Origin of the sequence: Roseiflexus sp. RS-1 (assembly GCF_000016665.1) — a bacterium.
GTDB lineage: Bacteria > Chloroflexota > Chloroflexia > Chloroflexales > Roseiflexaceae > Roseiflexus.
In genome coordinates this window covers 3,635,857-3,693,527 of record NC_009523.1, presented here as the reverse complement: position 1 = coordinate 3,693,527, position 57,671 = coordinate 3,635,857, and the positions used below count along the sequence as shown (strand labels likewise).

50 protein-coding genes (2 of these 50 only partly in view) are annotated in these 57,671 nt (G+C 61.4%); 21 read left to right on the top strand and 29 right to left on the bottom strand.

The genetic code is table 11. The features are described from left to right. A protein-coding gene (locus tag ROSERS_RS15180) for a transketolase-like TK C-terminal-containing protein (protein ID WP_041335505.1) crosses the window boundary here: on the top strand, positions 1 to 808 show its 3' end. It extends 1,535 nt beyond the left edge of the window; the window shows 808 of its 2,343 coding nt (coding positions 1,536–2,343); the start codon falls outside the window, past its left edge; it ends in the stop codon at positions 806 to 808. A gap of 95 nt (positions 809 to 903) precedes the next feature. On the opposite strand, the gene ROSERS_RS15175 is transcribed toward ROSERS_RS15180, so the two are convergent. Further along, complete coding sequence (locus ROSERS_RS15175; RefSeq protein WP_011957660.1) at positions 904 to 1,266, bottom strand: hypothetical protein; 363 nt, start codon at positions 1,264 to 1,266, stop codon at positions 904 to 906. A gap of 131 nt (positions 1,267 to 1,397) precedes the next feature. On the opposite strand from ROSERS_RS15175, the gene trpA reads away from it, so the two are divergent. The 8 genes from trpA to ROSERS_RS15140 all read left to right on the top strand — a co-directional run bounded on the left by trpA (position 1,398) and on the right by ROSERS_RS15140 (position 15,226). Then, entirely contained in the window at positions 1,398 to 2,183 is a 786-nt protein-coding gene (gene trpA, locus ROSERS_RS15170; protein ID WP_011957659.1) for a tryptophan synthase subunit alpha, read from the top strand. Positions 2,184 to 2,321: 138 nt separating this feature from the next. Further along, entirely contained in the window at positions 2,322 to 3,221 is a 900-nt protein-coding gene (locus ROSERS_RS15165; RefSeq protein ID WP_011957658.1) for a glycosyltransferase family 2 protein, read from the top strand. Then, positions 3,175 to 4,656 carry an undecaprenyl-phosphate glucose phosphotransferase gene (locus ROSERS_RS15160; protein ID WP_232282629.1) on the top strand — a complete coding sequence of 494 codons (1,482 nt, stop codon included), beginning with the start codon at positions 3,175 to 3,177 and terminating at the stop codon, positions 4,654 to 4,656. Before ROSERS_RS15165 ends, ROSERS_RS15160 begins: the two co-directional genes overlap by 47 nt. Then, on the top strand, positions 4,656 to 6,119 hold the full coding sequence (gatA, locus tag ROSERS_RS15155; RefSeq protein WP_011957656.1) for an Asp-tRNA(Asn)/Glu-tRNA(Gln) amidotransferase subunit GatA: 1,464 nt from the start codon (positions 4,656 to 4,658) through the stop codon (positions 6,117 to 6,119). Before ROSERS_RS15160 ends, gatA begins: the two co-directional genes overlap by 1 nt. A 534-nt stretch (positions 6,120 to 6,653) precedes the next feature. Continuing rightward, on the top strand, positions 6,654 to 9,710 hold the full coding sequence (locus ROSERS_RS15150; protein WP_011957655.1) for a BPTD_3080 family restriction endonuclease: 3,057 nt from the start codon (positions 6,654 to 6,656) through the stop codon (positions 9,708 to 9,710). Between the two features lie 522 nt (positions 9,711 to 10,232). Next, the gene (locus tag ROSERS_RS26115) at positions 10,233 to 10,646 is read left to right on the top strand and encodes a hypothetical protein (protein ID WP_157041103.1); all 414 of its coding nucleotides are present in this window, start codon (positions 10,233 to 10,235) and stop codon (positions 10,644 to 10,646) included. Next, positions 10,643 to 13,132, top strand: a complete 2,490-nt coding sequence (locus ROSERS_RS15145; protein WP_083763375.1) for a site-specific DNA-methyltransferase — start codon at positions 10,643 to 10,645, stop codon at positions 13,130 to 13,132. Before ROSERS_RS26115 ends, ROSERS_RS15145 begins: the two co-directional genes overlap by 4 nt. A gap of 3 nt (positions 13,133 to 13,135) precedes the next feature. Beyond that, positions 13,136 to 15,226: a 3'-5' exonuclease gene (locus tag ROSERS_RS15140; protein ID WP_011957654.1), complete on the top strand. Its 2,091-nt coding sequence runs from the start codon at positions 13,136 to 13,138 to the stop codon at positions 15,224 to 15,226. Between the two features lie 217 nt (positions 15,227 to 15,443). On the opposite strand, the gene ROSERS_RS26890 is transcribed toward ROSERS_RS15140, so the two are convergent. The 14 genes from ROSERS_RS26890 to ROSERS_RS15080 all read right to left on the bottom strand — a co-directional run bounded on the left by ROSERS_RS26890 (position 15,444) and on the right by ROSERS_RS15080 (position 26,905). Further along, positions 15,444 to 15,611 (bottom strand): hypothetical protein, encoded by a 168-nt coding sequence (locus tag ROSERS_RS26890; protein ID WP_232282628.1) that lies wholly within the window; start codon positions 15,609 to 15,611, stop codon positions 15,444 to 15,446. Between the two features lie 110 nt (positions 15,612 to 15,721). Then, entirely contained in the window at positions 15,722 to 16,219 is a 498-nt protein-coding gene (locus tag ROSERS_RS26885; protein ID WP_041333795.1) for a winged helix-turn-helix domain-containing protein, read from the bottom strand. 115 nt (positions 16,220 to 16,334) lie between these two features. Next, complete coding sequence (locus tag ROSERS_RS26880) at positions 16,335 to 16,610, bottom strand: helix-turn-helix domain-containing protein (RefSeq protein ID WP_041333793.1); 276 nt, start codon at positions 16,608 to 16,610, stop codon at positions 16,335 to 16,337. A 296-nt stretch (positions 16,611 to 16,906) separates the two neighbouring features. Then, on the bottom strand, positions 16,907 to 17,869 hold the full coding sequence (locus ROSERS_RS15125; RefSeq protein WP_011957653.1) for an IS110-like element ISRfsp2 family transposase: 963 nt from the start codon (positions 17,867 to 17,869) through the stop codon (positions 16,907 to 16,909). A gap of 290 nt (positions 17,870 to 18,159) precedes the next feature. Next, entirely contained in the window at positions 18,160 to 19,224 is a 1,065-nt protein-coding gene (locus ROSERS_RS25120) for a ComEC/Rec2 family competence protein (RefSeq protein ID WP_011957652.1), read from the bottom strand. Further along, positions 19,214 to 21,994 carry an HsdM family class I SAM-dependent methyltransferase gene (locus tag ROSERS_RS15120; RefSeq protein ID WP_011957651.1) on the bottom strand — a complete coding sequence of 927 codons (2,781 nt, stop codon included), beginning with the start codon at positions 21,992 to 21,994 and terminating at the stop codon, positions 19,214 to 19,216. Before ROSERS_RS15120 ends, ROSERS_RS25120 begins: the two co-directional genes overlap by 11 nt. A 623-nt stretch (positions 21,995 to 22,617) precedes the next feature. Continuing rightward, a complete protein-coding gene (locus ROSERS_RS15115) occupies positions 22,618 to 23,346 on the bottom strand; it encodes a Uma2 family endonuclease (RefSeq protein WP_011957649.1) in 729 nt (242 codons plus the stop codon). Between the two features lie 11 nt (positions 23,347 to 23,357). Beyond that, positions 23,358 to 24,092, bottom strand: a complete 735-nt coding sequence (locus ROSERS_RS15110) for a Uma2 family endonuclease (RefSeq protein ID WP_011957648.1) — start codon at positions 24,090 to 24,092, stop codon at positions 23,358 to 23,360. A gap of 181 nt (positions 24,093 to 24,273) precedes the next feature. Then, entirely contained in the window at positions 24,274 to 24,621 is a 348-nt protein-coding gene (locus ROSERS_RS15105) for a nucleotidyltransferase family protein (protein WP_011957647.1), read from the bottom strand. A gap of 27 nt (positions 24,622 to 24,648) precedes the next feature. Continuing rightward, positions 24,649 to 24,987, bottom strand: coding sequence for a type II toxin-antitoxin system PemK/MazF family toxin (locus tag ROSERS_RS15100; RefSeq protein WP_011957646.1), 339 nt, complete (start codon positions 24,985 to 24,987; stop codon positions 24,649 to 24,651). Then, a complete protein-coding gene (locus tag ROSERS_RS15095) occupies positions 24,968 to 25,225 on the bottom strand; it encodes a hypothetical protein (RefSeq protein ID WP_157041102.1) in 258 nt (85 codons plus the stop codon). Before ROSERS_RS15095 ends, ROSERS_RS15100 begins: the two co-directional genes overlap by 20 nt. A 119-nt stretch (positions 25,226 to 25,344) precedes the next feature. Beyond that, entirely contained in the window at positions 25,345 to 25,776 is a 432-nt protein-coding gene (locus ROSERS_RS15090) for a hypothetical protein (protein WP_011957644.1), read from the bottom strand. Positions 25,777 to 25,806: 30 nt separating this feature from the next. Continuing rightward, positions 25,807 to 26,475, bottom strand: coding sequence for an alpha/beta hydrolase (locus tag ROSERS_RS15085; protein ID WP_011957643.1), 669 nt, complete (start codon positions 26,473 to 26,475; stop codon positions 25,807 to 25,809). Further along, the gene (locus ROSERS_RS15080; protein ID WP_011957642.1) at positions 26,462 to 26,905 is read right to left on the bottom strand and encodes a hypothetical protein; all 444 of its coding nucleotides are present in this window, start codon (positions 26,903 to 26,905) and stop codon (positions 26,462 to 26,464) included. The genes ROSERS_RS15085 and ROSERS_RS15080 overlap by 14 nt, the downstream gene beginning before the upstream one ends. A 127-nt stretch (positions 26,906 to 27,032) precedes the next feature. Here ROSERS_RS15080 and ROSERS_RS15075 point away from each other — a divergent pair, with 127 nt between their 5' ends. Then, positions 27,033 to 27,659, top strand: coding sequence for a hypothetical protein (locus ROSERS_RS15075; RefSeq protein ID WP_011957641.1), 627 nt, complete (start codon positions 27,033 to 27,035; stop codon positions 27,657 to 27,659). 136 nt (positions 27,660 to 27,795) lie between these two features. Here ROSERS_RS15075 and ROSERS_RS15070 read toward each other — a convergent pair whose 3' ends face one another. Genes ROSERS_RS15070 through ROSERS_RS15060 form a run of 3 tightly spaced genes read right to left on the bottom strand, consistent with a single transcriptional unit; the run spans position 27,796 to position 30,631 of the window. Then, positions 27,796 to 29,400: an MFS transporter gene (locus tag ROSERS_RS15070; RefSeq protein WP_011957640.1), complete on the bottom strand. Its 1,605-nt coding sequence runs from the start codon at positions 29,398 to 29,400 to the stop codon at positions 27,796 to 27,798. Positions 29,401 to 29,441: 41 nt separating this feature from the next. Beyond that, positions 29,442 to 30,164 (bottom strand): LppX_LprAFG lipoprotein, encoded by a 723-nt coding sequence (locus tag ROSERS_RS15065; protein WP_011957639.1) that lies wholly within the window; start codon positions 30,162 to 30,164, stop codon positions 29,442 to 29,444. Between the two features lie 41 nt (positions 30,165 to 30,205). Beyond that, positions 30,206 to 30,631 carry a GNAT family N-acetyltransferase gene (locus ROSERS_RS15060; RefSeq protein WP_011957638.1) on the bottom strand — a complete coding sequence of 142 codons (426 nt, stop codon included), beginning with the start codon at positions 30,629 to 30,631 and terminating at the stop codon, positions 30,206 to 30,208. A gap of 50 nt (positions 30,632 to 30,681) precedes the next feature. On the opposite strand from ROSERS_RS15060, the gene ROSERS_RS15055 reads away from it, so the two are divergent. Together ROSERS_RS15055 and ROSERS_RS15050 are read left to right on the top strand one after the other, a co-directional pair. Continuing rightward, positions 30,682 to 31,938 (top strand): flavin monoamine oxidase family protein, encoded by a 1,257-nt coding sequence (locus tag ROSERS_RS15055; RefSeq protein ID WP_011957637.1) that lies wholly within the window; start codon positions 30,682 to 30,684, stop codon positions 31,936 to 31,938. A gap of 279 nt (positions 31,939 to 32,217) precedes the next feature. Continuing rightward, complete coding sequence (locus tag ROSERS_RS15050; RefSeq protein ID WP_011957636.1) at positions 32,218 to 33,174, top strand: prohibitin family protein; 957 nt, start codon at positions 32,218 to 32,220, stop codon at positions 33,172 to 33,174. 101 nt (positions 33,175 to 33,275) lie between these two features. Here the strand turns inward: ROSERS_RS15050 and ROSERS_RS15045 are convergent, their stop codons facing one another. Both ROSERS_RS15045 and ROSERS_RS15040 read right to left on the bottom strand, forming a co-directional pair. Beyond that, the gene (locus ROSERS_RS15045; protein WP_011957635.1) at positions 33,276 to 33,938 is read right to left on the bottom strand and encodes a pyrimidine 5'-nucleotidase; all 663 of its coding nucleotides are present in this window, start codon (positions 33,936 to 33,938) and stop codon (positions 33,276 to 33,278) included. A gap of 330 nt (positions 33,939 to 34,268) precedes the next feature. Then, a complete protein-coding gene (locus tag ROSERS_RS15040; RefSeq protein ID WP_232282627.1) occupies positions 34,269 to 34,892 on the bottom strand; it encodes a hypothetical protein in 624 nt (207 codons plus the stop codon). Here ROSERS_RS15040 and ROSERS_RS26875 point away from each other — a divergent pair. Together ROSERS_RS26875 and ROSERS_RS15035 are read left to right on the top strand one after the other, a co-directional pair. Next, complete coding sequence (locus tag ROSERS_RS26875) at positions 34,887 to 35,042, top strand: hypothetical protein (RefSeq protein ID WP_232282626.1); 156 nt, start codon at positions 34,887 to 34,889, stop codon at positions 35,040 to 35,042. The two genes, ROSERS_RS15040 and ROSERS_RS26875, sit on opposite strands and share 6 nt — an antisense overlap. A 222-nt stretch (positions 35,043 to 35,264) precedes the next feature. After that, positions 35,265 to 37,871, top strand: coding sequence for a DEAD/DEAH box helicase (locus ROSERS_RS15035; RefSeq protein WP_011957633.1), 2,607 nt, complete (start codon positions 35,265 to 35,267; stop codon positions 37,869 to 37,871). A 1,429-nt stretch (positions 37,872 to 39,300) separates the two neighbouring features. On the opposite strand, the gene ROSERS_RS15030 is transcribed toward ROSERS_RS15035, so the two are convergent. Then, positions 39,301 to 40,263 carry an IS110-like element ISRfsp2 family transposase gene (locus tag ROSERS_RS15030; RefSeq protein WP_011957632.1) on the bottom strand — a complete coding sequence of 321 codons (963 nt, stop codon included), beginning with the start codon at positions 40,261 to 40,263 and terminating at the stop codon, positions 39,301 to 39,303. Between the two features lie 659 nt (positions 40,264 to 40,922). On the opposite strand from ROSERS_RS15030, the gene ROSERS_RS15025 reads away from it, so the two are divergent. Further along, positions 40,923 to 44,165, top strand: a complete 3,243-nt coding sequence (locus tag ROSERS_RS15025; RefSeq protein ID WP_011957631.1) for an NACHT domain-containing protein — start codon at positions 40,923 to 40,925, stop codon at positions 44,163 to 44,165. Here ROSERS_RS15025 and ROSERS_RS26110 read toward each other — a convergent pair. Further along, complete coding sequence (locus tag ROSERS_RS26110; RefSeq protein WP_157041101.1) at positions 44,162 to 44,710, bottom strand: hypothetical protein; 549 nt, start codon at positions 44,708 to 44,710, stop codon at positions 44,162 to 44,164. The two genes, ROSERS_RS15025 and ROSERS_RS26110, sit on opposite strands and share 4 nt — an antisense overlap. Positions 44,711 to 44,728: 18 nt before the next feature. Here ROSERS_RS26110 and ROSERS_RS15020 point away from each other — a divergent pair, with 18 nt between their 5' ends. Both ROSERS_RS15020 and ROSERS_RS26105 read left to right on the top strand, forming a co-directional pair. Next, the gene (locus ROSERS_RS15020) at positions 44,729 to 45,103 is read left to right on the top strand and encodes a four helix bundle protein (protein WP_011957630.1); all 375 of its coding nucleotides are present in this window, start codon (positions 44,729 to 44,731) and stop codon (positions 45,101 to 45,103) included. Between the two features lie 84 nt (positions 45,104 to 45,187). Then, positions 45,188 to 45,424: a hypothetical protein gene (locus tag ROSERS_RS26105; protein ID WP_157041100.1), complete on the top strand. Its 237-nt coding sequence runs from the start codon at positions 45,188 to 45,190 to the stop codon at positions 45,422 to 45,424. Positions 45,425 to 46,580: 1,156 nt separating this feature from the next. On the opposite strand, the gene ROSERS_RS15015 is transcribed toward ROSERS_RS26105, so the two are convergent. After that, a complete protein-coding gene (locus ROSERS_RS15015) occupies positions 46,581 to 46,844 on the bottom strand; it encodes a DUF4926 domain-containing protein (protein ID WP_011957629.1) in 264 nt (87 codons plus the stop codon). 13 nt (positions 46,845 to 46,857) lie between these two features. Then, entirely contained in the window at positions 46,858 to 47,247 is a 390-nt protein-coding gene (locus tag ROSERS_RS15010; protein ID WP_011957628.1) for a DUF6883 domain-containing protein, read from the bottom strand. Between the two features lie 918 nt (positions 47,248 to 48,165). On the opposite strand from ROSERS_RS15010, the gene ROSERS_RS15000 reads away from it, so the two are divergent. Further along, positions 48,166 to 49,128, top strand: a complete 963-nt coding sequence (locus tag ROSERS_RS15000; protein WP_011957627.1) for an IS110-like element ISRfsp2 family transposase — start codon at positions 48,166 to 48,168, stop codon at positions 49,126 to 49,128. 411 nt (positions 49,129 to 49,539) lie between these two features. Here ROSERS_RS15000 and ROSERS_RS14995 read toward each other — a convergent pair whose 3' ends face one another. Both ROSERS_RS14995 and ROSERS_RS14990 read right to left on the bottom strand, forming a co-directional pair. Continuing rightward, positions 49,540 to 49,911 (bottom strand): 2Fe-2S iron-sulfur cluster-binding protein, encoded by a 372-nt coding sequence (locus ROSERS_RS14995; protein ID WP_011957626.1) that lies wholly within the window; start codon positions 49,909 to 49,911, stop codon positions 49,540 to 49,542. A gap of 41 nt (positions 49,912 to 49,952) precedes the next feature. Then, a complete protein-coding gene (locus ROSERS_RS14990) occupies positions 49,953 to 51,926 on the bottom strand; it encodes a hypothetical protein (protein WP_232282625.1) in 1,974 nt (657 codons plus the stop codon). 287 nt (positions 51,927 to 52,213) lie between these two features. Here ROSERS_RS14990 and ROSERS_RS14985 point away from each other — a divergent pair, with 287 nt between their 5' ends. The 3 genes from ROSERS_RS14985 to rpiA are packed head-to-tail and all read left to right on the top strand — an operon-like array spanning position 52,214 to position 53,897. Beyond that, positions 52,214 to 52,807 (top strand): SCO family protein, encoded by a 594-nt coding sequence (locus ROSERS_RS14985; RefSeq protein WP_011957624.1) that lies wholly within the window; start codon positions 52,214 to 52,216, stop codon positions 52,805 to 52,807. Positions 52,808 to 52,810: 3 nt separating this feature from the next. Beyond that, positions 52,811 to 53,182 (top strand): cupredoxin domain-containing protein, encoded by a 372-nt coding sequence (locus ROSERS_RS14980; protein WP_011957623.1) that lies wholly within the window; start codon positions 52,811 to 52,813, stop codon positions 53,180 to 53,182. A 13-nt stretch (positions 53,183 to 53,195) separates the two neighbouring features. Continuing rightward, the gene (rpiA, locus tag ROSERS_RS14975) at positions 53,196 to 53,897 is read left to right on the top strand and encodes a ribose-5-phosphate isomerase RpiA (RefSeq protein WP_011957622.1); all 702 of its coding nucleotides are present in this window, start codon (positions 53,196 to 53,198) and stop codon (positions 53,895 to 53,897) included. A 674-nt stretch (positions 53,898 to 54,571) separates the two neighbouring features. Here the strand turns inward: rpiA and ROSERS_RS27190 are convergent. The 3 genes in view from ROSERS_RS27190 to ROSERS_RS14960 are tightly spaced (at most 11 nt apart) and all read right to left on the bottom strand, a layout consistent with a single transcriptional unit that may run on beyond the window. Next, complete coding sequence (locus ROSERS_RS27190) at positions 54,572 to 55,066, bottom strand: acetyl-CoA carboxylase biotin carboxyl carrier protein subunit (protein ID WP_011957621.1); 495 nt, start codon at positions 55,064 to 55,066, stop codon at positions 54,572 to 54,574. Between the two features lie 11 nt (positions 55,067 to 55,077). Continuing rightward, the gene (locus ROSERS_RS14965) at positions 55,078 to 56,559 is read right to left on the bottom strand and encodes an acetyl-CoA carboxylase biotin carboxylase subunit (protein WP_011957620.1); all 1,482 of its coding nucleotides are present in this window, start codon (positions 56,557 to 56,559) and stop codon (positions 55,078 to 55,080) included. 11 nt (positions 56,560 to 56,570) lie between these two features. Beyond that, positions 56,571 to 57,671: the 3' portion of an acyl-CoA carboxylase subunit beta gene (locus ROSERS_RS14960; protein ID WP_011957619.1), read on the bottom strand. 444 nt of this gene lie beyond the right edge of the window; 1,101 of the gene's 1,545 nt are visible here — the last part of the coding sequence; its start codon lies off the right edge, out of view — the gene reads right to left on this strand; its stop codon occupies positions 56,571 to 56,573.

Sequence of the window (57,671 nt, the reverse complement as noted above, 5' to 3'; positions counted from 1 at the left end):
CTACGACCCGTTCGTCTGTCGGGGTCTCGATGCCCTGATCTACAGCGTCTATTCCGGCGCAAAGTTCATCTTTGCCGGAACGCCGTCGGGCATCACCCTATCGCCCGAAGGCGGCGCCCATCAATCGACGATCACACCCTCAATCGGGGCGGAACTGCCGAAACTGCGCGCGTATGAGCCGTGCTATGCGCAGGAAGTGGCATGGCTGCTGCTGGAAGCGATCCGCGAGTGTTGCGACCGCGTCCACGGGCAGGCGACGTACCTGCGCCTTTCGACACGCCCTATCGACCAGGCGCCGTTCAATGCGGCGCTTGAGCGCGTCGGGAGAGCGGAACTGCGACGGCAGGTTGTGATGGGCGGGTACCGCCTCTACGACTGGCGTTTTGGCGATCAGACTGTCATTACGCGGCGTGGCGACGGACGCCCCTATCAGGTGATGATCGCTGCCGTCGGTGCGATTGTGCCGGAAGCGCTGGAGGCAGCGGCGTACCTGCAACGCGAAGGGGTGGCGGTCACCGTGCTGAACCTGGTCAGTCCGAAGCGTCTGTTCGAGCGCTGGCGCGCGGCGCGCGACCGGGATCCGCTGGGATGGTTGGTTCTGCCGGAAGAACGGCGCGCACCGATAGTCACCGTGCAGGATGGCGCGTCCCACAGCCTGGCGTGGTTAGGGAGCGTGTACGGTGTGCCGGTAGCGGCATTGGGAGTCGATGATTTTGGTCAGTCGGGCGCGCGCGCCGATCTCTATCGCCACTTCGGGATCGACCCGACGAGTATCGCAGAAGCGGCATTTCGCATGATCGATGAGTGATGGTGAATCATAACAGCCCTGCACGCCATTGTGCAGGGCTGCCACAGGAGTGTGGCGGAAGCGTCAGGCTCGCCAGACTCCGGAGTGAGCGCGCATCACGTTGTTGCCGGCGGATTGCGGCGCGCCTCGATGAACGAGCGCACGCCGAGCGCCACGTAAATGCCGCAGATCAGCGCCATCGCAATGTTGGCGCCGGTCGCAACGTTCAGTTCGAATGAGCCGAGCGATGGAACGATGCGGCTCATCGGCGCAATGAACCCGAGTGCTCCGAGGGCGACCGCGATGTGCATCATCGTCTTGCGGCGCTGCCCATTCTGTGCCAGCCATCCCAGCAGGATCAGCGGCACGCCGAAAAACGCCGGAATGAGCGCCGTGACGCTCGACATACCGGTTCCGAAATATGTTGACAGCGCCAGCAACGTCAGCGCTGCACCGGCAATGATTGTGTTTCTGGGCATCGCTCCCTCCTTTATAGTGATGTGATGCCATCTGAGCACTTTATATTATACAATGTCCGCCACTGCATGTCAGGGTTGCCTTTCCTATTGAAATATGTGAATTTCTTCCCGAACATATGAAGGATGGTGTGATGAGCCGTATTGCCGAAACCTTTGCCTATTTGCGCGCCGCCGGGCGCACAGCACTTATGCCCTACCTGATGACCGGTTACCCGGAGCGCGACTCGGCGCTGGAACTTGCACCCGCGCTGGAAGCGGCTGGCGCCGATCTGTTCGAGCTTGGCGTTCCATTCTCCGATCCGCTCGCCGACGGCGCCACGATCCAGCGCGCCTCGGAGCGCGCCCTTGCCAACGGCATTCGCCTGGAACACTGCATCGAAACGGTTGCCGGGTTGCGCAAACGTGGCGTGCGCGCGCCAATCGTGCCGATGGGGTATTACAACCCATTTTTGCAGTACGGTCTTGAGCGGCTGGCACGCGATATGGCTGATGCTGGCGCGGATGGACTGATCATTCCCGACCTGCCGCCGGAAGAGGCGCACGAGTGCCACGCTGCCTGCCGTGCGCATGGTCTTGACCTGATCTTCTTTGTCGCTCCCACCACCCCTGACGAACGAATCGACCGCATCGCCGCACTCGCAAGCGGTTTCATCTACTGCGTTGCGCTGACCGGCGTCACCGGCGCGCGGCGCGAACTGTGGAGCGGATTACCCGCGTTCCTCGAACGGGTTCGCCGCCGCACCAGTCTGCCGCTGGTGGTCGGATTCGGCATCAGCAGTGCGGCGCATGTCCGTGAGGCGGGCAGATATGCCGCCGGTGCAATCGTCGCCAGCGCGCTGATCAATGTCATCGAACAGGCGCCGCCCGGCGAGTATGTTGCACGCGCAGTCGATTTCGTGCGGTCGCTGCGTGGCTGATAGTTACGGTCGGCTACGCGAGCATACCAGCAGGCGCCCTGGATAACGCTCTGCGTCAGACAATCGTGTGCGCATCCAGGCATTGCTTACGGGTATGATATAATTGCAGCATTGATATGCTGTCTGTGGGATTCGACCATGGCGTCGCTTGCGCTTGTCATCGCCAATTACAACACCCGCGATCTGTTACGTGCCTGTCTGCGCTCGATCACGGAGGACGATCCGCGCTGCGCCATCAGCATCTGGGTGGTGGATAATGCATCCAACGACGACAGCGCCGCAATGGTGCGCACCGAATTCCCGCATGTGCGCCTGATCGTCAGTCCGCACAACGGCGGGTTTGCGTTCGCCAACAATCTGGCGCTGCGCGCCATTCTTGATGAGACTGATGCCGCCGATTATGTGATGCTGCTCAACCCGGATACGGTTGTGCCGCGTGGTGCGCTTGATCTGCTGGTTGATTATATGGAAGCGCATCCCGATGTCGGTGCGTGTGGTCCGAAGTTGCTGTTGCCCGACGGCTCGCTCGACCTGGCGTGTCGGCGCTCATTCCCCACGCCAGAAGTCGCATTCTACCGGATGATCGGTCTGTCGCGCCTGTTCCCGCGTTATCCGCGCTTCGCGCGCTACAACCTGACCTATCTGGACGAAAATTGTGAGACCGAGGTCGATTCGGTGGTGGGCGCCTGTATGCTGGTGCGCGCCAGCGTCGTGCGCGAAGTCGGCTTGCTCGACGAGGCGTTCTTCATGTATGGCGAAGACCTCGATTGGGCGTACCGCATCAAACAGTACGGCTGGCGCATTATGTATGTTCCATCGGTGACGGTGTACCACCACAAACGCGCATCGAGCAGCCAGCGCCCTGTGCAGGCGATCCGCTGGTTTTACGATGCCATGCGTATTTTTCACCGCAAGCATTTTGCCGCCACCACTCCGGCGTTGCTGAATGCAATGATTGAAACCGGTATTACGCTGAAGGAGTTCCTCAGCCTTGGCAGCAATCTCATCCGCCCCCCGGTCGCGCGTCGCGCCCGGTAAAACGATGCGCCAGCGCTCATGGGTGGTGCGCACGCTGCTGATACTGGCGCTGATCGCCTGTGATTCGCTGGCGCTCAATGGAGCGTTCGTCGGCGTCTATCTGTGGGCAGTTCGTGCCGATGCCGAGTTTGCAGCTTCGCTTGCCACCGTTGGTTCGACGACCTGGCTGATCACGCTGTTGATCATGAATGTTTCCATGGCTGTCGCTTTTGTGGGAAGCAGCCTGTACTCGTTGCGTCGCGGCGTATCGCGGGTGGATGAGTTCTTCAAGGTGATCGTGACGGTTTCACTTGGAACATTTGCCACCCTGATCATCAACGCGATGCAACCGCAGTTCGGACGTGATCCACTTCCCTGGAACGAGCAGGTGCTGGTGAGTGGCTGGATCGGCGCAGTGGCGGGTGTGGTCGCGCTAAGGTGGGCGCACCGTTCGGTGCTGACGGCGCTGCGTCGGCGCGGGATCGATGTGCGCCGTGTCATTATCGTCGGAACGCGCGATCCGGGGCGGGTGGTGCTCAATACCATCCGACGCCAGCCCGAAATGGGGTATCACGTCGTCGGTTTTATTTCGAACTCAACGCCGGTTGGCACGCTGGTCGAGGGGGTGCCGGTGCTTGGCAAACCGGCGGCGCTTGGTCGTGTGATACGCGCAGCGCAGGCGGATGAGGTCATCATTGCGGTGTCAGGTCGAACGCCGGCAGAAGTGCTGGACCTCGTCACCCTCGCCGAGGATGAGTCGGTCGAGATTAAACTCTATCCCGACGCTTTTCAACTGATCACCAATAACGATATTTCAATCGGCGATGTGAGCGGCTTGCCCCTGATCGGCATTCGCAACGTTGCACTCGACAGTCCGATCAACCGGGCGCTTAAGCGCACGCTCGATCTGGTGGTTGCGATCCTGGTATTGACCCTCAGTTCACCGGTCATGCTGCTGATCGCGCTGCTGATCAAATTCGAGTCGCGCGGTCCGGTCTTCTTTGTGCAGGAGCGGGTTGGTCTGGACGGGAAGCCGTTCCCGACCTTCAAGTTCCGCACGATGCGCGTCGATGCGCCGCTGATCGGCAACTGGACGACGAAGGACGATCCGCGGGTGACGACGCTTGGGCGCTTCCTGCGGCGCTACAGTCTCGATGAATTGCCGCAGTTCATCAATGTTATTCGTGGGGAGATGAGCGTTGTCGGACCACGCCCGGAGCAACCGGTGTGGGTCGAGCGGTTCAGTCAGAGCATCCCGCGCTATATGCGCCGCCACAAGCAGAAGGCTGGCATTACCGGATGGGCGCAGGTCAACGGGTTGCGCGGCGATACCAGCATTGAGGAGCGCACCCGCTACGATCTCTACTATGTTGAAAACTGGTCACTGCTATTTGACATAAAAATTATCATCAAGACGGTTGTTGATATCCTTTCAGGCAAAAATCGAGGGTACTGATGACGTTGCTCCACCAGTTGACGCTTTCCGATGCGCGTGAGGCGCTGATGCGCGGTGAGATCACATCGGTCGAGTTGACCGATGCGCTGCTGGCGCGGATTGCCGCTGTCGAACCGCAGGTGCGCGCGTTTCTGACCATCGACGCTGAAGGTGCGCGGGCGCAGGCGCAGGCTGCCGATGCGCGTCGCGCCGCTGGCGATACATCGCCGTTGCTCGGCATTCCGCTTGGCATCAAGGATGTCATTTCGACGCAGGGGGTGCGCACCACCTGCGCCTCGAAGATGCTCGAAAACTATGTTCCGGTGTACGACGCAACGGCTGTTGCGCGCTTGAAAGCAGCTGGCGCGGTGCTGATCGGCAAACTCAACTGTGATGAGTTTGCGATGGGTTCCTCGACCGAGAATAGCGCATTTCAGCAGACGCGCAACCCCTGGAATCTGGAACGGGTTCCCGGCGGTTCATCCGGCGGTTCGGCAGCGGCTGTGGCTGCCGGTGAGGCGCCGGCAACCCTCGGCACCGATACCGGCGGTTCGATCCGTCAACCGGCGGCGCTGTGCGGCATTACCGGTCTCAAGCCGACCTATGGGCGCGTGTCACGTTATGGTCTAGTAGCGTTCGCCTCGTCGCTCGATCAGATCGGACCGATGGCGCGCACGGTGCGCGATTGTGCAATAATTCTGCGGGTTATTGCGGGCGCCGATCCGTTCGATGCAACCTGTACCGATCACCCGGTTCCAGATTATGAGGCGGCGCTGACCGGCGACATTCGCGGGTTGCGCATTGGCGTTCCGCGTGAGTACTTCGTTGCCGGTATGCAACCGGAGGTTGAATCTGCCGTGCGCGTCGCCATTGATGTGTTGCGCGACCAGGGCGCGGAAGTGCGCGAGATCAGTCTGCCGCACACCCCCTACGCGCTGCCGGTCTACTATCTGATCGCTCCGGCGGAAGCCAGCGCCAATCTTGCGCGTTTCGACGGTGTGCGGTATGGGTTGCGCGTGCCGGGCGAGAGTTACTTCGATGAACTAGAGCGCACCCGTGGCGCAGGGTTCGGTCCAGAGGTGCGACGGCGGATTATGCTGGGAACGTATGCGCTCTCAGCGGGGTACTATGATGCCTACTACAAACGCGCCCAACAGGTGCGCACCCTCATCCGGCGCGACTATCAGCAGGCATTCGAGCAGGTCGATGTCATTGCCGCCCCAACCACGCCGACGGTCGCCTTCCCGATTGGGGCGCACTCCGATGACCCACTGGCAATGTACCTCGAGGATGTCTGCACGCTGCCGTTGAATCTGGCAGGGTTGCCGGGGCTGGTTGTGCCATGCGGGTTTGCGGCAGGGCTGCCGATCGGTCTGCAACTGATCGGGCGAGCGTTCGATGAAGAGACGCTGCTGCGCATCGGCGACGCCTATCAGCGTGTTACTGACTGGCATACGCGCATGCCGGATCTGCCGGTTGAGTAACCGACGGGTCTGCTACCATGAAGCGCAAAGCGGTTGATCACCGGGATCGCGCGCAGCAGGCGCGCATCTAGCCGTCGGGCTGATGGAGATTGAGAATTAAGTCCGATATGTGCGCCTCTTGCCGTCGGGGTGAACCCCTCGGCTATCCAGGGCAAAGCCCGCCTGCGCGGGCTCTTGCCGTCGGGCTGATGGAGATTGAAAATTAAATCCGCTATACTGCGCTAGCCGTGGGGCTGAAGCCCTCGGCTAGCCAGGGCGAAGCCCGCCTGCGCGGGCTATACCAGATTATTTATTCAAAGACCATAAGCCCTCGGCTATCCAGGGCAAAGCCCGCCTGCGCGGGCTATTCCCGACAAACCTTCATCCGCGCTGATCCGTCGCATCCGTGCTGATTCGTGTTCTATTCCAACGCCCGAGACCTGCGCGCTCTGGAGCGGAGCGACATGCTATAATTGCGGTATTCAAGCGAATGGGCAGTGCTGTACTCGCCGGTTATGTTGAGCATCTGCGAACGTGAGGAATGAGCGCAGCCCCATGAGCCAGTTTTTTGACCAACCGATCCTGAACTCGCCCTACGAATACCCTGCGCGCCACTGGAAGCTCGAAAACGGTCAACCGACAGGGGAGATTATCCACGGCCGGCGTCGGGCGGAATTTATCACGCCCATCCCCAGGCTGAAGAAGCGCCGCGCTGCGCAGCAGGCAGAAATGATCTTCGACGAAGGGCTGGGGCTTTCGACCGCAACGCAGCAGTACGACCCGACCTCGATCATCAACGAAGTGCGTAGCCACGTGGATGCCTGGCGCGCACTGCCGCCGGGCCAGTGGCAGGTCACCCCCGAAACTGCGCGCTTGTTGCACCACTGGCGGCATCACCAGTTCAGCAGCGTGCGCCCGTTCTTCTGCCAGATCGAGGCGGTCGAGACGGTGATCTGGCTCACTGAAGTTGCGCCGCACACGGCTGCCGGGAAGGGTCTCCTCGATCATCTGGCGCGGGCGAACCGCGATGCCAACCCCGAACTCAATCGTCTTGCGCTCAAACTCGCCACCGGCGCGGGCAAGACCACCGTCATGGCCATGCTGATCGCCTGGCAGACGGTCAACGCCGTGCGCCATCCGCAGAGCAAACGCTTCACCCGTGGGTTTCTCATTGTCACGCCGGGGATCACCATCCGGGACCGCCTGCGGGTGTTGCTTCCGAACGACACGGAGAACTACTACACGACCCGCGAGCTGGTTCCCATTGATATGATCGAGGATATCCACCGCGCCCGGATTGTCATCACCAACTACCACGCCTTCAAACTGCGCGAGCGGATGGAACTGTCCGCCGGCGGGCGGGCGCTGCTGCAGGGTCGCGGCGAACCGATCCAGACCACCGAGACGGAAGGGCAGATGCTTGCCCGCGTGATGCCTGAGCTGATGAGCATGAAAAACATCCTGGTGCTCAACGACGAAGGTCATCACTGCTACCGTGAAAAGCCGCGCGACCCGGAAGAGGAAGACCTGACCAGCGAAGAGAAGAAGGAAGCCGAGAAAAACAACGAAGCCGCGCGGTTGTGGATCACCGGTATCGAGACTGTCGCCCGCAAGATCGGCGTGAGCCGGGTGATCGACCTTTCGGCCACGCCGTTCTTTCTGCGCGGCTCAGGCTATGCCGAGGGAACCCTGTTCCCGTGGACGATGAGCGATTTTTCGCTGATGGACGCCATCGAGTGTGGTATCGTGAAGCTCCCGCGCGTGCCCGTGGCCGAGAACATCCCGGGTGACGAGATGCCGATGTACCGCAATCTGTGGGAGCACATCCGCAAGGATATGCCGAAGAAAGGGCGCGGCAAGGCTGGCGACCTGGATCCCTTGAAGATTCCTACCCGTTTGCAGACGGCGCTCCAGGCGCTGTACGGCCACTACGAGAAGACCTTCCGGATCTGGGAGCAGGCTGGCATCCGTGTGCCTCCCTGCTTCATTATCGTCTGCCAGAACACCGCGATCTCCAAACTCGTCTACGACTATGTCGCGGGCTTTGTCCGGCAGAACGACGATGGCACGAGCACACTGGTCAACGGCCAGCTGCCGCTCTTCCGCAATTTCGACGAGACCACCGGCAACCCGCTGCCCCGCCCCAACACCCTGCTCATCGACAGTGAGCAGCTTGAGTCCGGCACGGCTCTCGACGATAACTTCCGCGCGATGGCGGCGGACGAGATCGAGCGCTTCCGCCGCGCCATCATTGAGCGCACCGGCGATGCGCGAAAAGCTGAAAGCCTCACCGACCAGGACCTGCTGCGCGAGGTTATGAACACGGTGGGCAAACCCGGTCAGCTCGGCGAGCAGATCCGCTGCGTGGTCTCGGTCTCCATGCTCACCGAAGGGTGGGACGCCAACAACGTCACCCACATTCTTGGCGTGCGCGCCTTTGGCACCCAGCTGTTGTGCGAGCAGGTCATTGGCCGCGCGCTGCGCCGCCAGTCGTATGAAGTGAACGCTGAAGGTCTCTTCAATCCTGAATATGCCGACATCTTCGGCATTCCCTTCGACTTCACCGCGAAGCCGGTCGTCGTCCGGCCCCAGCCGCCGCGCCAGACCATCCAGGTCAGGGCTGTCCGTCCCGAGCGCGATCACCTGGAAATCCGTTTCCCGCGTGTTCAGGGCTACCGCGTTGAGCTGCCCGACGAGCGCCTGGCTGCAAAATTCACGGAGGACTCCATCCTCGAACTCACCCCCGCCCTCGTCGGACCCACCATCACCCGCAACCAGGGGATCATCGGCGAAGCGGTGGATCTGACCCTCGCGCACCTCGAGGACATGCGTCCTTCGGCGCTGCTCTTCAACCTCACGAAGCACCTGCTCTATAACAAATGGCGCGATCCGGGCGAAGAACCGAAGCTGCACCTCTTTGGCCAGCTCAAGCGCATCACCGGGGAATGGCTGGATCGTTGTCTCGTCTGCAAGGGCGACACGTACCCCGCCTTGCTCATGTACCAGGAACTCGCCGACATGGCCTGCAATAAGATCACCGCCGCTATCACGCGCGAGTTTCAGGACCGGCGCCCGATCAAGGCGCTGCTCGATCCCTATAACCCCACCGGATCAACTGCGTATGTGCGTTTCTCTACTACGCGGCAAACGCTATGGGACACCGCCGGACCGCCGCCGAAGTGCCACGTCAACTGGATCGTGCTCGATAGCGATTGGGAAGCCGAGTTCTGCCGGGTGGCGGAAAGCCATCCCCGCGTGCTCGCCTACGTGAAGAACCACAACCTTGGCTTCGAAGTCCCCTACCGCTACGGCTCGGAAACCCGCGCCTATCGCCCCGACTTCATCGTGCTGGTGGACGATGGCCGGGGTCCGCACGACCCGCTGCACCTCGTGATCGAGATCAAGGGCTATCGCGGCGAGGATGCGAAGGAGAAGAAATCGACGATGGAAACCTTCTGGATTCCCGGCGTGAACAACCTCAAGACCTATGGCCGCTGGGCGTTTGCCGAGTTCGGCGACATCTGGCAGATACAGAAGGCGTTCGATCAGTTGCTTGAGCAGATGATTCGCCCACACGGAGCTGCGGAGCGCGCGGAGGCAGGAACTGACTGAACATCTCCGCGCCTTCGCATGAGGTCATCTGGGGCACGCGAAGGCGCAGAGAACGCGGAGGCAGGAACTACATTAAGCATCTCTGTCCCTTCGCGCCTCCGCGTGCGCCCACAAGGAGCGCGTCGAGACACGGGGAATGCGAAGGGATACGGAACGTGTAAAACCTCTCCGCGCCTCCGCGCCTCCGCGTGAGGTGACAAAGGACAGGCAGAGACACGGGGGATGCGAAGGGAAAAGAAAACCGGAAAAAACACCTCCGCGCCTCCGCGTCTCCGCGTGAGGTCACACGGGACAGGCAGCGACACGGGAAATGCGAAGGGATAAGAAAACCGGAAAAAACACTTCCACGCCTCCGCGTCTCCGCGTGAGGTCACACGAGGCGCACGGCAACGCCATGACCAAAAACATCTCTACGCCTCCGCGTGAGGTCACACAAGGTGCCAACATAAGAAAACACATCCGCGTCTCCGCGTGCGATCACAACGGGCGCGTCGGGACGTAGAGAGATAAGGATAGCCGACCATGACTCGCAAAAAAAGCGCCTCAACCAATGCTGGCAAGTCCATCGAAGCGCTGACGCACAAACACGACAAGCGCAAGAACATCCCCACCGCCGAATACCAGGCGGTGATGAAGCCGGAAGAGCAGGCGCCCAGACTCCTGCGCTACCCGCGCAACACCGACCTCGACCCGCAGCTCGTCTGGCGCGGCAAAGACTACCAGGACTGGAGCGACCTCGTCGTCCCCGCGCCGCCGCTCTACATCCAGGAGAAAATCCACCCCAAGGCGCTCATCGACGACCTGCTGCGGCACACTCAGGAAAACACGTCTGAGGCATTGCAACTCGACCTCTTCGCCGATTTCAACGGCATCCCCGAAGGCGCGCCGACCGCACCGAGTTCTACCGCCACGACGCCAACTGGTCGAACCGCATGATCCTGGGTGACTCGCTCCAGGTGATGGCCAGCCTGGCCGAACGCGAAGGGCTGCGCGGCAAGGTGCAGATGATCTACATCGACCCGCCCTACGGCATCAAATTCAACAGCAACTTCCAGTGGTCCACCACCAGCCGCGACGTGAAGGACGGCCGACCCGAACACATCACCCGCGAGCCGGAGCAGGTCAAAGCCTTCCGCGACACCTGGCGCGACGGCATCCACTCCTACCTCACCTGCCTGCGCGACCGCCTCACCGTCGCCCGCGACCTGCTGACCGAATCCGGCTCGATCTTCGTACAGATCGGCGATGAGAACGTCCACCGCGTGCGCTGCCTGATGGATGAAGTGTTCGGTCCGGATAATTTTGTAAGACAGATCGCCTTCGCCAAGACCGGCAGTATGGTCTCCGATGAGCTGGGCCGGACAAGCGACTATCTACTTTGGTACGCTAAAGACAAAGAATACATAAAGTATCGTCAGCTATACTCTAAAAAGCTACCTGATGCTTTCTACAGTAATGTAGAGCTAGCCGATAGCAGCGTACGAAAGATCACGCACGCTGAAATGGTTGATCCGTTGCTGTTGCCAGCAGGGGCGAGAGTCTTCCGGCTCGTGAGCCTGGAGAGTGCAGGACCATCAGGTGAGGATACCCCACTTGAATTCGAGGGAGAGAAGTTCCGCCCAAGTAAGAACGGACACTGGAAGTTAACCTACCCCGACAGCATGGAAGCCTTGAAGAAGACGGGTCGGATGGTCAAGGATGGGAATAAACTAAGGTGGAAATATTACATTGACGACTATCCTTTGAAAGTCCTGTCCGAGGTCTGGAGCGACACTGCTAGTTTTAACCCCGACCAGAGATACGTAGTAGAGACGCGCACTAAAGTTGTCGAGCGCTGTATTTTGATGACTACCGACCCCGGCGACCTGGTGCTGGACCCGACCTGCGGATCGGGCACCACGGCCTACGTGGCCGAGCAATGGGGGCGGCGCTGGATCACGATTGACACCTCGCGCGTGGCGCTGGCGCTGGCCCGCGCGCGGCTGATGGGCGCGCGCTACCCCTACTACCTGCTGGCCGACTCGCCCGAGGGCCGGCGCAAGGAGGCCGAGCTGTCCGGTCGCTCCTACGTCGAGAAGCCGACCTACGGCGACATCCGCCAGGGCTTCGTCTACGAGCGCGTGCCGCACATCACGCTGAAATCCATCGCCAACAATGCCGAGATCGATGTCATCTACGAGACGTGGCAGCCGCAGGTGCTGGAGGCGCTAGCGCGCCTGAATGCGGCGCTGCGGGGCCACACAAAGCCCTTCCGCGTGACCAACGGCGGGCGCGAGGGCAAGGAGGTGCGCTTCGACGCGCCTGAAGGCGCCACCTTCACCATGCCATCTGGCGAGGTGGTCAAAGCCTATGAACTCGTCGAATGGGAGGTTCCCAGGCAGGCGCCCGCCGACTGGCCCGAAACCGCCCGGCAGCCGCTCGCCGATTTCTGGGCGGCGCGCATTGCGCGGCAGCGGGAGATCGACGCTTCGATTGCCCGCAATGCTGACATCGAATATCTCTACGACAGGCCCTACATCGACAACAGAAAGGTGCGCGTGGCCGGACCCTTCACCGTGGAGTCGCTCAGCCCGCACCGCACGCTGTTCGTGGATGAGAACGACGAACTGATCGACCCGCTCCGGGTGCGCGAGCTGCAGGCCGATTATCAGCCGCCGCCGGGCTTCGAGCAGATGGTGCTGGAGAACCTCAAAGCCGCCGGCGTGCAGCAGGTGCACAGGGAAGACCGCATCAGCTTCACGTCGATCGTGCCCTGGCCCGGTGAACTGGTCTGCGCCGAGGGGCGCTACCTGGAGGGCGCGACGGAGAAGCGCGCGGCGATCTTCATCGGTCCTGAGTTCGGCACGGTGAGCCGACCCGATCTCGTCGCTGCGGCGCGCGAGGCGGCCGATGCCAGTTTCGACGTGCTGATCGCCTGCGCCTTCAGCTTCGAGGCCCACGCGAGCGAGTTCAACCGGCTCGGTCGCATCCCCGTGCTCAGGGCGCGCATGAATGCCGACCTGCACATGGGCGGCGACCTCAAGCCCACCGGCAAGGGCAACCTCTTCGTGATCTTTGGCGAACCGGACATCAAACTCCTCCACGAACCCGACGGACGCATTCGCGTGCAGATCCGCGGCGTGGACGTGTTCGATCCTTCCACCGGCGAAATCCGCAGCGACTCCACCGACGGCATCGCCTGTTGGTTCATCGACACCGACTACAACGAAGAGAGTTTCTTCGTCCGCCACGCCTACTTCCTGGGACAGAACGACCCCTACAAGGCGCTCAAGACCACTCTCAGGGCTGAGATCAACGAAGAGGCCTGGGCCACATTGAACAGCGACACCTCCCGTCCCTTTGCGAAACCCGCATCCGGTCGCATCGCCGTCAAGGTGATCAACCACCTGGGGGATGAAGTGATGAAGGTGTTCAGGGTGTAGTGTATGCACTTCCGCATCGCCGACACATTTACCGCCAGCCTCGCCCGGCTGACGAGCGAAGAGCAGAAAGCCGTGAAGGTCACAGTTTTCGACTTGCAGGCCGATCCGTCCAGTCCGGGCATGCAGTTCCACAAGATCGAAAAATCGCGCGACAAAAACTTCTGGTCGGTGCGGGTCAACCGCGATCTGCGCATTATTGTGCACCGGTCGCACGACAGTTTGCTGCTGTGTTACGTCGGCCACCACGATCAGGCGTATGCATGGGCCGAGCGGCGTCGGCTGGAGGTGCATCCCAGAACCGGCGCGGCGCAGTTCGTCGAGATACGCGAGCGCGTTGAGGATAGTGTCGTAACCAGGCGCCCGGCAGGCGGAGAGCGCGATGTCCCTGTGCCGTCTCCACAAACGGCCCGGCTGCCGTTGGCGCACTGCGCGGACGAGGAACTGCTGTCCTACGGCGTTCCGGTCGAATGGCTGTCGGATGTGAAGCAAGCTGATGAAGATGGGCTGCTCGCGCTCGCGGAGCATCTGCCCGCCGAAGCCGCCGAAGCAGTGCTGGAACTGGCTACCGGCGGCAAACCGACGCCCCGGCCGGTGCTGCCGGCAGCGGATGCCTTCGTGCACCCTGACGCGCAACGCCGCTTCCGCCTGATGACGGATGTCGAGGATCTGAAACGGGCGCTCGAATATCCCTGGGACCGGTGGACGATCTTCCTGCATCCGGCGCAACGCGAGTGGGTGGAGAAGGACTTCAACGGCCCGGCGCGCGTGGCCGGTTCCGCCGGCACCGGCAAGACAGTCGTGGCGCTGCACCGCGCGGCATCCCTTGCGCGCAGGCATCCCGATGCGCGTGTCTTGCTGACGACGTTTTCGGACGCGCTCGCCAACGCCCTGCAGTCCCTCTTCCGGCGCCTGATCGCAGGCGAACCCAGACTCGCCGGGCGCGTGGACATCCGTGCGCTCAACGCCGTCGGTGAGCGCCTCTACACGCTGCACTTCGGCGCACCCCGGCTGGTCGCCCGCGAAACCGTTGAACGGTATCTGGTCGAAGCGGCTCAGGGCAGCCCGGCGGCGCGCTTCCCGGCAGCCTTCCTGCTCGACGAGTGGACAGAAATCGTGGATGCCTGGCAGCTTGCGAGTTGGGAGGATTACCGCACCGTGCCGCGACTCGGTCGCAAGACCCGGCTCCCAGAGGCGCGACGCGCCGAACTCTGGGCAGTGTTCGAGGCGGTCAACCGGCGGCTGGAACAGGAAGGCTGGCTGACGCGCGCCAGGCTTTTCGGGCGCCTGGCGGAGAAGATCCAGACCCTCGCCCAACCGCCCTACGACTTTGTCGTCGTTGACGAGGCTCAGGATATGTCGATCCCGCAACTCCGCTTTCTTGCCGCTTTCGATGCAAAGGCGACCAACCGGCTGTTCTTTGCCGGAGACCTCGGTCAGCGCATCTTTCAACAGCCCTTCTCGTGGGCGTCACTGGGCGTGGATGTGCGCGGTCGGTCGCGCACGCTGCGCGTCAACTACCGCACCTCTCACCAGATCCGCGCGCAGGCGGACAGGCTCCTGGCGCCACAACTCACCGACGTTGACGGCAATGTCGAAGACCGCCGCGGCACTGTGTCGGTCTTCAACGGGCCGCCGCCGGTCATCCGCGTTTTCGATAACGAGGAACAGGAAGCCGCCGGCGTCGCAGACTGGCTGAAGGAACAGTTGCAGGAGGGGGTCGCGCCGAACGAGATCGGCATCATCGTGCGATCTGACGCGCAGGTTGCGCGCGCCCGGCGCGCTGCGGAGCTGGCGGGGCTTTCGTCGGCGGTGCTGGATGAACGCATCGAAATGCAGCACGGTCATGCGTCGATCTGCACCATGCCGCTCGCCAAAGGTCTCGAATTCCGCTGCGTGGCGGTGATGGCCTGCGACGACGAGGTCGTTCCTCTGAACTCACGGATTGAGAACATCACCGACGACAGCGATCTGGAGGAGGTGTACAACACCGAGCGGCACCTGCTCTACGTCGCCTGCACACGCGCGCGCGACGCCTTGCACGTTTCCGCTGTGACGCCTGCGTCCGAATTTCTCGGTGACCTGATCCGACCTTGAGCGGCTGGCGGTGTAGTTCACACCGAAGGTGCAGACTGGAGCGGACGGCGATTCACTAATGGACTTTGAGTAATTATTCCGCTCTAGCCCGCGCAGGCGGGCTTCGCAGCGCATAGCCGAGGGCTTATGATCCTTAGGAATTAAGTCCGGTATAGCCCGCGCAGGCGGGCTTTGCCCCGTACAGCCGAGGGCTTATGGTCTTTGAATAAATAATCCGCTATCCGAGACCGACATACTGTAAAAGCTTTGGCGAGCCGGTTGCAAACGACGCGAAGAAGGCATCCAGATGGCTGCGCAACTGATCGAGATCCGTCGCCCAGCGATGCACGCGGGTGACCTCCTGACGCATCCACCGCCCCAGCTGCTCGCAATCAAGCGGCGCCACGACGCATCCGTCGGCAACGGCATCAGTTGGATGGGCCGGCGGACATCTCCAGCCCGGCGCACGGCCCGTCCACTGGGGGTGGCCGGCCCATTGCCAGGACGGGAAAACGCTCAGCGGGTCGTTTGCGGCTCAAGCGCCACCAGGACATCCGGATGACCATGGACCGGCCAATTATCCAGAATGACATCGATGCGCTCAGCCTCAGGATAGGCAGCGCGCCGGTCCGGGAAGAACGGCGCCAGCGTCGCCAGGCCCATCGTCTTCGCCCGCCGGGTGACCACCTGGCCCGTCACGACGTCCAAACGGCCCACGATGCGCAGGTCACCATCGGTCGCCCGACTCCGTTCCGCCCGCACCTGATCGGCGCCTGCCCGTCCATACCCGTTGGCCAGGGTCGGGCGCCGGGTGACCGTGACGTCATCCCGATCCACGGTCACCACCTGGTTGGGGTGCGCGCGGGCATCCTCCACCACGTCCGCAATCTCCTGCAGTTTGGCCTGATCGTGAGGATCAGGGCTAGGCCCATGCCTGCGGGCGCGCTGCCAGGTGATGCCCAACCGATCCAGGATGCGGGCGATCCCGCGCAGCGCGGCGTCGCGTCCCCACACCAACGGGCTGCGGATGGCGTCCAGGGTCCCGCGCGTCTGGGTCAGCCCGCACTGCCGCGGGTCACGGCGGACCAGATGCTCTCCCGCAGTAGCCGCCGTCTCAGGGTCATGGCGGTCAGGGGGAAAAAGCGGGCGTGCGCCCGCGTCCGTCCCGGATGGGGAGGCTATCGATGCCCTCGGCTTCCCAGCGATTCAGCCAGCGAGAGACGGTTTCCGGATGGCGCGGACGCAGCAAGCGTTCGCGCGCCGTGACAGCGGGCGGCACGCCGGACGCGATGAGCAGGAACGCTGCCGCCCGTTCACGCAAATAGGGCGTGGGGGCGTGATCGCGCAGGTCTTCGAGGGCCTCCCGCTCCTCGACGGACACGTGAAGGGTCTGGCGTGCCGGCATCGCAACCTCCTGAGAAAGGCTTGACACGGATGGATATCAGTATAACGGAATATTTTTTCAAAGTCCATCAGCCCGACGGCAAAGGGCGCATACCGGTTTATATTCTTAATCTCTATCAGCCCCATGGCTGGTTCGGCGTAGCGGATTACAGCAGTTCTCACAAAGATTGGTCTTGTTGGACAGGGTTGCACACGCCATCAAAAGCAGACGCCTTGTGCGACATCCCTCCGCGTGCTCCGTATCTCTGCGTGCATCAGACCGGCTCACGCGGAGGCGCGGAGTAACTGTGTTGCTTGTCAAGGGGCGCTCGTATGCACAGCCGGATCCCAGGGCTTTTGCTGACGCAATATTGCGCCGAGAATAGTCAGCAGCTTGCGCATCGCAGCGACGATGGCGACCTTGCGCGGCTTGCCAGCTTGACACAGGCGCTGATCGAAGGCGCGCCTGACCAGACGGCGCCGCGTGGCCGCCAGGGTCGCCATGTACAACACGCTGCGCACATCCCTCCTGCCGCCGGAGATATGCCGGGGTTTGTGCTGTGCGCCGCTCTGATTGGCATACGGCGCAACGCCCACAAAGGCCGCCGCTTCCGTGCGCTTGATGGTCCCCAGTTCGGGCAGGCGGAGCAGCAGGTTCAGTGCGGTGATCGCGCCGATGCCGGGCACGCTTTCGCGCAGCTCCCGTTTCCGGCGCACCTCGTCGGTGCGCTCCGCCTCGTTGTCGCGTTCCTGCTCAAGCGCACGGATCTCCTGATCCAGCCAATCAATATGCTGCTGGATGCCCGGGCGGAGGTTCGGCGCGGCAGCCGTCAACCGATTGATCTCAGCCGTCCGCATCGGAATCACCTGCTCCCGCCGGACCAGCAGGTCGCGCAAGGATGCGCGCTGCTCGTCCGTCGCTTGGTGGTGCGGCGGGCGCACCCGTTCGGCAAAGCGGGCGAGCAACCGGGCATCCAGGCGGTCGGTCTTCGCCTGGCGTCCTTCCGCGTGCGCCAGGGCGCGCACGCGGCGTGGCTGCACCCGCGCCGTCGGCAAGCCAGCCTGGAGCAGTTGGGCGAACACCATGCGCTCCAGCCCGCCGGTCGCCTCCAGCACAATCAGGGTCGGCTGCAGGCGCTGGAGTCGCGTGACCAGGAGCTGGACACCTTCGTCGGTAGACGGTATCGTCTCGAGTGGCGCGTGCGGGTCGGCGCCAAACGCCACATCCAGCGTCTGTTTGGAGACATCAATGCCGATAAAGAGCGACTCACGGGAAGCCATACACAGAACCTCCTGAGGAAAACGGCGCCAGCCTTGCTAGCATATGCGGGTTTGAGGGCCCAGATAACTGTTCGGCTTGGTCGCGTTGAAGGACACGGCTACCCAACACTCCGCGGCGATCTCGTGAACCTGGCGCAGAACGGTATACCGTGTCCCGTTAGATTATACTAGGCGCGGAGATAGGGAGCGCAGCGCTCGCAGAGGAAGATTTCATCATGCGGGCGGGGACGCCCGCGCACCCAGGACGCATGTGGTTCAATCATTGCTATAATTCTCAATCTCCATAAGTGCTATATGCGGCACCGATGCGATGTGAGAAATCGCAGAATGATCTGGTTGCGATGGACTGAAATGTCCGGCTGAAGAACCGTAACCTGATCGCCCAATTCGATGACTATCGTTCCGGCGCAGGGGCAGCCACGATGGGTACGGATATGTCCGCTTCCACGCGAATGTGCTTGAAGAATGGCATCAATTTGACTCGCGTGAGAGTCAGGATTATCAACACAACGGCTTGTTGCCTGAGTACAGAGTAATCTCGTGTTTGAACGGTTACGTATGGCAGCAAAGACATGAACGTTAGGGTGGCTGTATTGAATGCCATCTGTGCCAACGGAGATAATGACGATTGAAGGATCAACTGCGGTCAGGATATCGGCAGGGTCAGCATTCTTCCAGGCGCCATGGTGAGGAAACTTAAGCACGTCACTTTGCAGATCTGAATGGCTACTTCTTAACTGATTCCATCCATCTGGTTCAATATCTGCCGTAAGTAAAGCTGAAGAACCCGGTCCTTCTATTCGCAGGACAGCCGATGTATTGTTCAAACCAGACTGCATAAGAGAGCCCATGCAACCGTGCGAGGGCTGCAAAATTCTAATTGCGTCCTTGATTGTCCCCTTAATCCTTAGGCGATATCCATTGTTGGGCCGCAATAATGGAAAGCATGAGCGTGTGTTTCGCTTTGTCCAGGCAACCAATTCTTGATAGGCTGTGAGCCGCGCCTGATTACGTCGTTTTGGATTACGATATATCTCACTATGCCCATCGGCATCAGGCGCCAACTTTTGGAGGTTTGATGGCCAGTTAAAAATAAGGTGTTCACACTTGATGTTCAATTGTGAACTACAGTTCTCAAGGAACCCTACAGCATCCTTGAAGTGATCAAGGTGAAGATGGGTAATGATCAGCGCACGAATAGAGTGAATACGTTCATTGCGCAGATACTCAATGACCGTATCTGCTTCGGGACAATCGATGATGACAGCCTCTCCAGTATTCGGCACTGTCACCACGATACTATCGCCCTGCCCCACATCCAGGAATGCCACTTTGACGCTATGCTCAAACGTCATCCGTCTTGTTCTCCGCGAAGGCGAAAATACGGGCTAATTCTTGAACAAGTTCATCTTCATTCTGGTAGGTGTGTTGCTGTGGAGCAAACGAGTTCCACACGACACCTTCAAGTGAACGTTTGCGCTTATGAACAAAGGGTATTTTTGCCCGGAACGGCGTCTCCGGGCGCAGCATCCATCCAGGCATGAGAGGATCGATCGGCACGGTCTGCGCATCGTCGAAGCCGCTGATCCAGAGGGACACGACGCCCTTTTCAGCCTGCACCTCTTCGACGATACCACTAATGATATAATCGGCAACACTGCGATCAGGCTGCGGATCAAGCGTGATATGAGGATGCTCATCCCACTCCGATATCGCGCGCAGTCGTGCGTAGGTGGCGTCGTCCAGGTCATAGGCTCTGCGAAGAATCGTATCGATGGATTGAACCGAATCTTCTGGTAAACGCTGATGAGCATATGCAGCCCGCTCAATCGCTCGAACAGCGTCGGTCAATGCAAGACAATCATCTGGACTGAGATCTCGCGGAATGGGTATCGTTTCAATGATGCGTCGTTCAATCCATGGATAGTTGAGATATTCAGCAATCCAGGCGTTGCTGACGTGCCAGTTCATGATGGCAGTCAGCGCTTCCTTCGAGAGATAGGGGTTTGTTTTTTCATCAGGCCACACAACCCAGAAGCTATGCGAGACGTGATAACCTTGCCGTTCAACAACAGCTTTCGCGCGTCTGCCCCAACTGGGATTAGGTTTGGCTACCATAATAATTTTTTCCGAATCAAGTATATCTTGATACTCAAGACGTGGCTCTTCGAAGTCCCTCGGGTAAGTTTTGCTGATTGCTGCCCTATAATTGATATGCCATAATCCCGGCACGGTCTTTAGCGCATTTGTCAGCCATAAAACCTCGCGTTGCTCTGGATCATCCAGCCACCGCTTATTTTCTTTCTTCTTGCCCCGAATTGTACCGGGGAATATGGTTGCATACTCAGCAAGATTTCTACATCTTTGGCGTAATGTATGCCAATCTACATCTGACAAAATGACGGGTGCATCTATTCTGTAGGTCTCTTTTGCACTGGTCTTGATGTCGCCATCTTCTGGTATGGAAAAACCTGATGCGATATTCGAAGCCGTAAAAATCCCCGACTTCTTAAACGCTTCGATGGTGCTTTTCTGAACATTCCGTGTGCGGATCGGGAATACCGTCTTGCGCTTCCCCGACTCCTTGCGGGCAAAAAGCACAATTGGCTGCACCTTTGCATCAGGAAACATGCGCCCTGGAAGTTCCCAGATCTCAGTGACATCACAGCTTTCGAGGAGATTGCGCCGCACGTCAGGGCCCGCCTCAGCAACAAGAAATGATTGCGGCATAATCATGGCAATATAACCGCCAGTTCGAACGTTGCGTATGGCAAGATCTAAATATGCATTAGCGGCCTCAACGCGCGTTCGCTTTCCTTTCGTTGGCATCAAGTCTTCCAGGCTTTCAGGCTGATCACGCCTGCCACGAAAGGGTGGGTTGCCAACAATGATGCCTGGTGTGTGCATGTCAATCCAGGACCATTGACGCGCATCCTCATGATCGATATGCCAGCTATCTTCTGACGTGGCAAGCAAAAGCCCAAGACCGGCAAGTTGCGCTGTGAAGATGTCAATGTCATTCCCGATAATATGATCGCGGAGCGATTGATCACGCATGTCGCTCAGTTGCGATAACCGCTCGACGCCCGCAATAAGGAAGCTTCCCCACCCGCATGTCATATCTACGACAATGCGCTGCTTTGGGGGGAGAAACTCAACCGGAATGTTGTGCAAAATGCGACGAGTAAGATAGAGGGGTGTATCATAGAAGCCGAGTTTCTTTCGTTTCTCTTTACCGTAGGCTTTCGTATAAAGCGCACTGAGCATATCGGGAACGAAGCCAGAATAATATATTCGGCGCAAGATGTCATAGGCGCGTTCGATCCGCCGATAATCCCGCTCCAAAAAAAGGTGCATGTCCCCAAAATAGGTCGGATACTTCCTGGCGGCGCCGAGGAGCAACTGATCGAACGACAGATCGCTTCTTCGCTGTCGCATTGATGCGTCCAGGGCGCCGGTATCGGCAAGAATCATCGCGCCGAGCATGCGAATTGCCAGGCCCGTGATTTCGGGATCAGGTCGATCGTTCATATCGGCGCGTAATTGTGTTACGGCTCGTCCAAATGTATCTACCAGCGTGTCGCGGGTGACATCGATAGCCCACAGCGCAAGTTGAAGCGGTTCCAAATCGCGTAAGTGGGGATGCGCAAATTGACTGCGACCCTGTTTCACACTGACTATCTGGTCAGGAGCGAGATCGATTTTGTATTCTTGAAGTACCTGAGATAGCTGAGCATAGGAAATCTCAGCTCCTAAATCAATGGGATTTATTGTGTTTTGCTCTAATGTGGTTGCCCAAAACGAAAACCTGTCTTCTCGATGAATGATGTGAAAAGGCGCCGCTGTCTGAGCAAGAACTGAGACAATCTCTCTATCAGGAAGACCATTCGTTGCGTTGTACACCGTGCATCCGGCATATTCCGCAGGATTACGGCGAACACGATCCGCGAAGGCCAGCATATTGAGGGTGAAATCACCACCACGTCCGGTAAAGTTGTACGACTCAAGAATAGCTTCATGAGCAAAGCCACACGCAGTCAGGCTGTCATAGACTGCCTGGCGAGCGTTATCGGGAAGCGGTGCGAAACCTAAACGTTCGTGAGACGGCGCGGCTTGTGAGAGCATCTTTGCCTCTTCAGACACTACCTGTCCATGGAGAACAAGTGTACATTTCGCGCTATCATATCAGGCTTGCCGGTCCTCTGCAAGTTTGCGAGCTGCGTTCAACGTGCTCCAGATTGGGCGCTCCACCTGATGCGCGCGATCCCGGCGGTCAACCGGTTGGCGCTTCACTGTGTGCCAGAACACGTCACGGATTGGAACGGACGGAACGGATGGGCACGAATGAGGGTCAAAAACATCCGCGCCCATCCGTCGCATTCGTGCCGATCCGCGTTCTATTCCAGCTTCCAGGACGAGGCCCGCCTGCGCGGGCTGGCGCGTGCCGTCGCTCACAGGGGTAGATTTTTTGGCAAGCCCCTGCGTGCCATCTCTCGTTTCAGCCATCAGGACGCCCAACCTCCCCCTTCTCCCCTTGTGGGAGAAGGGGGTGGGGGGATGAGGGGTAAAGGCGCACAGGAATGCAGAACATCGCTCATCTCTCCCAAAAACTCTACCCTTGAGAGGCGTGCCGTCGGGGTGAACCCCTCGGCTATCCAGGGCAAAGCCCGCCTGCGCGGGCTATTCCCGACAAACCTTCATCCGCGCTGATCCGTCGCATCCGTGCCGATCCGTGTTCTATTCCGCCATCAGGCAGCGCCCTGTTCCGCCCTGCGCAGGCGCTCGACGAATGCGGCGTGTGCAGGATCGGCGAGGCCGCGCTGGAGGGTGGCGAGCAGAGCGGCGGCGTCACCCGCCCACAGCGCCGCCGGGTCGAGCCACAAGCCGGGGAAGACGCGACTGCGCAGCGTGCCGTCCGCTTCGAGCGGCAGAGGGGTAAAGACCCCCTCGCGCAGTTCCCACCAGTCGACCCGGCGCTCATACGCCTGCGCCACCAGATACTCTTGCACGCCGCTGCGGGCGTAAACGCGCTTCTTGTCGTGCAGGTCGTAAGCGGCGCTGCTGGCGGCGACTTCGACAATCAGGTCGGGCGGACCTTCGATGTAATCGTCGCGGGTGACGCGCGAGCGCCCGCCGTGGATCGGTTCGAGGCGCAGGAGGGCGTCAGGTTGATGCTCATTCTCCAGGTCGAGCAGAACCGTCGCGTTGTCACTGAAATCCACACCCGGAGTTGCCGCTGCGTAAGCGATGATCCATCCAACGAGCAGGCTGTGCGGCTTGCCGTGCTGCCGGTGGCGGGTTGGTGAAGCCACGTAAACGACTCCATCGATCAGTTCGGCTTTCTTGATTTCGGGGTGCAGCGCATAGCGCCGGGCGAACTCAGCGCGCGTCAGGCGGTCGCCGGAGTGGAGCGGCGGTCGCTCGTCGGGCGGTGCGGCAACGGCGGCGCCGGCTGAGGTTGCAGTTTCGACGCTCATCGTCTCCCCTTTCACGATGCCGGAGTCGCCCCGGAGGTTGCACGCAGGCGCTCGACGAATGCGGCGTGTGCGGGGTTGGCGAGACCGCGCTGGAGGGTGGCGAGCAGAGCGGCGGCGTCACCCGCCCACAGCGCCGCCGGGTCGAGCCACAAGCCGGGGAAGACGCGACTGCGCAGCGTGCCGTCCGCTTCGAGCGGCAGAGGGGTAAAGACCCCCTCGCGCAGTTCCCACCAGTCGACCCGGCGCTCATACGCCTGCGCCACCAGATACTCTTGCACGCCGCTGCGGGCGTAAACGCGCTTCTTGTCGTGCAGGTCGTAAGCGGCGCTGCTGGCGGCGACTTCGACAATCAGGTCGGGCGGACCTTCGATGTAATCGTCGCGGGTGACGCGCGAGCGCCCGCCGTGGATCGGTTCGAGGCGCAGGAGGGCGTCAGGTTGATGCTCATTCTCCAGGTCGAGCAGAACCGTCGCGTTATTGCTCCCGTCAACGCCCGGCGTTGCGGCGCTGTACACGCCCAGCCAGGCAACCAGGATCAGGTGCAGTCTGCCGTGCTGCCGGTGGCGAGTTGGTGAAGCCACGTAAACGACTCCATCGATCAGTTCGGCTTTCTGGATTTCGGGGTGCAGCGCATAGCGCCGGGCGAACTCAGCGCGCGTCAGGCGGTCGCCGGAGTGGAGCGGCGGTCGCTCGTCGGGCGGTGTGGCGACGGCGGCGCCGGCTGAGGTTGCAGTTTCAACGCTCATATCAGGCCCTTTCCCTGGTGATTGCGCGCTATGGAAAGTATAGACGGTCGGTGCATGCCGCGCAAGGGGAAGGAAAGGGTAAGACTATCCGCGCAGGACAGTAGGAGGTTGAGGTTCCAGCACGTTCCAGTATTCCTGCTCAAAATCACGGCGCATCTGGTCGCGCCAGATCGTTTTGAGATCATCCTGTCGTATGCATCGTCGGCTCAGTTGCCGCCTGCACGACAACATACCCACGCTCGATCTCCTGCCGAAAGGCGGGCGGGATGCGTGCCCAATCCATGACATCAACCCGGATGGGCAGGTCACTCTCAAGAAAGGCAGACCGCAGATCGAAAATCCGGTCGCAGGGTTGCAGCGGATGGCGGGGGTTCCGCACCACCAGATCAAGATCGCTTGCTGCGAATGCACCACCGCGCACGCGGCTACCGTATGCCCAGACGTCGTAGTCGGGCACGTATTGCCGCAGAATCGCACGTACTTTGTCCAGATAGCGTAGCGGAAGATCGAGGCTGACTGAGGCAGTCATAATTCCTCGCAACATCTAGAACCAACTCTACAACTCCAAAGCACGACGGAGCCGTTGAGCCACTTCAGCAAGATCCACTGGGGTCAGCGCACCGACATGGTAGATCACGCGTGTCGGATCAAGGGTAAACAGTACCGGTTTAACGGCAGAAGGGTAACGTAGACCGGCTACCTGCCAATCATGCAATACGCAGTCCAAAGGCCCACTGGACGCAGCAACCCTGGAGGTGATCGCTGCCAGAATCAGGTCGGGTTCTGTAGCATGGTAGAGTGAACTGCTCACCACCACAGCTGGCCTCACCTTTGTTGTACTCAAGTCGCTGAACGGAAACGGCACCAGCACGACATCACCGCGCTGAAAGGCCATAGAGTTCTCTCCAGGAGTCGTAACGGGCATCCTCTTCGTTATCCCACACTCGTTGTAGTGTGCCTTCCGACAGGAACGACCACCCTTCCCGCTCGACGTGCTGGTCAAGGAGATCGGTCAGACTGAAGAGAATGTCCAGGGCTTTCTCAATAATCTGGTCTTCGCTGAGGGCTTTGGCTCTGGCCAGGCGGCTCAGGCGGTCTGCGTGTTGCACCGATAGTCGGATTTGTTTTTCCACAACGCTTATCCTCTCACTCATCATCTTGTCTCCTGACTCATACTTCGCCTTGCTCTAGAGATAACCCACCTTGACAGGTCGTAGACCCCCAGATAAGCGAACGCCTCCGGCGTGTCGAATTACCTTCCGAAGAACACAACCAGCAGCGTCATGGCGAAGAAACTCAACGATACCGCGAACAACCCATACCAGCGTCGGTAGTGGTGCGGTGGACAGGGGTACGTCAGTGGACGAATAAAAACCTGAATGTACGCCATTGTCGCCACGAATTGTGCGATGAACAAGCCGATTTTCGTCAACACCCACGGCGTCCAGCCGGTGTACAGTTGCGCCAGCATGATGCCGGAAACGAGGACGCCTGCAAAGACGACATCAACGAATTTGACTTCCTGCCGAATGTAAGCACGCAGAAGACTGGCATCCTGCATTGCGTCGCCTGTCACGCCTGTCAGTCGCGGCTCAAGCGTGCGCACCACCAGCAGCGATGCAGCAACAGCGCCCATCCAGAGAGCAAAACAGGTAACGTGGATCAGGAGAAGAAACTGGTACATCTTCCACGTTCACCATTCAACCTTCAACCTTCAACCCTCAACCTTCAACGTCCTCAGCCATTCGGTCAGGTCGAGCAGCGCATCAAGATTGATCTCATGCGCCATAGGGTATTCGCGGTAGGTCAGCGCCACGCCAAGCTGGCTCAGAAAGTTCCGACTTGCGCGACCATGGGCAATCGAAACAACCTGGTCGTTCGTCCCGTGAACAACCAGGAACGGCTTGCCGACCAGCGCCTCCCGATCTGGCAGTTCATCGATGATCGACGACGGCACAATGCCGCTCAGCACGGCTGCGCCCGCCACCAGATCAGGGCGGGTCAGCGCCGTCAGCGCTGCCATTGTGCCACCCTGACTGAACCCGGCGACGATCACGCGCGACGGGTCGGCGCCATACGCTCTGGTCGCCTGTTCGACGAATTGCGCCGTGATCTGCGCCGCCTGGCGCGCCTGGACATCATCGACGGCAATGCGCCCATCGGGGGTGAAGCCGATCTCGAACCAGGCGTACATACCGGGCATAAGCGTCAGCGGTGCGCGCGTGCTGAGCACCAGAAACTGAGGATCGATATAGGGCGTCAAACCGAACAGGTCTTCTTCGTTGCTGCCATACCCGTGGAAGAGAACGAGCAATGGCGGGTGCGGATCGTCGCCCGCTGCAGGGCGCACCAGATGATAGAGCGGCAGATTACGTGACTCCACGTTTCTGTTCCTCCGATGGTTCGCCGCTGAAGGCTGCATTGCGGCAGTCGGAACCAAAACTCAGGATCGCCAGACCGCCGACGCCGCCGATGATGCAGGCAGCAGGCAGCCACGGCGCAGCCAGGGCAGGAATGGCAGCCGTCAGGAGACCGGTTTCTGCGGCGTGCAACAGATGCACCCCCAGCGCAATAGCGCCAAAGCAACTCACCTGCAACGGACGGAGGCGCGGTCCGGTCGCGCATGCGGAAGGTGTGCGCCCCTGCCGTAAGCGCACTGCCACCCCGCCGATCAGGACGGTCAGCGCCAGCCAGACCCCACCGGCGCCGGGCGCCAGAGTTGCATCGAGCCAGGCGATGATCACCCACGCGCACATGGCGCCGATGATGATCGCCACAATCAGCGGTGTACGTCCGGTAGAAAACAATCGCATCGATGCTGCTCAGGAGAGACGACCATATTCCAGGGCTACGCTGGCTATTGTAGCATATCTCAGATGCAAAGCGTCGTTCGCTTGCGTGTGATACACTATGTGCATACGCCAGGAGAGGAGGGGTGATATGGCGTACAGTGATTTCAAACTGCCCGATCTCAAGCGGCGTTTTCAACTCGTGTTCGAAGAGGATGTTGATCTCTTCGCCGCCGCGCCCGAACTGCCGGTCAGCGAATGGTTGAAGGAGACATTGCGCGAGACCCTGCCGATCGCACTTGCGATTAACACCGAGAAAGTGCGATCCGAGTTGATTATTGCCCCTATTCTGGTTGAGTTGCGGCGGCAGACAGAACGTTCAATCAGTTTTTTCTCAGGGATCGATTTTTCTGTCGATCCTTCCCTGGGTCTGAACGGCGTATGCGATTTTATCGTCTCGCTGTCACCGGAACAACTCTATGTCAGCGCTCCGGTGTTGATCATATTCGAAGCGAAGAATGAAGACATCAAGGGCGGTTTTCCGCAGTGTATCGCCGCGATGATTGCAGCTCAACGCTTCAACGAGCGTGAAGGACATGCCATTCCGGTGATCCACGGATCGGTAACCACCGGTACAAACTGGCGTTTTCTGCAACTGGAGCAGAATGTTGTGCGCATTGATCGGCGAGAGTATTATGTTGACAATCTTAATCAGTTGCTTGGCATTCTTGTGACTATGACAGGCTGGAAAACGCTGAATATTCCGGTTTCATCATAAAACTGCGCGTTTTCACGGTCATAGCGCAGGCAAGATATTGACCGAACTATCCGCTGGGCAGAGTCCTTCGTTTCGAAAGTCCAGGCATCGTGATCCATGCTTGCTCAGACGCGACAGAGAATTGTGCCCTGACCATCTATCGGGCAACCTGACTCCCATCCCGTGTCTCTCCGGTTTGTGATCGGTGACGCCCCGGCAGCCATATGGCTGCAACGAGCGCAATCGCGCACGCGGCCACTGCAAAAAGGAAGGTCTCTCCCACCACCTGCGCGGCTACATCGATCAGAAACATCCGCACCCGATCAAAGTCTGCCAGCAATGCCGGGTCCGCAGCGCGTCGCAGCGCGTCCTGTCGCTGCACGCCCCACAGTGTCAGGGTCGAAACGCCCGCCGTCATTCCGATCAGTCGCAGGATGATCACCAGCGCCGACGCCGCGCCGCGCCGTTCGGGTCCGGCAGCCGCGATGATCGTCGAAGCGGTTGGCGCAAGCGCCATGCCCACGCCGCACCCCGCCAGCGTCAACCCCCCGACCATCGTCCAGTAATCGGTGTCGGATTGCCAGCGACTCATCACCAGGTAGCCGACTGTCGCCACCCCCAGCCCGATCAGCGCCGGAAGGCGGTCGCCGAACCGTCCCGCCAGGCGACCGCCGGGCCATGCCAGCAGTGCCAGCGCCAGCGTCAGCGCCGAAAGCACCAGACCGGTCTCCCATGCGCCTCGCCGCAGGATGTCGGGGTCAGTCGGGTAGAGCAGCCCCAGGCGGGTGTTGATGAACAGCGGCACATTCGCAATCGCCAGCGCCAGCACGAACCCGATCAGCACATTCATGATCGATGCCGCAACAGTGCCGCGCTGCCGGAACAGCGCCAGGTCCAGCAGCGGGTCGCGCGCGCGGCGTTCGACCCAGATGAACGCTGCAAGGACGACAAGGGATGCCAGCGTCAGCGGCAAGGCATAGGGCGGAGGTCCGGGACGTTCGCCGTAGAAATCGGTCTGTCCCAGTTCTGCGCCTGCGCCTATCCCGATGTTGAATGCCGTCAGACTGATCGAGATCAGCACCGCGCCGCGCCAGTCGAAACTGCCCGATGCGCGGGTGATCACCACGCGCCGCAGCGCCAGCCAGGTCAATGCCAGGGCAATCATGCCGAATGGGACATTGATCCAGAACAGCAGGCGCCAGTCATCGAACAGACGCATAAGCGCACCGCCATACACATGCCCGACCATCCAGCCAGCGGTATCGACGGCGGCAATCACCCCCAGCGCCGCCGGGCGGCGCTCCGGCGGGAAGAGATCGCTCACCAGCGCCATCGAAATCGGCACCAGCGCCCCGGCGCCGAGCGCCTGCACCACCCGCCCCAGGACGACCTCTTCAAGCGCGGGTGCGACAGCAACCACAACCGAACCGAGGGTAAAGATGGTCAGACAGATCAGGTAGGCAATGCGTCGTCCATACAGGTCGGACAGGCGCCCGGTAAAGGTCATGCTGATGGTATATGCCAGCAGGTAGCCGGTAATCACCCATGAGGCGCGATGGAGTTCGGTGTCGATCGAGACGCTCAGATCGACCATGATCTTCGGCAGCACGGCGGTCACGATCGTCAGATCGACGGCGCCGAGAAAGACGGCGGCGCACACCAGGGCAAGCGCTGTCGATGGGCGTTGGAGCCACGCCATCGCGCCGCGATCCTGTGTCGTCTGCGCCGAACCAATCGCAGCTGGCTTCTGTTCGAGCGCCAAGGGATCCCCTTTCACGAACGATATTCAGCCCGAAAGACGGATCAACACTCGATCGGCGGGCGCACATCGACCGGCTGGTCATAGGTGCTGAACACCAGCGTCCACGTGGTTGGCTCTGGCGCGCCGGGTGCCTGATCGACCAGGACAATTTTTGCCAGGCGCAGCGTCTCCCGATCTGCCCAGATGTCGGCGGTGACTGGAGCAGCGCCAATCAATCCGCCACTGATGTCCGCCATACGTGCGCCGGGAATCGTACCGCGCAGGTGGTACGTCAGGCGACCGTCGAGGGTCTCTTCGCCGACAAGGGTGATGGTTTCAATGCCGCTTTGGAGCAGTTGTTCAATCCCCTTTTGCGGGTCGAACAGCACTGCGGCATCAAACGCCTGCCCTGGCGTCAGGCACTGCCAGGCGCGGGTCAATGGATTGGTGGCGTACTGTTTCCCTGCCAGCGAAACGGTTCGCACTTCTGCAAGACCGGCTGCGCTGCGCAGTTTCAGCGTCGCCAGCACTCCGTCCGGTCGGCGGAGTGCGCCATCGATGGACGTGATGACGAAGACCCGCGATGGATCGGTGTACACCGGTTGCCCGGTGATGGTAATCGAAAATGCCAGGCTCTGCGCTGCGCCTGTCGCCTGTCCCGCGCGCGCACTGATCTCGGCTGGCGTCGGGGTGGGCGTGGGGGTGACAACCGGCGCCGCTCCGCCGCATCCGGTGATGATCAGCGCCACAACAAGGGATAGCGCTGCGCGTAACCACTGAGACATCTGTTGACTCCTTGAGGGTATCTGCGTTGAGCGCGCTTTCATTATACGAGATGGAGTATCAGCAACACCTCGTCCTCCTCAGTGCATCCGAGTTTCCGGTAGAACGCACGCGCCGCCGGGTTGTCGCGTCCGGTCAGGATGCGCAACTCATTCGCGCCAGCCGTGCGCGCCAGACCCTGAGCGTGCGCCACCAGCGCAGATGCAATGCCACGACGCCGAAAGGGTTCCCGCACGAACAGTTCGGTCAGTTCCGCATATGGCGGATCGTAGCACAGCCAGGGGATCAACCGCAGGCAGGCGAAACCGACCGCTGTACCATCGATGCATGCGATCAACGCGCGTTCAACATCGTAGCAGCGGAGCATCTGTTCCGCCATGCGTTCCAGCGTCATCTGCACGCCATTGAAGTCTGCGTTCAGATCGGCAAGAATGTGTGCATCCGCCAGTGTTGCGACCCGAATATCCATGGTATGCTTATCGTTGTCCGCTCTTGTTGCATTATACCTGCTATCCCTGTATGCATGTCATTGTCCTCGGCGCAGGCGCTTCCGGTCTTGCCGCAGCCCGTCGTCTCCACGATGCAGGCGTGACGGTGCAGGTGCTCGAAGCACGGCAGCGCATTGGCGGCAGGATCTGGACCGACCACACCTTTGCGCCATTTCCTGTCGAACACGGCGCTGAATTCATCCACGGTGAACACGCCGTTACGCACGCGCTGGTGACGGCTGCCGGTCTGGAGGCGATCCCGGTTGATCGTTACGGACGGTTGCGTTGGAGCGATGGCGGATCGGCGCGCACCATCGATGCGCTGCCACCGCACCGTCGTGACCTGATCGGTGCGTTGTTTCGCACATTCGACCGGTTGCGTGATGTTCCACACGATGCGCCGGATCGTTCACTGGCGCACTACTTGCGTGAGTGCGGCTTCGACGAAGAGGCGCTCACGGTAGCGGATGTATTGCTTGCGCAGACGTGCTGCGCTTCCGTCGAAACATTGAGTTGCGCCGATCTCTCGCGTGAACTGCGCGTCGATCACGCAGGCAGGCGCGAGTATCGCGTGCGCGAGGGGTATGCGGCGCTGCTCGAGTGGTACGCGCGCGGTCTCGACATTCGTACCGGCACGGTGGTGCGCCTGGTGCGTCACACTTCTGGCGGCGTGATCATCGAGACCGATGCAGGCATCTTTCACGGCGACCGGTGCATTGTCACCATTCCGGTTGCCGTGTTGCAGCGCGGTCTTCCGCAGTTTGATCCGCCGCTCAGCGCCCGGAAGCGCCGGGCGATCAACGCATTGCGCATCGAACCGGCGACCAAACTGTTCTATCGGTTCGACGAACCGATGTGGGATGCCGACCTGACGTTCATGGCGCACAAAGGTCTATCGGCGCGGTGGTGGACCGCCGCGCACACAACGCGCAATGCGGCGGTAATTGTCGCCTATGCAACCGCAGCGCGCGCCCGTGCGCTCGATGCTCTCGACGATGATGAAGCGCTGGCTGTGGGTCTGGAAGAGTTGCAAACCCTGCTGGGGCGGCGCGATCTGACGCAGCGGCAGCGCGCGGCGCGGCGAGTCGCGTGGGGCGCCGATCCCTTCGCATATGGCGGATATGCGCACGTTCCACCCGGTGCAGCAGACGCGCGCGTCGTGCTGGCGGCGCCGGAGGGTGCTACGCTCTTCTTCGCAGGCGAGGCAACCGCATACGACAGCAACCCGCAAACGGTGCATGGCGCCATCGAAAGTGGGTGGCGCGCTGCGGATGAGGTGGTCAGATGAAAGGACAATCTTGCTCTGCGTGTGTGTCCTGCAGGCGTGTCGTGTCCGGCGACGAGTTCGGTTCCCGCAGAGGTGGATGATACGTTGACTGAATTTCCGCTTGCGATGACACGTTCACGGTAATACTCCAATCGAGCGCTCTTTCCATCCACAACGCATCAGGATCGGGTATACTTCAGTATGAAGATCCCGGTGATGCGGTGGATAGAAGCCCGGAGGGTTTCTCTCCGGGCTTTGTTGTCATAGCGACAAGAAGGGTCTTAGAAGAAGAGGTGAGTGATGAACCAGGGACAGGAAGGAAGGGCGTTTCAGAACCCCGATGCGCGTGGACGTTCCGTATCAGTTCTGATTGTGTTGAGTTTGATCGTGGTGGTCGCGATTTTTCTCGGAAGCAGTTCGGTCACGACCATCGAGGCGGGAACGCGCGGTGTGCTGAAGACGTTCGGTGAAATCACGGGTGTGCTCGAAGAGGGGTTGCATTTCCGTATGCCGTTTATCACGTCGGTGACGATTGTTGAGGTACGCACCCAGCGCTATGAGTCGAACTCGAGCGCCGCTTCGCGCGACTTGCAGACAGTCACGACGCAGGTGGTGATCAACTATCGCCCCGATGCAGGTCAGGTGGATCGTCTGGTGCGCGAGATCGGCGTCGATTATGAGCGGCGGGTCGTCGATCCGGCGATCCAGGAATCGATCAAGGCGGCGACGGCGCGTTTTACGGCGGAGGAGTTGATCACCCGCCGTCCTGAAGTTTCGGAGTTGATCCAGCGCGGCTTGAGCGAGCGGTTGACGCCGCGCGGTGTGATCGTCGAGAGTGTGTCGATCACCGATTTCAACTTCAGCCCGGAGTTTGCCCGCGCAATCGAGGCGAAGCAGGTTGCCGAGCAGGATGCGTTGCGTGCGGCGCGTGAACTGGAGCGAGCGCGGATCGAGGCGCAGCAGCAGGTTGCGCGCGCCGAAGCCGAAGCAAAGGCGCGCCTGGAAATTGCGCGTGCGGAAGCTGAAGCGTTGCGCTTGCAGCGTGAGGTGATTTCGGCGGAACTACTGCAACTGCGCTTCATCGAGCGCTGGGATGGGGTGATGCCACGGTTTGTCGGCGGCGAAAACAGTCTGATGCCGATGCTCAGTATTCCATCGAGCGAGGTGCTGGGCGCTTCGACGCCGACGCCACCGCGCACACCAGCGGAGGATCAGGCGCCAGCGCCGGCAAATGAACAACCGGCAACGTCGCCGTAGGAGTGGGGGCGCATTCGGAACACGCAGCAGGGACGCGGCTTGCCGCGTCCTTTGCATTTCTTTGTCGGGAGAAAAACGGGGCGGCGTGAGCACATTCGCTGCTATGCCCGGACGCCGGGAATGCCGCCGTTCAGCACAATGCGCAGCGCGGCACGAATATCGGGCGCGACATGGTCGGCAATGCCATCTGATCGATGCGCGCCCTGTTCGTCGATCAGGATGGTGCGCATGCCAAGTTCACGCGCCGGTGGCAGGTTTTGCGGCGTGTCTTCGATCAGGAGCGTTTCGCCTGCGGCGACTCCGAGCGCATCGAGCGCGCGGGTGTAGGCGGTCAGTTTCGGTTTGGGCTGAAACTCGAAGAAGCGAATATCGAAAATCAGGGGGAAGTGCCGCGCAACGCCGAGGGTGCGCAGCACCCGCGCTGCATGTTCGGCAGGCGAGTTGGTGAAGATTGCACGCTGAAGATCGAGGCGTTCCAGCAGAGCGTCGAGTTCCGGATCACGTTTCAAAAACGTTTCCAGGCGAATGTCGTGAATGACGCGCAGATAGTCTTCGACATCGATATGGTACTCGTGCTGCAACCCGGCGAGAGTCGTACCGTACCGTCTGAACCAGGAATCGCGCAGGATGGGCGCTTCTTCGAGGGTGCAACCGGTGACGCGCTGAACATACGCGTTCATCCGCTCGTCGAGAGCGCGCTGAACGCCTGCGGAACGCGGGTAGAGCGTGCTGTCGAGATCGAATAAAATTGCCGCAAGCGTCATGGCTTAACCCTTCTGTTTCCCTTACTCCTGCTGCGATCTCTGCCGGGAATGACGGGCATGTGTTGCTGGTGATGATCCTTAAGCATTATAGCAGTTCTCAACGGGGTTGAACCTGATGGACAAGGTTGACCGCTCCTGGGAATAGCGCGTTTCACGCGATGACCGAAATGAATTTCGGTCTACGAGCGGCGACCGAAATGAATTTCGGTCTACACTGCGTCTCGCGCGACATGGCAGACGCGAACGATGGTCAACGTATCTGAGAAATGCTGTAAATTCTCGATCTCCATCAGCCCGACTGCAAGGGGCAAATACCAGTTTATATTCTTATCACTCGAATGCCGTCATTGCGTCGTGCATATGCTGCTGGAAGGCGCGTTGCAGGATGGCGGCATCGACGGCGCCGTGACGCAGCAGGATTTCGCCGAGCGGTTCATGGGCGCCGGATGCGCGCAGACGGATCTGTTCGATCAGAGCGCGTTCGAGTTGATCAGGGGTAACGTGCCCCTGGGCGATCAGATACTCTCCCAGTGTGCGCGGCACAGCGCCGTTCACCGCACGGAGGCGGCTTTGCAGGGTCAGTGCGCGCGCCAGCGTTTCCGGCGCTACCCTGCCACGCCGCACCAGCAGGTCGCCCAGGAGCAGCGGGCGTCCAAGGCGGCGGAGACGATCCTGCTCTTCCAGCACAACTTCCAGATCGGTGTCGCTGATGGCACGCAGCGCGCGCAGAATGGCGCCGATCGGCTGCGAAGCGTCCTGGTGGCGAAAGACGCGCGGCTTGTAACGTTCCAGCGCACGGCGGGCTTTTGCTTCGCGCAGTTCTTCCGCTGCGTGTGCGTCTTCTGGATGCAGCACGACATAATGTTCGAGGCGGGCGATCTGCAGGTTCTGGTCATCGGGGTCGATGGCGCACGCACGTTCCAGACAGTCCAGGCGTTGCCACGGTTCATGCACCAGATGCGCTATCGCGATCCATGCGTCAGCGCAGCGATGACCTTCGGCGAGATGATCGCGCAGCCGGATGAGGTCATGCCGATGCCGCTGAACGAATGGGCATGGGCGGGAACAGGCTTGGTTCATTGCGACGTCGTGGTTCCTGCGTGACATTGAATGGTGCAAGTGCATCATGGCATTCTTGACAAACGGGTTGTTGTTGTCTTTTGGTTAAGTATGCTAAAACCGGATCGTAACCTGTGCAAACGTGCATGTGGCTGATTACGATCCGGTATCGCACGAATGGGGATCGTATCTCAGTGGTCTTGACATCTGTTCGGCGCCGTGCCATGATGGTGCGGTGTCTGAAGTTAGACGCATCGGCGGGCGCCTATGACCGATTTTGTTGAACTATTGCGCGGCGCGCGCGGTTATGCCGGTCAGATTGCGCATATCGAACGTCTCCCTGCGCGCGCTGCGCGCTTTGCGGAACCTTCCGCGCCGCTGCCGCAACCGCTCGCTGCGGCGCTTGCTGCACGCGGAATCACGCGCCTCTATACCCACCAGGCGGCTGCGCTCGATGCAGCGCGCGCCGGTTATCATATCGGCATCGTGACGGCGACGGCATCGGGGAAGACTCTCTGCTATCAGTTGCCGACCATTGAAGCGGCGATCACCGATCACACTGCCTGCGCGCTGTTTCTTTTTCCAACCAAGGCGCTCGCCGCCGACCAGTTGCGCGCGTTGAACAGTCTCCTTGCAGCGCTCAAAGCGGCAGGCGGTCCAGCGCTTACGGCAGCGACCCTGGACGGCGATACGCCTCGACCAGCACGCGACCGACTGCGCACCGGGGCGCATGTCATTCTGTCGAACCCCGATCTGCTCCATCGCACGCTGTTGCCCGATCACGCGCGCTGGCAGGGGATCCTGGCGCGGTTGCGCTATGTGGTGCTGGATGAGGCACACGTCTATCGCGGCGTGTTCGGTACGCACGTCGCGCTGATCATGCGGCGGCTGCGACGGTTGTGCGCCCATTACGGCAGCGCGCCGCAGTTTATCTGCTGCTCGGCGACCAGCGCCAACCCGCAGCAGCACCTGGCAGCGCTGGTCGGCGATGAGGTGCGGGTGATCGACGACGATGGCGCACCACAGGGAGCGCGCACCTTCCTGTTCTGGAACCCGCCGCTGACCGACCGGCAACGCAGTATGTCCTGGCTGTCGGAACAGGGACAACGACGCAGCACCAACGTCGAGACTGCCAGCGTACTGGCGCTGCTGGTTCGTGCTGGCGTCAAGACGCTGGCATTCACGCGCACCCGGCGCAGCGCGGAACTGGTGCTGCGCTATGCGCGCGAGGCGCTGGAAAATAACGCGCCGCCGGATAACGGGCGTGACCGTTCGATACGAAGTGACATAACCGAAACACGACAACCGGATACCGGGCAGATCGCCGCCTACCGCGCGGGATACACGGTCGAGGAGCGTCGGCGTCTGGAGCAGGCGTTTGCCGGCGGCGATCTGCGTGGTCTGGTATCGACCAACGCCCTTGAACTGGGGGTCGATATTGGCGGCGTGGATGCTGTCGTCATGGGCGGTTTTCCGGGAACGATTGCCAGCGCCTGGCAGCAGGCAGGGCGCGCCGGACGCTCGCAGGGGCAGAGTCTGGCGGCGCTCGTGGCGCAGGACGACCCGCTCGACCAGTTTTACATGCGGCATCCGGCCGAGTTCTTCAGCCGTCCCCACGAATATGCCCGCGTCGCGCTGGACAATCCGTACATTCTGCGTGACCAGGTGCGCTGCGCCGCCGCCGAACTCCCGCTGCATGACGCCGATGATCTCTGGTTTGGCGCAACCTTCGCAAAATTGCGTGACTGGTTGCTCCGGCGCGGTGAATTAGCCGCGCTGCCCGACGGTCGATTCGCGTATGCCGGCGATCCCCGACCGGCCGCCGGGGTCAACATCCGCAGCGCCGATGGCGACCCGATCGACCTGATCGACATTGATACTGATCGTCGGATCGAGCAGATCGCCGCCACCCGCGCGCCGTTCGAGGTCTTTCCCGGCGCCGTCTACATGCACCAGGGCGATACCTACGTTGTCGTCGAGTTGACCCCGCGGCGGGCGCTGGCGCGACGGGCGCGGGTTGAGTATTATACCCAGACCCTGGACGAAACCGACATCACCATCGAGCAGGTGCGCCAGCAGTGCAACATCGGACCGGCGACCCTCTTTCTCGGCGTTGTCGAGGTGACGCGCCGCGTGGTTGGCTACCGGCGCAAGCAGCACTACACCGATGAAGTGCTCGGTGAGCATGACCTGACGATGCCGCCGCAAACATTTCGCACTATTGCGGTATGGTGGACAGTCCCCGATCCAATCTGTCGGCAGGTCGAGCAGGTGTGCGATGGAGTGATCGATGCGCTGCACGCAATGGAGCACGCGGCAATCGGGTTGTTGCCGCTCTTTGCTCAATGTGACCGTGGTGATATTGGCGGGCTATCGATCGATGTTCACCCGGATACCGGCGCAGCGACGATCTTTGTGTATGACGGCGTACCGGGCGGTGTGGGGATCGCAGAAGTGGGATACGAACAGGCAGCGCAGTGGTGGGAGCAGACCTGGCGGTTGCTGATCGACTGTCCGTGCAGCGAGGGATGCCCGGCGTGCATTCAGTCGCCGAAGTGCGGCAATGGCAATCAACACCTGTCGAAGATCGGGGCGGCGACGCTTGCGGCGCTGCTGACGGGACATACGCCGCCGGCAAGGAGCGCGTTCGGTGGACATGGGAAGGGATCGGCGCTGATCGAAGAACTGAAACAGCAACTGGCGCGCGCGAAAACCGAACCTCCGGGTGTGCGTCGCACGGCCATGCTGGTTGCGTTGCGCTATCGGATTGCCACCGGGCGCACAGCCATCAGCGATGACGCTGGCAGATCGGCGCTGGCTGCCATCGAAGCCGAAGCAAATGCGCTGTACCGGGGGGTGGCCGATAGCCGATAGCCGATAGCCGATAGCTGATAGCCGATAGCTGATAGCCGATAGCTGATAGCCGATAGCTGATAGCCGATAGCTGATAGCCGATAGCTGATAGCTAATAGCCGATAGCCGATAGGGTCATCATTGGGGTTCGCGTTACGCGGTGGTCAGCATGAGCACGTCTATCGGCGTAAACGACCCGGATCGGGTCGCAAAGGCTGCCTCAGTGGTCTCATGAGCTGTCGGGCAGTCCTATAACAGTTCTCGCAAAGGTTGAACCCGATGCTGGGAGCGCGGGCGTCCGCGCCCGCACGCGGAGACGGCGGAATGACCGAACCCCGTGCGACCTGGGAGCGCGGGCGTCCGCGCCCGCACGCGGAGACGGCGGAATGACCGAACCCCGTGCGACCTGGGAGCGCGGGCATCCGCGCCCGCACGCGGAGACGGCGGAATGACCGAACCCCGTGCGACCTGGGAGCGCGGGCATCCGCGCCCGCATGCGGAGAAAGCGGAATGACCGAACCACGTGCGACCTGGGTGCACGGGCGTCCTCGCCCGCGTGCGGCGAATGCGGAATGACTGAACCACGTGCGTCCTGGGAGTGCGGGCGTCCTCGCCCGCATGCGGCGAAGGCGGAATGAGCGCACCACGCACGTCCTGGGTGCGCGGGCGTCCCCGCCCGTGTGCAGCGAAGGCGGAATGACCGAACCACGTGCGACCTGGGAGCGCGGGCGTCCCCGCCCGCATGCGGCGAAGGCGGAATGACCGAACCACGTGCAACCTGGGAGCGCGGGCGTCCCCGCCCGCACGCAGCGAAGGCAGAATGAGCGCACCACGCACGTCCTGGGTGCGCGGGCGTCCCCGCCCGCACGCAATGAGCGCACCACGCACGTCCTGGGAGCGCAGGCGTCCCCGCCCGCATGCGGCGAAGGCGGAATGAGCGCACCACGCACGTCCTGGGAGCGCAGGCGTCCCCGCCCGCATGCGGCGAAAGCGGAATGAGCGCACCACGTGCAACCTGGGAGCGCGGGCGTCCCCGCCCGCACATTGAGCATTTCATCCGGTATGCGCCGCGTGCCGTGGGGCTAATGGAGATTGAGAAATAAATCCGCTATCCCGCGCTAGCCGTGGGACTGAAGCCCTCGGCTAGCCAAGGCGAAGCCCGCCTGCGCGGGCTATGGCGGAATAATTACTCAAAGACCATAAGCCCTCGGCTATGCAAGGCAAAGCCCGCCTGCGCGGGCTATGCTGGATTATTGACTTCACTGCAAAAACGCACCGCTGAGACGCCGAGGGCACAGAGAACCTTGATGGAAACATGGCAAAGCCTGCGTGTGCGTGACGCGATATGAAATCTTCCTCTGCGAACGCTGCGCTCCCCATCTCCGCGCCTCCGCGCCTCCGCGTGAGCCGGTCCGATGCATGCGGAGACGCGGAGTAACTGTGTTGCTTGTCAAGGGGCGCTCGTATGCACAGCCGGATCCCAGGGCTTTTGCTGACGCAATATTGCGCCGAGAATAGTCAGCAGCTTGCGCATCGCAGCGACGATGGCGACCTTGCGCGGCTTGCCAGCTTGACACAGGCGCTGATCGAAGGCGCGCCTGACCAGACGGCGCCGCGTGGCCGCCAGGGTCGCCATGTACAACACGCTGCGCACATCCCTCCTGCCGCCGGAGATATGCCGGGGTTTGTGCTGTGCGCCGCTCTGATTGGCATACGGCGCAACGCCCACAAAGGCCGCCGCTTCCTTGCGATTGATGGTCCCCAGTTCGGGCAGGCGGAGCAGCAGGTTCAGTGCGGTGATCGCGCCGATGCCGGGCACGCTGTCGCGCAGCTCCCGTTTCCGGCGCACCTCGTCGGTGCGCTCCGCCTCGTTGTCGCGTTCCTGCTCAAGCGCACGGATCTCCTGATCCAGCCAATCAATATGCTGCTGGATGCCCGGGCGGAGGTTCGGCGCGGCAGCCGTCAACCGATTGATCTCAGCCGTCCGCATCTGAATCACCTGCTCCCGCCGGACCAGCAGGTCGCGCAAGGATGCGCGCTGCTCGTCCGTCGCTTGGTGGTGCGGCGGGCGCACCCGTTCGGCAAAGCGGGCGAGCAACCGGGCATCCAGGCGGTCGGTCTTCGCCTGGCGTCCTTCCGCGTGCGCCAGGGCGCGCACGCGGCGTGGCTGCACCCGCGCCGTCGGCACGCCAGCCTGGAGCAGTTGGGCGAACACCATGCGCTCCAGCCCGCCGGTCGCCTCCAGCACAATCAGGGTCGGCTGCAGGCGCTGGAGTCGCGTGACCAGGAGCTGGACACCTTCGTTGGTATACGGTATCGTCTCGCGTGGCGCGTGCGGGTCGGCGCCAAACGCCACATCCAGCGTCTGTTTGGAGACATCAATGCCGATAAAGAGCGACTCACGGGAAGCCATACACAGAACCTCCTGAGGAAAACGGCGCCAGCCTTGCTAGCATATGCGGGTTTGAGGGCCCAGATAACTGTTCGGCTTGGTCGCGTTGAAGGACACGGCTACCCAACACTCCGCGGCGATCTCGTGAACCTGGCGCAGAACGGTATACCGTGTCCCGTTAGATTATACTAGCACGCGGAGGAATGTCGCACATATGGAGATTGAAAATTAAATCCGCTATACTGCGCTAGCCGTGGGGCTGATGGAGATTGAGAATTTATTCCGCTATACCGCGCTAGCCGTGGGGCTGAAGCCCTCGGCTAACCAGGGCAAAGCCCGCCTGCGCGGGCTATACCGGATTATTTATTCAAAGACCATAAGCCCTCGGCTAGCCAGGGCGAAGCCCGCCTGCGCGGGCTATACCGGATTATTTATTCAAAGACCATATGTGAGAACGGCCAAAATGAGGACTCCGCGTCCGCTGCGGCTCTGCGGCGCAACAGAATCACCGCCGGGAGCGCCGGGCGCTTTGTCTGGAACCGGGCGCTCAGGGCAGGAAAGAGCAGAACCCCCTATCCTCCGGTGCTGGAAATTGCCTCGCTATGCGCTCTCGATTATCATTATCATGGGCGCAGCGCCCGTATGCGATGTGAACCCGTCATTCTGTCCGAGAGACGCTGATGCACATCAGACGACATCCTTCCAGTATTGCACTCACCCTCGCGCTGCCTGTCGCGCTGGTGTTCGGCGCGCTCAACCCGGTGGCGGCGCAGCAGCCCGCGCCGACGGCTACAGCACTCCCTGCAACCCCCGTGCCAACTGTGGCGCCACCCACGCCGACCGCAGCGCCGCCCGCGCCGACCGTGGCGCCGCCCGTGCCGACCGTGGCGCTGCCGACCCCTGAGCCGACGCTCACCGTGCCGGAGGCCATTGACCGGATTCTCAGCGGCGAGAAGCCGGTTGAGACCCTCGTCACCCTGTTCGCCTGGCAGCCGGCGCTGCTTGTGGTCATCATGGCGCTGGTTGTCGCTGTTTCCGTTGTGAAACCCTGGCGCGAGCGTCTCTTGCGCCGGGTTGATCGTCTCATCGGCGGGGTACGGAGCGATGTTGAAGATGAGGTGCAGCGTGAGGAAGAGAAGAAGAGGCTCGAAGCCGAACGGCAAGCTCGACAATTCCAGGAGCAGTTGCAGGTCGGCATTACGCACTATCTCGACTGGCTCCAGGCGGAGTACGGTTTTACGCAGCCGCTCGGTATCGCCACCGAGCAGGTGCAACTCAGTCTCGAATCGGTTCACGTGCCGCTGCGGGTTGTCGAACGCGGCGCGATTGAGGCCCACCGCCGGCGCATGCGCGGCGAAGAGCGGCAAGGGCCGGAGCGGGAGTTGCCCGCCGGGGAGCGTCGCAGCAGGTATGTGTTTGAACTGCTGAGTGAGCCGGAGTTGCTGGCAGCGCGCCAGACGCCTCCGACCAGAGGGGTATCAGGCGATGATGAATCTCCGTCGCCGGTGACTACCACGCGCCTGTTGCTGCTTGGCGATGCGGGAAGCGGGAAAACAACGACCCTGCGCTATGCCGCGCTTCGCCTGGCTGAGGCGTATCGCCGGGGCGATGCTGCGTTGCTGGCGAGCGATGCCGCCGGTTTGCATCTCCATCTGCAGCGGGCGCCGTTGCCCATCTATGTGCGCCTGACGCTTTTTGCCGCGTCGATCCCGGCCGATCTGCGCGAACTGCCGCCGCAGGAGCGGGAGCGCTACGCTGGCGCGCCGGCCGACCTGTTCCTTACGTGGCTGGATCGCGAGGCGGCAAGGCATTGCGAGATTCAGGAGGGCGCGCTCTCGTCGCTGATCGGGAAGAACGACGGCAACGTGCTGCTCCTGCTCGACGGACTGGACGAGGCGGGCGATGAACAGCGCCGCGCGTACCTGGCGCAGGTGATTGACAATCTCGCGCGCCGGTATGATAAGCAGCGCTACGTCGTCGCAAGTCGCACGGCAGGCTACGGCGGGCTGGTCTACCTGCCCGACTTCCTGGAGCGGCACCTCAGCCCGCTCGATGAGCAGGAAGCGCAGGCGCTGCTGCGCAAGTGGTTCGATGCCGTGTATGCGCGCCTGCACGCGATCGGGCGGCGGCGACAGGACGCCGCTGCCGATCAGGCCGCGCAGCTCTGGGAAGTCATTGAGCGCAATGATCGCCTGCGCGACATGGCGACGAATCCGCTGTTGCTGACGGTGATGGCGCTGCTCCAGTTCAACAGCGTCCGGCTCCCCGACCAGCGCGCGAAACTGTACGAGAAGTTGATCGAACTCCTCCTCGACCTCTGGCGCAGGCAGAATGTTGCCAGCGACACGCTGGTGACGAGCGTTGCGCAGCTTGCGTCCGAGCAACGCCGGCTGGAAGCGCTCGCCCTCGCGATGCAACAACAGCCGCAGCAGGTGCGCGAGGTGACCCTCCGCCAGGCGCAGGAATGGCTCAGCCCGCTGTATGTCGAACGATTGAAGATTGACCGCGAAGAAGCCGACAGGCGGGTGCATGATCTGCTGCGCCGCCTTGCCGTCGACAGCGGGATCATCCAGCAGCGCGAGGAGCGCTATGCCTTTTCGCACTACACGTTTCAGGAGTATCTGGCGGCGCGAGCGCTCGACAGCCTCGACAACCGCGACGGCGCGCCGGACAGCGTGGCGTTTCTTCTGGAGCGCAGCGCAGACGCGCGCTGGCGCGAGACCCTGCTGCTCGCCGCCGGCTACTGGAGCAATGGTCAGCAGATCCGTAAGACGGAGCGGCTCCTGCGGGGATTGCTCGACAGGCGCGATCCCGAAAACCTGCTGCTCGCCGCCGCTGCTCTTGCCGATGTCGGCGTGGTCGAGGACCTCGCCGACCTGCGCGATGAAGCCACCGCCCGCCTGCGCGCCCTCGCCGCCCTCACGGAGGACTGGCGCAGCGCCGCCCACCCCGACCCCGCGCTGCGCAACCGCGCCGCCACCATGCTCGACCGGCTGGATGCCGATACTGAGCGTCCGGGGCTTGACCTGACGAAGCCCGACTACTGGGCGAACCGCATCGAGCCGGGGACGTTCAGCATGGGTGATACGAACAGCACATACGACCGCGAAGAGCCGCAGTTCGACTACACCATCCGCCGGCCCTACGCCCTGGCGCGCTTCCCGGTGACTAACCGCCAGTACCTGCTCTTCGTCGAGGCCCTGGCCGGGCGCGGCGCGCCCGAAGCCGTCGCGGCGGCGAATCGGCTGAAGGATCTGATGAAGCAGCACGGAGAAACCCCGGAAACGTATAACGGGTTCCGCCCGTACTTCTGGCCCGGCGCGCGCTACCGGGCCGGCGAGGGCAACCACCCGGTGGTCGGCGTCACATGGTATGCGGCCACGGCCTTCGCCTGGTGGGCCGACGCCTGGCTGCGCGCCCTGGGTGTACTGAAGGAGGGCGAGGAGGTGCGCCTGCCCACCGAGGCCGAGTGGGAGCGGGCGGCGGCCTACCCGCCGACCCTGCCGGGCAGCGACCCCCGTACCGGGCGGCGCGAGTACCCCTGGGGCGCGGAGTTGACAACCGCGACCAGCGGGAGTATGATTGCCAGCATTCAGGCTAACATCGACGAGAGCAAGATCAGCGGAACCTCGGTGGTGGGCATCTTCCCCCACGGCGCGGCAGCCTGCGGGGCGGAGGAACTGGCGGGGAATGTCTGGGAGTGGTGCAGCACGCCACCTCTGAAGTATCCGTTCAAAGGCGAGGTGAGCGCAGAAAGTCTTTACACAAAAAACAAACGTGCTGGTGGAACATACGTGCTGCGCGGCGGCTCGTGGAACAGCCTTCGCGACGGCGCCCGTTGCGCCTGCCGCAACGTCCTCAACCCTGGCCACGTCCTCGTCATCATCGGGTTTCGTCTCGCCCGTTTGTTCTCCTCTTGCTAATAGCCGATAGCTGATAGCCGATAGCCGATAGCCGATAGCTGATAGCCGATAGGCGATAGCCGATAGGCGATAGCTGATAGCTGATAGCCGATAACCGATAGCTGGTAGCTGATAGCCGGTGGCGGATGACCGATGTCTGGTGGCGGATGGCCGATAGGCGATAGCTGATAGCTGATAGCCGATAACCGATAGCTGGTAGCTGATAGCCGGTGGCGGATGGCCGATGTCTGGTGGCGGATGGCCGATAGGCGATAGCTGATAGCTGATAGCCGATAACCGATAGCTGGTAGCTGATAGCCGGTGGCGGATGGCCGATGTCTGGTGGCGGATGGCCGATAGGCGATAGCTGATAGCTGATAGCCGATAACCGATAGCTGGTAGCTGATAGCCGGTGGCGGATGGCCGATGTCTGGTGGCGGATGGCCGATAGGCGATAGCTGATAGCTGATAGCCGATAACCGATAGCTGGTAGCTGATAGCCGGTGGCGGATGGCCGATGTCTGGTGGCGGATGGCGGATGGCGGTGGTGGATGGGTGATGGCCAATAGCTGATACGCAAGTCAATGACTCCTTTTGAACAACAACTCATGGAGCGTTTGGAGGACTATGCGCTGCGCATTATTGCTGTGTACAACGCATTGCCGGATTATCCCGCGTCAGGCCACCAGGTTGCTCAGGTGCTCGGCAAACAACTGCTGCGTTCAGGTACATCGGTAGGCGCGAACTACGCTGAGGCGATCCGTTCTCATAGCCTGGCTGATAAGGCCGCAAGGCAACAGATCTGCATCAAGGAGTTGGAAGAAACGGCCTACTGGCTGCGCTTACTGGTCAAGGCTGATCTGATTGCCGCGCTACGGCTGGAGTCGTTGCTGGCGGAAACGAGCGAACTGACGGCAATCTTTGTCGCTAGCGTGTGCAAACTCAAGAACGAGACGTAAGTCCGGCGATGTCGGCTATTCCTGCTGTTGTCATTGGCTCTGCTCCGGTCCGCCCGGCAGCTCATGAGGCCGCGGAGTCGGCCTTTGCGACTCGAACCAGGGCGTTTACGCCGACGGCGTGCGCGTGCCGACCATCGCGTAACGCGAACTCTAACGATGACCCTATCGGCTATCGGCTATCGGCTATCGGCTATCGGCTATTGGCTATGGTATCGCGCTTCTCGCCCGCCGGAAATGCGCCGCGACGCCCTGAGTCAATCAGGGGGGCACGGCGCCGGGGTGTTCAAGGAGAACGACAGGCCGGTTCCCGGTTTGCCCTGAGCGAGCCAAACAGTACCCGCGCCGCTCCCTGTGGTAGGCGGACACCCGCCGACGCCTGGAGCGGCGCATACGCGAGGGCCGTGATCTGCTATGGGTCACGGCCCTTATGCTGTTCGGAAAACACCGCCCGAACCAGATTGCATCTTGCGAACACTGACCATCTACCTCCCGGCGTCATGGTCTTTGAATACATAATCCGCCATAGCCTGGCGCAGGCGGGCTTCGCCTCGGAGAGTCGGAATAGAACACGGATCGGCGCCGCTATGACGGATGCGCACGGATGGTGAGGAGTATTCCCTCCGCCATAGCCCGCGCAGGCGGGCTTTGCCTTGCATAGCCGAGGGCTTCAGCCCGACGGCACGCGACGCAGACCGGATTTATTTCGCAATCTCCATCAGCCCGCCGTCTCCGCATGCGGGCGGGGACGCCCGCGCACCCAGGCCGCACGTAGTTCAATCATTTTTGCCCATTGCTCTCAGCGGTGAGAACGCCGTAGCCCCGCAGGGGCTTCCACGTGCTCAGGAAGGGCTTCAGCCCGCACGAGCGCCCGCGCGCCAGCCCTGCAGGGGCTTCCCCGTGCTCAAGGGCTTCAGCCCGCACGCGCAACGTTGCGCCCGTGCAGGCGGGCTTCGCCTCGGAGAGTCGGAATAGACCACGGATTGGCACGGATATGACGGATGCGCACGGATGATGAGGAGTATTCCCTCCGCCATAGCCCGCGCAGGCGGGCTTCGCCTTGGCTAGCCGAGGGCTTATGGTCTTTGAAGAAATATTCCGCTCTAGCCCGCGCAGGCGGGCTTCGTCTCGTGTAGCCGAGGGCTTTAGCCCGACGGCACGCGGCGCATACCGGATTTATTTCTCAATCTCCATCAGCCCCACGGCTAGCGCGGCATACCGGATTTAATGCTCAATCTCCATGAGCCCGACGGCAAGAGGTGAATACCGGATTATAGCAGTTCTCACAAAGGTCGAACCTAATGGGCAAGGTTGAATACTCCTGGGAATAGCGCACCCCACGCGATGACCGAAATGAATTTCGGTCTACACTTTGCTGGACACGGGCGCCTTGCGCGACACGGCGGATAGGAACAATGGTCAACGATGACCCTATCGGCTATCGGCTATCGGCTATCGGCTATCAGCTATCGGCTATCGGCTATCGGCCATCTCCCACCGGCGACTCGACGCGCGCCTGGCGCACCACCGGGCGATCGGCGGCGGTCGGGCGACGCAGCGCACTCGCTGCGACCGTCACAACCGCAACGGTATTCCCGAGCATATCGAAGAACTCGACACTATAGCCTGGTTCGAGTCCGGGCACATCGTGTCGCTCGACAACCGTGCCGACGTCGCCCGCAGCAAGCCCCTCGTCCGGTATATCGATCAGCAAAATAACGTCTTCGTAGAGAGGGAAATCCATAGACTTCTCCGGGTTAATCAGGGTAAGCGGTAATGAATCTGGGCACATCCGTTCCCGTGTCGACCTGCCAGACACTCCGCAACATCAACGGCTGTCCGATTGGGGTACTCAGGTGTGCTCTGATCTCGTAGCGTGTACCATACGCACTCTGGCGCACACGGAATACGTCCTGGGACAGGTGATCACGACGTAGCGCTTCTTCCAGCTGTTGCCAGGCTGCACTGGAATACCCGAAGGAGATAAGCAAGGCGGCTTTGCTGCCGCCGCGCCGATGCTCCGGGTTCAGCAGGTAGTCAACAAGCTTGCCTGCATCGATGACGGCGCGATCAGCATTCGGGATCTTCATTGCATAGCCGATCTCAAGTTGCAGCGCAACCACAGCAGTGGCTGGAACAGGCTTCATGTTAACGTGTCCGCCCCTCGCCTGCAACCAGACTAAAATAGCCGATAGCTAATAGGCGATAGGCGATAGCCGGTAGTCGGTAGTCGGTGGCTGATAGCCGATAGGGGCCGCTATGACGGATGCGCACGGATGGTGAGGAGTATTCCCCTCTCAAGGGAGCGTTCTTGGGAGCAATGCGCGGTGTGCTGCATTCCGCGCCTTTTGCCCCTCATCCCCCCCGCCCCCTTCTCCCACACGGGGAGAAGGGGGAGTTTGGGCGTCCTGATGCCTGAAACGGACGATGGTACGCAGGGGCTTCCACATGCTCAAGGGCTTCAGCCCGCACGAGCGCCCGCGCGCCAGCCCCGCAGGGGCTTCCCCGTGCTCAGGGAGGGCTTCAGCCCGCACGAGCAACGTCGCGCCCGCGCAGGCGGGCTTCGCCTTGCATAGCCGAGGGCTTATGGTCTTTGAGTACATAATCCGCTCCAGCCCGCGCAGGCGGGCTTCGCCCTGGCTAGCCGAGGGCTTCAGCCCCACGGCTAGCGCGGTAGAGCGGATTTATAGCAGTTCTCAGATACATTGACCCCTGGTTGGGTCTGCCGTGTCGCGCGAGGCGCCCACTTCCAGCGACGGGTGTGGGGGCACGGCATGCCGTGCCCCCCACGGCGCCGCCTCGAGGCGGCGCGTGAAGCGCTCGTTTCCAGCGACGGGTGCAGCCCCGTCTGACAGACCTTGCAAGACCTGCGCGCGCTCTCCGCGCCTCCGCGCCTAGTATAATCTAACGGGACACGGTATACCGTTCTGCGCCAGGTTCACGAGATCGCCGCGGAGTGTTGGGTAGCCGTGTCCTTCAACGCGACCAAGCCGAACAGTTATCTGGGCCCTCAAACCCGCATATGCTAGCAAGGCTGGCGCCGTTTTCCTCAGGAGGTTCTGTGTATGGCTTCCCGTGAGTCGCTCTTTATCGGCATTGATGTCTCCAAACAGACGCTGGATGTGGCGTTTGGCGCCGACCCGCACGCGCCACGCGAGACGATACCGTCTACCGACGAAGGTGTCCAGCTCCTGGTCACGCGACTCCAGCGCCTGCAGCCGACCCTGATTGTGCTGGAGGCGACCGGCGGGCTGGAGCGCATGGTGTTCGCCCAACTGCTCCAGGCTGGCTTGCCGACGGCGCGGGTGCAGCCACGCCGCGTGCGCGCCCTGGCGCACGCGGAAGGACGCCAGGCGAAGACCGACCGCCTGGATGCCCGGTTGCTCGCCCGCTTTGCCGAACGGGTGCGCCCGCCGCACCACCAAGCGACGGACGAGCAGCGCGCATCCTTGCGCGACCTGCTGGTCCGGCGGGAGCAGGTGATTCAGATGCGGACGGCTGAGATCAATCGGTTGACGGCTGCCGCGCCGAACCTCCGCCCGGGCATCCAGCAGCATATTGATTGGCTGGATCAGGAGATCCGTGCGCTTGAGCAGGAACGCGACAACGAGGCGGAGCGCACCGACGAGGTGCGCCGGAAACGGGAGCTGCGCGACAGCGTGCCCGGCATCGGCGCGATCACCGCACGGAACCTGCTGCTCCGCCTGCCCGAACTGGGGACCATCAAGCGCACGGAAGCGGCGGCCTTTGTGGGCGTTGCGCCGTATGCCAATCAGAGCGGCGCACAGCACAAACCCCGGCATATCTCCGGCGGCAGGAGGGATGTGCGCAGCGTGTTGTACATGGCGACCCTGGCGGCCACGCGGCGCCGTCTGGTCAGGCGCGCCTTCGATCAGCGCCTGTGTCAAGCTGGCAAGCCGCGCAAGGTCGCCATCGTCGCTGCGATGCGCAAGCTGCTGACTATTCTCGGCGCAATATTGCGTCAGCAAAAGCCCTGGGATCCGGCTGTGCATACGAGCGCCCCTTGACAAGCAACACAGTTACTCCGCGTGAGCCGGTCTGATGCACACAGAGACGCGGAGCACGCGGAGGGATGGCGCACACGGCGTCCGCTTTCGATGGCGGGTGCAACCCTGCCCGACAAGACCAATCTTTGTGAGAACTGCTATAATTTTCAATCTCCATGAGCCCGACGGCAAGCTTTCCGATCGACTATCGGCTATTCCTCTGCCCGACGGCAAGCTTTCCGATCGGCTATCGGCTATCGGCTATTCCTCTGCCCGACGGCGCGCGGCGCAGACCGGATGAAATGCTCAATCTCCATCAGCCCGACGGCACGCGGCGCAGACCGGATTAAGGGCTCAATCTTCATAACACGAAGAGAGCGAAGGCGACGCATCCGCCTTCGCTCACAGAGTAGCAGGGTAAGATTCTTCCGGCTATGCACCGAATGTCGATGTAGGAAACCATTCCGCCGCCGGTTCGACCGTATCCGCCGGGCGCGGACCGGTGTCTGTCCATCCTTCCTGATTTTCCAGGGTCATCACCGCCTCGACTTCCATATCGTGGGTGCAGAGGATCTGGCAGGAGAGGCGGTACTCGCCGAGGAGTCCGCGCTCTTTGAGTTTCTCGTACTCGGCAGCGGTCATCGTATCGGGTTCACCGGAGATGAACGTCACCCGGCATGTCGTGCAGCGCGCCTTACCGCCGCACCGATGACCAATGTGGATGCCCATGTCCTCAATCGCGTTGACCAATCGCTTGTCCGCGCTCCATTCAGCCGTTTTGCCTGCAACTGTCAGTCTGGGCATACGCTCGTGCTCCTCTGTGCTGTTTCAGTATGCATACGCAATTATTGTACACTACGTTTACGAATGGCTGTCAGCATCAGACGTATCCCGATGACGAGACTGATCGTTCCGGTGAGGACGACCAGACTGCCCATCGCCAGCGCCTGGTTGACCGTGAGTTCGGAGCGCGGCAGATACCAGAGCCAGTGGTCGACCAGATGCTGGTTCGGCGGATCGTAGTACCAGGCCCAGCGCGGACGTGGAAGCGTCGGCAGCGGCGCCACAGCCGTATCGACAAGTGCAAGTGCGGCGCCGTCATCAGACTGTCCACGCAATGCGACGATTGCCGGACCTAAGGGATCGTTGCGATCACTGAAGCCTGTCTCAAAGGGATTCCACGTTTGCGCAATAATTTCCAGATGGACGTGACCAGGCGGCACGAGCCAGTGGTAGGTTCGCTGCTGGCCGGACGGCAACAACCCCTGGTCACGTTCGTTCAACCGCAGGCGCAACTGACTGGACGGCGCTCCATCGGGTCGTCGGTCATCGAGAACCAGCGTGATTCGCGTTTCACGGCGTACTGTGCAGAACACTTCCCCGCTCGATCCGGTGCGTCGCGGCAGCGCCCGGTTATCGGTGGCCTCACTCGCATACAAGCCATCGCCCAGCCGACAGAAGGGTGGTGGCACACTATAATGCGCCCATCGTTCGATCAACAGGCGCCAGTGCCCGACCAGCGGGGAACCGGAGAAAGTATAGACACCGGTGTGGAAGGGGGTGGAAACTGCATATGTGTCGAAGTTGAGCAGAACGCCGCCAAGATTGCTGATGAATCCCACACCACCCAGCACGAGCGCCGGAATCAATCGACGCAGCCTCAGGCGTTGCATAGGTGTCAAGATGTCAAGACCGGCAGCCAGGACCGTAACCGGCGCCACGACCGGCAGCAGGAAGCGTGGTCCCCAGACGCCGCCGCCGGGCCACTGACCCCAGCGCGCGTAGAGCAGCAGATGCGACAGGAAGAGCGCCGCTATCACCAGAACCGTGGTTCGTTCACCACGCCGCCAGAGAGCGAAACCGCCGGGAAAAGCCAGCAGGAGAGGCGGGGCGTACAGGAACACGCTTTTGCCCGGACTGAGGAGCAACCCAAACAGACCTTCAGCAAGCGGCGTCGTGAACTGAAACGCTTCGCTTCCATAACCGGACGCAAGCAGCGTTCCGAAGCGCGACAGATTGTACCATCCGGCAAGTGCAAAACCGGGAAGCAAACCGGCGATCCAGATAATCAAGCCGCTCACGTTTGATTGACGCGATGCAGGATTTTCCTCTGCGAACGCCGCGCCTCTGCGGTGACCTACCCTTTTTGCAGTGGGCTCATGTTTTGCTGACCAGGTTTTCAGCGTTTCCCAAAGCACGTACAGACCGATGACCGGGAGCGCGATAGCGGCAGCAATCCGGGTTGCTGGCAGCAATCCCGCCAGAAGCCCTGATACGAACAGCGTCTTTTGCTGCGCGCCGGGGGAATTGACGCGAAAGGCGCTCCAGGCGCGTTCGGTTGCGCCAAGGATCAAGAGGGCGGCCAGCGGCTCAGAAAAGAACGTTCGGGCATACGTCCAGGCGAATGTCGCCAGACCATAGAGGAACGCCAGCGTCAGCGCCCATTTGCCAGTTGCGCCGAGCTGTTGAGTCCATTGAACCAGGATGGCGCATGTAGCCGCTGTCAGCAGACAGTTGAGCATCGTCGTTGTGAAACGAGACGCATAATCGGCTTGCAGACCGGACGGCGCGATCAGCGTACCCAGAAGATGCAGCGGGATTGCCAGCAGGGAAGGAAGGACGCCGTAGGGTGAATAGACTCTGCCGTCGTGTCCCGGACGGAGTGCCGATACTGGCGCGCCGTCTTCGACAACGACCGCCACATCTCCGCGTTCGATCAGTCCGCGGGTGACGGCAAGCATCGTTTCTTCGTCGGACGAGTAGGTGTGCCCGCTCATCGTGAGCAGGTAGAAACCGCTGAGGATCAGAAAAACAGCCATCGGTAGACGCATCGCCCGAGTCCGCTCCGCAAAAACTCACCGTCGAGCCGCCGGGCGTGCAGCGGTTTCCATTAATCGCTGTCCGCTGCGGCTCTACGGTGAAGTGACCTTTTTGCACTGAAATTGCACCATGGCTATTGAGACCGTGTGGTGTCATTATATGCGGTGTCTGTTAAGACCCGGCAACCCGACGATAAACAGGCGCTGTGCTGCATCCACGCCATGCGTGCGAGTGGTATACTATGGAGCGTTGTGCGAAAAAAGGTCAATGTTCTGAAAGGAACGCCATGCTGCGAGGTTTCCGAGTTTTCGTCCTGCTCGCACTCGTGACCGTCGTCAGCGCGTGCGGCAGGTATGAGTTCCGGGGCGTCACGCTCGACCCGCCGAAAGAAGCGCCCGATTTTACCCTGACCGACTTTGACGGCAAGCCGTTTCGCCTGAGCGAACAGCGCGGCAAAATTGTCATTCTCTTCTTTGGGTTCACTAACTGCCCTGATATGTGCCCGGCTGCCCTTTCCGATATGGCGGCTGCTCGTCGCAAACTCGGCGCCGATGCAGAGAAGGTGCAGGGTGTCTTCGTTTCACTCGATCCAGACCGCGACACGCCGGAACGCCTGAAACGGTATGTGACTGCTTTCGATCCGACGTTTATCGGATTGCGTGGCAGTGAAGCGGAACTCAGCCCGGTGATGCAGGATTACGGCGTGACCTCGATCCGCCGCGAACTGCCCGACTCGGCGCTCAAGTACACCATTGATCACTCAACCTTCATCTATGTGATCGATGCGACCGGGCGCTGGCGATTACTGTTCACCCACGGCATGCCGGTTGACGACATTGTCAGCGACCTGCGCTACCTGGTGCGGCAGGGAGGCGCCTGAGCAATGTGGTCGCATCGTACAGCGTTGCTGATCCTGGCGCTCCTGGCGGCTGGCATTGCAGGCACGGGCGTCTGGTACGAGCATCAGCGTCGCAATGCGGAACGTTATCTGGTGTTCACCGTGCCTCCGGGCAGTGTGGCGCGCCTGGCTTCCGGCGAGCAACTCGATATTCTGCCGCAGACGATCGAACTGTCGCTGCGGGGGAAGGATACGCTCGTCATTCGCAACGAGGATGTGCAGCCGATCCAGGTGGGACCGTTCAAAATCGATCCCGGTCAGCAGTTCGAGCAGCGCTACTATAATCCTGGAGTCTACGAACTGATCTGTACGCTGCACCAGTCGCAGCGTCTCCGCATCGTCGTGTCGCGGGAATAAGTCAGGAGACGACGTGGACGACAATCTCTACCGTCAGCGTGCAGCAGAACATGCGCTCAGGCATGTCGAAAGCGGGATGACGATCGGGCTGGGAACCGGCTCAACTGCCACATTCATGCTGTACGGGCTTGCAGCGCGTCTGGCTGATGGTCGCCTGCAACGGGTCACCGGCGTGCCGACATCGGAAGTGACGGCGGCGCTGGCGCGCGAACTCGGCATCCCGCTGACAACGCTGGATCGTCAGCCGCACCTCGATCTGGCGCTGGATGGCGCTGATGAGATCGATCCGCAACTGCGGTTGATCAAGGGATTGGGTGGAGCGATGCTGCGCGAGAAAATTGTGGCGGCTTCCGCAGCGCGCTTCGTGGTGATGGCGGCTGTCAGTAAATGTGTCGAACGCCTGGGAGAGCGCTCGCCGCTCCCTGTCGAAGTCGTGGCGTTTGGGTTGCCGCTCTGTGCGCGTCGTCTGAAGGCGCTCGGCGGTGCGCCGGCGCTGCGCCGTGACCGCAGCGGCGCACCGTTTGTGACCGATGAGGGGAACCTGATCCTCGACTGCAATTTTGGCATTATTGCCGATCCGGAAGCGCTCGCGGCGTCGATCTGCGCTATTCCGGGCGTCGTGGCGCACGGGTTGTTTCTCGGTATGGCGTCACTGGCGGTGATCGCCGGTCCCGATGGGATTGTGGAGTTGCACGCTCCATCGGCGCGCCAATAAAATGGTCTTTGAGTAATTATTCCGCCATAGCCCGCGCAGGCGGGCTTTGCCCTGCATAGCCGAGGGCTTATGGTCTTTGAGTAAATAATCCGCTACAGCCCGCGCAGGCGGGCTTCGCCCTGGCTAGCCGAGGGCTTATGGTCTTTGAGTAATTATTCCGCCATAGCCCGCGCAGGCGGGCTTCGCCTTGGCTAGCCGAGGGCTTCAGCCCCACGGCTAGCGCGGGATAGCGGATTTATTTCTCAATCTCCATCAGCCCCACGGCTAGCGCAGTATAGCGGATTTAATGCTCAATCTCCATCAGCCCCACGGCTCGTTCGGTAGAGCGGATTTAATGCTCAATCGCCATGAGCCCGACGGCAAGAGCGTATACCGGATTATAGCAGTTCTCAGATACATTGACCCCTGTCCGGGTCTGCCGTGGCGCGTGAGACGCCCGCTTCGCTGCGCTCCTCATCTCCGCGCCTCCGCGCCTCCGCGTGAGCCGGTCTGATGCACATCGGTCGCCGCGTGAGGCGCGAGATGCCGTGCATCCATCAAGGTCAAGGTCCGTTTTCAGGGTTCTCCGTGCTCCCGGCGTCTCAGCGGTGCGTTTTTCAGTGAAGTCAAACGTTCAATCTTCGCAATAGCAGACGTCCGTGGTGGGCAAAGGCACTGCCTTCACCCACCTCACCCTATTCCACTTCCGCAAGCACCATTCCAAGAGCAACGCTCTGCCCGGCGGCGACGTTGACCTGTGTCACGCGACCAGACCGTGGAGCGCGAATTTCGTTCTCCATCTTCATCGCTTCCAACACCAGCAACGGTTGCCCGACCTCGACCGGTTCGCCAGGGCTGACGAGGACGCGGGTGATCAGGCCAGGGATGGGCGCTTTGATCCGCCCATCGCCACTTGCCGGGCGCGCAATCGTGGATTCCAGATCGCGTACCTCAACCTGGTGCAAACCGAAGCGCGAGCGGATCCAGCGCAGATTGGGATCGATAACCAGTTCGTAGGGGCGCCCTTCCACGATGAGCCAGTCGAGGAGTTCGGAACTGCCCGTATCATGCACCAATACATTGACGGTCTGCCCGTCGACCTGCACCGTCATCTCGCCGGTTGTGCGGGGCAACGGCGGCGTTTCGACGGTGAAGGTTCGTCCATCGATGGTAATGCTCAGTTTGCTCATCGTCTTTCCCCCTATTGCGGCAATCTGCGCGAATCACGGTGCCATCCAGAACCGGCGCGGTTGGGGAGAGCGCCAGCGGTGTCACTCCTCCGGCGGAGGTACGCCAGTGCAGCTGCAACTGCCAGATCGCGGAGGTGATCATCGGGAACCTCAGCGCCCGGCAGGGGTTGCCGGTTGAATTCCGAGTCATACGTTCCAGCGGTAAATTCGGGTGTGTCCAGGATGCGCTGGACCAGCGGCAGGTTCGTTTGCACGCCGCTGATCGCAAAATCGGCGACTGCGCGGCGCAACCGTTGCAGCGCCCCTGCGCGCGTATCGTCCCAGGCGATAACCTTCGCCAGCAGCGGGTCGTAGCGCACCGGCACATCGCAACCGCCGTAGGCGTAGGTATCAACGCGCACGCCCGGTCCGCCCGGAAAGCGAAACCGGCGCAGGCGCCCAGGGCTGGGCAGGTAATCGTTCCAGGGATCCTCTGCATTAATGCGCGCCTGGATGGCGCATCCGCGCAGAGCGACATCGTCCTGCGAAAAGCCAGGCGGTTCGCCCGCAGCGATCCGAATCTGCGTGCGTACCAGGTCGATACCGGTACGCATTTCGGTGACTGGATGCTCGACCTGAATCCGCGTTTTGACTTCGGTGAAGTAGACATGTCCCTGCGCATCGAGGACGAATTCGATTGTGCAGATGTTGGAGCATCCCAGCAGACGCCCGATCGCAAGCGCCTGCCGCCACAGGTCTTCGCGCTGTGCATCGGTCAGGTATGGCGCTGGCGACTCTGCCACGACCTTGTGATGGTTGTGCTGGATCGTGCCATCGCGTTCGCCCAGATGCACCAGATTGCCGTAGCGGTCGCCGACGATCTGGACTTCCAGATAGCGCGCCGGGAGAAACGCTTCTTCCAGATAGAGCCGGTCGTCACCGGATGCAGTCAGCGCCGCTGAATGCGCATGCTGCGCGATGCTCTCCAGGTGTGTTGGCTCACGCACCAGGCGCGTGCCGTGACCGTGCCCGCCACTGTACGACTTGAGCACCAGCGGGTAGCCGAGTCGCCCGGCAGCGGCACGCAGCGCCTCCCACTCAGAAGCGCGGTATGCCTGCGGTGAATGGCGTGGCACAGCGAAACCGGCAGCGCGCACGGTTTCGAGCGTGGCGATCTTATCGCGCACACGCGCGAGTGCTGTGCTGGACGGACCGATGAACGCAATCCCGGCTTCCTCGCATGCGCGCGCAAACTCATCGTGCTCGGCAAGAAAGCCGTAGCCGGGATGAATGGCGTCCGCGCCGCAGTCGCGCGCGATCTGAACCAGCGCCGGGGCATCGTGATAGATCGCGCCCGAACTCAGACGCACGCACGCATCAGCCAGGCGCACGTGGAGCGAACTGAGGTCGGTGTCGTCATAGAGTGCGACCGTTCGAATGCCCATGTCGCGGCAGGTGCGTATGATGCGAACGGCAATTTCGCCACGGTTGGCAACCAGAAGAGTCCGAAACATGATGATACCTCTCAGGACGGCGAGATTCCGTGCTTCCGCGGCACATGCCGCTCACGCTTCGACAGGGTGACTTCCAGCGCCTTGATCAGCACCCGCCGCGAATCACGCGGCTCGATGACATCGTCGATCAACCCGCGCGCGGCGGCGACATATGGGTTGTTGAAGCGCTCCTGGTACTCTTCGACCAGTTCTCGCCGCTTTGCCTCCGGGTCGGGCGCACTCTTGACTTCGTTGCGGTACAGGATGTTGACCGCTCCCGCCGCGCCCATCACCGCAAGTTCAGCGTTGGGCCAGGCGTACAACAGGTCGCCGCGCAACCCTTTGCTGCTCATCACGCAGTAGGCGCCGCCGTAACTCTTGCGCAGAATGATCATCAGTTTGGGAACGACCGCTTCGGAATAGGCGTAGATCATCCGCGCGCCGTTGCGGATGATGCCGCCGTATTCCTGATTGGTGCCGGGCAGAAAGCCGGGAACATCCTGCAAGGTGATGATCGGGACGTTGTATGTATCGCAGATGCGGATAAAGTGCGCCGCCTTGATCGACGCTTTGATATCGATGCAACCGGCGAGCACCATTGGTTGGTTGGCGACGATTCCGACGACATAGCCGTTGAGTCGACCGAATCCGACGACCATATTCTGCGCCCAGAGGGCGTGCACCTCGAAGAAGCGTCCATCATCAAGAATGCTGCTGATCACCTTGCGGACATCGTAAGGTTTGGAGGGATCGACCGGAACGATCTCTTCCAGTTCCGGGCAGCGTCGCTCCGGGTCGTCCACCGGGCGCACATATGGCGGGTCGTCCTGATTGTTGAGCGGCAGGTAACTGAGCAGTTCGCGCGCCATCGCCAGGCATTCCTGATCGTCGCGCGCCAGGAAGTGGCTGACACCGCTTTCCTCAGCGTGCACCCGCCCGCCGCCGAGTTGCTCTTGCGTGACATCTTCCTGCATCACTGCTCGCACGACCTCAGGACCGGTGATGAACATGTAGGCGTTTTCGGTCATGAAAATGAAATCGGTCAGCGCCGGTGAATAAACCGCGCCGCCAGCGCACGGTCCCATGATCAGCGAAAGTTGCGGAATGACGCCCGACGCTTCGCAGTTTGCGTC

Excerpts from the sequence above, each read along its gene's own strand:
- ROSERS_RS15055 (WP_011957637.1), top strand. The coding sequence starts at position 30,682 with ATGCATGTCATTGTCCTCGGCGCAGGCGCTTCCGGTCTTGCCGCAGCC.
- ROSERS_RS15025 (WP_011957631.1), top strand. The coding sequence starts at position 40,923 with ATGCACATCAGACGACATCCTTCCAGTATTGCACTCACCCTCGCGCTG.
- ROSERS_RS26880 (WP_041333793.1), bottom strand. The coding sequence starts at position 16,610 with ATGCCGGCACGCCAGACCCTTCACGTGTCCGTCGAGGAGCGGGAGGCC.
- ROSERS_RS15080 (WP_011957642.1), bottom strand. The coding sequence starts at position 26,905 with ATGCGATTGTTTTCTACCGGACGTACACCGCTGATTGTGGCGATCATC.
- ROSERS_RS15015 (WP_011957629.1), bottom strand. The coding sequence starts at position 46,844 with ATGGATTTCCCTCTCTACGAAGACGTTATTTTGCTGATCGATATACCG.
- ROSERS_RS14965 (WP_011957620.1), bottom strand. The coding sequence starts at position 56,559 with ATGTTTCGGACTCTTCTGGTTGCCAACCGTGGCGAAATTGCCGTTCGC.
- ROSERS_RS15100 (WP_011957646.1), bottom strand. The coding sequence starts at position 24,987 with ATGGCCTTTCAGCGCGGTGATGTCGTGCTGGTGCCGTTTCCGTTCAGC.
- ROSERS_RS14990 (WP_232282625.1), bottom strand. The coding sequence starts at position 51,926 with ATGGCTGTTTTTCTGATCCTCAGCGGTTTCTACCTGCTCACGATGAGC.
- ROSERS_RS15060 (WP_011957638.1), bottom strand. The coding sequence starts at position 30,631 with ATGGATATTCGGGTCGCAACACTGGCGGATGCACACATTCTTGCCGAT.
- ROSERS_RS15175 (WP_011957660.1), bottom strand. The coding sequence starts at position 1,266 with ATGCCCAGAAACACAATCATTGCCGGTGCAGCGCTGACGTTGCTGGCG.
- ROSERS_RS26115 (WP_157041103.1), top strand. The coding sequence starts at position 10,233 with ATGACTCGCAAAAAAAGCGCCTCAACCAATGCTGGCAAGTCCATCGAA.
- ROSERS_RS15030 (WP_011957632.1), bottom strand. The coding sequence starts at position 40,263 with ATGGCTTCCCGTGAGTCGCTCTTTATCGGCATTGATGTCTCCAAACAG.
- ROSERS_RS15090 (WP_011957644.1), bottom strand. The coding sequence starts at position 25,776 with ATGTACCAGTTTCTTCTCCTGATCCACGTTACCTGTTTTGCTCTCTGG.
- ROSERS_RS15035 (WP_011957633.1), top strand. The coding sequence starts at position 35,265 with ATGACCGATTTTGTTGAACTATTGCGCGGCGCGCGCGGTTATGCCGGT.
- ROSERS_RS15020 (WP_011957630.1), top strand. The coding sequence starts at position 44,729 with ATGACTCCTTTTGAACAACAACTCATGGAGCGTTTGGAGGACTATGCG.
- ROSERS_RS27190 (WP_011957621.1), bottom strand. The coding sequence starts at position 55,066 with ATGAGCAAACTGAGCATTACCATCGATGGACGAACCTTCACCGTCGAA.
- ROSERS_RS15050 (WP_011957636.1), top strand. The coding sequence starts at position 32,218 with ATGAACCAGGGACAGGAAGGAAGGGCGTTTCAGAACCCCGATGCGCGT.
- ROSERS_RS15145 (WP_083763375.1), top strand. The coding sequence starts at position 10,643 with ATGATCCTGGGTGACTCGCTCCAGGTGATGGCCAGCCTGGCCGAACGC.
- ROSERS_RS15120 (WP_011957651.1), bottom strand. The coding sequence starts at position 21,994 with ATGCTCTCACAAGCCGCGCCGTCTCACGAACGTTTAGGTTTCGCACCG.
- ROSERS_RS15105 (WP_011957647.1), bottom strand. The coding sequence starts at position 24,621 with ATGACTGCCTCAGTCAGCCTCGATCTTCCGCTACGCTATCTGGACAAA.
- ROSERS_RS15065 (WP_011957639.1), bottom strand. The coding sequence starts at position 30,164 with ATGTCTCAGTGGTTACGCGCAGCGCTATCCCTTGTTGTGGCGCTGATC.
- ROSERS_RS15115 (WP_011957649.1), bottom strand. The coding sequence starts at position 23,346 with ATGAGCGTCGAAACTGCAACCTCAGCCGGCGCCGCCGTTGCCGCACCG.
- ROSERS_RS14995 (WP_011957626.1), bottom strand. The coding sequence starts at position 49,911 with ATGCCCAGACTGACAGTTGCAGGCAAAACGGCTGAATGGAGCGCGGAC.
- ROSERS_RS15075 (WP_011957641.1), top strand. The coding sequence starts at position 27,033 with ATGGCGTACAGTGATTTCAAACTGCCCGATCTCAAGCGGCGTTTTCAA.
- ROSERS_RS15010 (WP_011957628.1), bottom strand. The coding sequence starts at position 47,247 with ATGAAGCCTGTTCCAGCCACTGCTGTGGTTGCGCTGCAACTTGAGATC.
- ROSERS_RS26875 (WP_232282626.1), top strand. The coding sequence starts at position 34,887 with ATGCACCAGATGCGCTATCGCGATCCATGCGTCAGCGCAGCGATGACC.
- ROSERS_RS25120 (WP_011957652.1), bottom strand. The coding sequence starts at position 19,224 with ATGACGTTTGAGCATAGCGTCAAAGTGGCATTCCTGGATGTGGGGCAG.
- ROSERS_RS15045 (WP_011957635.1), bottom strand. The coding sequence starts at position 33,938 with ATGACGCTTGCGGCAATTTTATTCGATCTCGACAGCACGCTCTACCCG.
- ROSERS_RS15165 (WP_011957658.1), top strand. The coding sequence starts at position 2,322 with ATGGCGTCGCTTGCGCTTGTCATCGCCAATTACAACACCCGCGATCTG.
- ROSERS_RS15000 (WP_011957627.1), top strand. The coding sequence starts at position 48,166 with ATGGCTTCCCGTGAGTCGCTCTTTATCGGCATTGATGTCTCCAAACAG.
- ROSERS_RS15125 (WP_011957653.1), bottom strand. The coding sequence starts at position 17,869 with ATGGCTTCCCGTGAGTCGCTCTTTATCGGCATTGATGTCTCCAAACAG.
- ROSERS_RS14980 (WP_011957623.1), top strand. The coding sequence starts at position 52,811 with ATGTGGTCGCATCGTACAGCGTTGCTGATCCTGGCGCTCCTGGCGGCT.
- gatA (WP_011957656.1), top strand. The coding sequence starts at position 4,656 with ATGACGTTGCTCCACCAGTTGACGCTTTCCGATGCGCGTGAGGCGCTG.
- trpA (WP_011957659.1), top strand. The coding sequence starts at position 1,398 with ATGAGCCGTATTGCCGAAACCTTTGCCTATTTGCGCGCCGCCGGGCGC.
- ROSERS_RS15140 (WP_011957654.1), top strand. The coding sequence starts at position 13,136 with ATGCACTTCCGCATCGCCGACACATTTACCGCCAGCCTCGCCCGGCTG.
- ROSERS_RS14985 (WP_011957624.1), top strand. The coding sequence starts at position 52,214 with ATGCTGCGAGGTTTCCGAGTTTTCGTCCTGCTCGCACTCGTGACCGTC.
- ROSERS_RS15110 (WP_011957648.1), bottom strand. The coding sequence starts at position 24,092 with ATGAGCGTTGAAACTGCAACCTCAGCCGGCGCCGCCGTCGCCACACCG.
- ROSERS_RS15150 (WP_011957655.1), top strand. The coding sequence starts at position 6,654 with ATGAGCCAGTTTTTTGACCAACCGATCCTGAACTCGCCCTACGAATAC.